The 57,671-nt window shown below is 33.9% G+C and carries 50 protein-coding genes (1 of these 50 only partly in view); 13 read left to right on the top strand and 37 right to left on the bottom strand.

The genetic code is table 11. The features are described 5' to 3' along the window. Positions 1–200: 200 nt before the first annotated feature. The gene (locus IEW40_RS00795; protein WP_188616172.1) at positions 201–548 is read right to left on the bottom strand and encodes a winged helix-turn-helix transcriptional regulator; all 348 of its coding nucleotides are present in this window, start codon (positions 546–548) and stop codon (positions 201–203) included. Between the two features lie 98 nt (positions 549–646). On the opposite strand from IEW40_RS00795, the gene IEW40_RS00790 reads away from it, so the two are divergent. From IEW40_RS00790 to IEW40_RS00780, 3 genes are all read left to right on the top strand, one after another. Then, the gene (locus IEW40_RS00790; protein WP_229663342.1) at positions 647–1,507 is read left to right on the top strand and encodes a type 1 glutamine amidotransferase domain-containing protein; all 861 of its coding nucleotides are present in this window, start codon (positions 647–649) and stop codon (positions 1,505–1,507) included. Between the two features lie 3 nt (positions 1,508–1,510). Beyond that, positions 1,511–2,140, top strand: a complete 630-nt coding sequence (locus IEW40_RS00785) for an NADPH-dependent F420 reductase (RefSeq protein WP_188616171.1) — start codon at positions 1,511–1,513, stop codon at positions 2,138–2,140. Positions 2,141–2,410: 270 nt separating this feature from the next. Then, positions 2,411–2,803: a DUF1398 domain-containing protein gene (locus tag IEW40_RS00780; RefSeq protein ID WP_188616170.1), complete on the top strand. Its 393-nt coding sequence runs from the start codon at positions 2,411–2,413 to the stop codon at positions 2,801–2,803. 460 nt (positions 2,804–3,263) lie between these two features. On the opposite strand, the gene IEW40_RS00775 is transcribed toward IEW40_RS00780, so the two are convergent. From IEW40_RS00775 to IEW40_RS00650, 26 genes are all read right to left on the bottom strand, one after another. Beyond that, on the bottom strand, positions 3,264–4,277 hold the full coding sequence (locus tag IEW40_RS00775; RefSeq protein ID WP_188616169.1) for a cytochrome d ubiquinol oxidase subunit II: 1,014 nt from the start codon (positions 4,275–4,277) through the stop codon (positions 3,264–3,266). 5 nt (positions 4,278–4,282) lie between these two features. Next, on the bottom strand, positions 4,283–5,617 hold the full coding sequence (locus IEW40_RS00770; RefSeq protein WP_188616168.1) for a cytochrome ubiquinol oxidase subunit I: 1,335 nt from the start codon (positions 5,615–5,617) through the stop codon (positions 4,283–4,285). 228 nt (positions 5,618–5,845) lie between these two features. Further along, positions 5,846–7,201, bottom strand: a complete 1,356-nt coding sequence (locus tag IEW40_RS00765; protein WP_188616167.1) for a DEAD/DEAH box helicase — start codon at positions 7,199–7,201, stop codon at positions 5,846–5,848. 214 nt (positions 7,202–7,415) lie between these two features. Beyond that, positions 7,416–7,925 carry a hypothetical protein gene (locus tag IEW40_RS00760; protein WP_229663341.1) on the bottom strand — a complete coding sequence of 170 codons (510 nt, stop codon included), beginning with the start codon at positions 7,923–7,925 and terminating at the stop codon, positions 7,416–7,418. Between the two features lie 45 nt (positions 7,926–7,970). Further along, positions 7,971–8,615, bottom strand: a complete 645-nt coding sequence (locus IEW40_RS00755; RefSeq protein WP_188616166.1) for a murein L,D-transpeptidase catalytic domain-containing protein — start codon at positions 8,613–8,615, stop codon at positions 7,971–7,973. Positions 8,616–8,884: 269 nt separating this feature from the next. Continuing rightward, the gene (gene guaA, locus IEW40_RS00750) at positions 8,885–10,414 is read right to left on the bottom strand and encodes a glutamine-hydrolyzing GMP synthase (protein WP_188616165.1); all 1,530 of its coding nucleotides are present in this window, start codon (positions 10,412–10,414) and stop codon (positions 8,885–8,887) included. Positions 10,415–10,640: 226 nt separating this feature from the next. Further along, positions 10,641–11,879, bottom strand: coding sequence for a phosphoribosylamine--glycine ligase (gene purD / locus IEW40_RS00745; protein WP_188616164.1), 1,239 nt, complete (start codon positions 11,877–11,879; stop codon positions 10,641–10,643). Between the two features lie 93 nt (positions 11,880–11,972). Beyond that, a complete protein-coding gene (gene purH / locus IEW40_RS00740) occupies positions 11,973–13,487 on the bottom strand; it encodes a bifunctional phosphoribosylaminoimidazolecarboxamide formyltransferase/IMP cyclohydrolase (protein ID WP_188616163.1) in 1,515 nt (504 codons plus the stop codon). 74 nt (positions 13,488–13,561) lie between these two features. Continuing rightward, complete coding sequence (purN, locus tag IEW40_RS00735; protein ID WP_188616162.1) at positions 13,562–14,134, bottom strand: phosphoribosylglycinamide formyltransferase; 573 nt, start codon at positions 14,132–14,134, stop codon at positions 13,562–13,564. A 63-nt stretch (positions 14,135–14,197) separates the two neighbouring features. Then, positions 14,198–15,187, bottom strand: coding sequence for a phosphoribosylformylglycinamidine cyclo-ligase (gene purM, locus IEW40_RS00730; RefSeq protein WP_188616161.1), 990 nt, complete (start codon positions 15,185–15,187; stop codon positions 14,198–14,200). Between the two features lie 270 nt (positions 15,188–15,457). Next, positions 15,458–15,997: an NADPH-dependent FMN reductase gene (locus IEW40_RS00725; RefSeq protein WP_188616160.1), complete on the bottom strand. Its 540-nt coding sequence runs from the start codon at positions 15,995–15,997 to the stop codon at positions 15,458–15,460. A gap of 48 nt (positions 15,998–16,045) precedes the next feature. Then, positions 16,046–16,768 carry a pirin family protein gene (locus tag IEW40_RS00720; protein WP_188616159.1) on the bottom strand — a complete coding sequence of 241 codons (723 nt, stop codon included), beginning with the start codon at positions 16,766–16,768 and terminating at the stop codon, positions 16,046–16,048. Positions 16,769–16,935: 167 nt separating this feature from the next. Next, entirely contained in the window at positions 16,936–17,706 is a 771-nt protein-coding gene (locus IEW40_RS00715) for a CPBP family intramembrane glutamic endopeptidase (RefSeq protein WP_188616158.1), read from the bottom strand. 208 nt (positions 17,707–17,914) lie between these two features. After that, positions 17,915–19,180, bottom strand: a complete 1,266-nt coding sequence (gene ilvA, locus IEW40_RS00710; protein WP_229663340.1) for a threonine ammonia-lyase IlvA — start codon at positions 19,178–19,180, stop codon at positions 17,915–17,917. Positions 19,181–19,370: 190 nt separating this feature from the next. After that, the gene (locus IEW40_RS00705) at positions 19,371–20,813 is read right to left on the bottom strand and encodes an ATP-binding cassette domain-containing protein (protein WP_188616157.1); all 1,443 of its coding nucleotides are present in this window, start codon (positions 20,811–20,813) and stop codon (positions 19,371–19,373) included. A gap of 91 nt (positions 20,814–20,904) precedes the next feature. Further along, a complete protein-coding gene (gene ilvC / locus IEW40_RS00700) occupies positions 20,905–22,386 on the bottom strand; it encodes a ketol-acid reductoisomerase (RefSeq protein ID WP_188616156.1) in 1,482 nt (493 codons plus the stop codon). Between the two features lie 116 nt (positions 22,387–22,502). Beyond that, complete coding sequence (gene ilvN, locus IEW40_RS00695; RefSeq protein WP_188616155.1) at positions 22,503–23,093, bottom strand: acetolactate synthase small subunit; 591 nt, start codon at positions 23,091–23,093, stop codon at positions 22,503–22,505. 8 nt (positions 23,094–23,101) lie between these two features. Next, a complete protein-coding gene (ilvB, locus tag IEW40_RS00690; RefSeq protein ID WP_188616154.1) occupies positions 23,102–24,841 on the bottom strand; it encodes a biosynthetic-type acetolactate synthase large subunit in 1,740 nt (579 codons plus the stop codon). A gap of 26 nt (positions 24,842–24,867) precedes the next feature. Beyond that, on the bottom strand, positions 24,868–26,553 hold the full coding sequence (gene ilvD / locus IEW40_RS00685; RefSeq protein ID WP_188616153.1) for a dihydroxy-acid dehydratase: 1,686 nt from the start codon (positions 26,551–26,553) through the stop codon (positions 24,868–24,870). Then, positions 26,546–27,448, bottom strand: coding sequence for a branched-chain-amino-acid transaminase (gene ilvE, locus IEW40_RS00680; protein ID WP_188616152.1), 903 nt, complete (start codon positions 27,446–27,448; stop codon positions 26,546–26,548). Before ilvE ends, ilvD begins: the two co-directional genes overlap by 8 nt. A gap of 368 nt (positions 27,449–27,816) precedes the next feature. Next, positions 27,817–29,145, bottom strand: a complete 1,329-nt coding sequence (locus IEW40_RS00675) for an SLC45 family MFS transporter (RefSeq protein ID WP_188616151.1) — start codon at positions 29,143–29,145, stop codon at positions 27,817–27,819. A 23-nt stretch (positions 29,146–29,168) separates the two neighbouring features. Beyond that, positions 29,169–31,019 carry a glycoside hydrolase family 13 protein gene (locus tag IEW40_RS00670; protein WP_188616150.1) on the bottom strand — a complete coding sequence of 617 codons (1,851 nt, stop codon included), beginning with the start codon at positions 31,017–31,019 and terminating at the stop codon, positions 29,169–29,171. A 457-nt stretch (positions 31,020–31,476) separates the two neighbouring features. Next, positions 31,477–33,633, bottom strand: a complete 2,157-nt coding sequence (locus IEW40_RS00665; RefSeq protein ID WP_188616149.1) for a glycoside hydrolase family 97 protein — start codon at positions 33,631–33,633, stop codon at positions 31,477–31,479. A gap of 162 nt (positions 33,634–33,795) precedes the next feature. Next, a complete protein-coding gene (locus IEW40_RS00660; protein WP_188616148.1) occupies positions 33,796–34,935 on the bottom strand; it encodes a SusE domain-containing protein in 1,140 nt (379 codons plus the stop codon). Between the two features lie 20 nt (positions 34,936–34,955). Continuing rightward, positions 34,956–36,527 carry a RagB/SusD family nutrient uptake outer membrane protein gene (locus IEW40_RS00655; protein WP_188616147.1) on the bottom strand — a complete coding sequence of 524 codons (1,572 nt, stop codon included), beginning with the start codon at positions 36,525–36,527 and terminating at the stop codon, positions 34,956–34,958. Between the two features lie 12 nt (positions 36,528–36,539). Next, positions 36,540–39,257, bottom strand: a complete 2,718-nt coding sequence (locus IEW40_RS00650; protein WP_188616146.1) for a SusC/RagA family TonB-linked outer membrane protein — start codon at positions 39,255–39,257, stop codon at positions 36,540–36,542. 362 nt (positions 39,258–39,619) lie between these two features. On the opposite strand from IEW40_RS00650, the gene metG reads away from it, so the two are divergent. From metG to proB, 4 genes are all read left to right on the top strand, one after another. Continuing rightward, entirely contained in the window at positions 39,620–41,653 is a 2,034-nt protein-coding gene (gene metG / locus IEW40_RS00645; protein WP_188616145.1) for a methionine--tRNA ligase, read from the top strand. A 132-nt stretch (positions 41,654–41,785) separates the two neighbouring features. Beyond that, positions 41,786–42,340 (top strand): hypothetical protein, encoded by a 555-nt coding sequence (locus IEW40_RS00640; protein ID WP_188616144.1) that lies wholly within the window; start codon positions 41,786–41,788, stop codon positions 42,338–42,340. 126 nt (positions 42,341–42,466) lie between these two features. Next, complete coding sequence (locus tag IEW40_RS00635) at positions 42,467–43,648, top strand: glutamate-5-semialdehyde dehydrogenase (protein WP_188616143.1); 1,182 nt, start codon at positions 42,467–42,469, stop codon at positions 43,646–43,648. A 137-nt stretch (positions 43,649–43,785) separates the two neighbouring features. Then, positions 43,786–44,547 carry a glutamate 5-kinase gene (gene proB / locus IEW40_RS00630; protein WP_188616142.1) on the top strand — a complete coding sequence of 254 codons (762 nt, stop codon included), beginning with the start codon at positions 43,786–43,788 and terminating at the stop codon, positions 44,545–44,547. On the opposite strand, the gene IEW40_RS00625 is transcribed toward proB, so the two are convergent. After that, positions 44,548–45,252, bottom strand: coding sequence for a class I SAM-dependent methyltransferase (locus tag IEW40_RS00625; RefSeq protein ID WP_188616141.1), 705 nt, complete (start codon positions 45,250–45,252; stop codon positions 44,548–44,550). A 97-nt stretch (positions 45,253–45,349) separates the two neighbouring features. On the opposite strand from IEW40_RS00625, the gene IEW40_RS00620 reads away from it, so the two are divergent. The 4 genes from IEW40_RS00620 to IEW40_RS00605 all read left to right on the top strand — a co-directional run bounded on the left by IEW40_RS00620 (position 45,350) and on the right by IEW40_RS00605 (position 47,976). After that, entirely contained in the window at positions 45,350–45,823 is a 474-nt protein-coding gene (locus IEW40_RS00620) for an Mpo1 family 2-hydroxy fatty acid dioxygenase (RefSeq protein ID WP_188616140.1), read from the top strand. Positions 45,824–45,930: 107 nt separating this feature from the next. Beyond that, positions 45,931–46,788, top strand: coding sequence for a DUF4349 domain-containing protein (locus IEW40_RS00615; RefSeq protein WP_188616139.1), 858 nt, complete (start codon positions 45,931–45,933; stop codon positions 46,786–46,788). An 87-nt stretch (positions 46,789–46,875) separates the two neighbouring features. Then, complete coding sequence (locus tag IEW40_RS00610) at positions 46,876–47,271, top strand: hypothetical protein (RefSeq protein WP_188616138.1); 396 nt, start codon at positions 46,876–46,878, stop codon at positions 47,269–47,271. A 123-nt stretch (positions 47,272–47,394) separates the two neighbouring features. Next, a complete protein-coding gene (locus IEW40_RS00605; protein WP_188616137.1) occupies positions 47,395–47,976 on the top strand; it encodes a hypothetical protein in 582 nt (193 codons plus the stop codon). Between the two features lie 3 nt (positions 47,977–47,979). Here IEW40_RS00605 and IEW40_RS00600 read toward each other — a convergent pair whose 3' ends face one another. The 3 genes from IEW40_RS00600 to dnaA form a co-directional block, all read right to left on the bottom strand. Next, positions 47,980–48,678 (bottom strand): SAM-dependent methyltransferase, encoded by a 699-nt coding sequence (locus IEW40_RS00600; RefSeq protein ID WP_188616136.1) that lies wholly within the window; start codon positions 48,676–48,678, stop codon positions 47,980–47,982. Positions 48,679–48,719: 41 nt separating this feature from the next. Beyond that, the gene (locus tag IEW40_RS00595; RefSeq protein ID WP_188616135.1) at positions 48,720–49,172 is read right to left on the bottom strand and encodes a low molecular weight protein-tyrosine-phosphatase; all 453 of its coding nucleotides are present in this window, start codon (positions 49,170–49,172) and stop codon (positions 48,720–48,722) included. A 96-nt stretch (positions 49,173–49,268) separates the two neighbouring features. After that, entirely contained in the window at positions 49,269–50,720 is a 1,452-nt protein-coding gene (dnaA, locus tag IEW40_RS00590) for a chromosomal replication initiator protein DnaA (protein WP_188616134.1), read from the bottom strand. 137 nt (positions 50,721–50,857) lie between these two features. On the opposite strand from dnaA, the gene IEW40_RS00585 reads away from it, so the two are divergent. Next, entirely contained in the window at positions 50,858–51,268 is a 411-nt protein-coding gene (locus tag IEW40_RS00585) for an acyl-CoA thioesterase (RefSeq protein ID WP_188616133.1), read from the top strand. 176 nt (positions 51,269–51,444) lie between these two features. Here IEW40_RS00585 and IEW40_RS00580 read toward each other — a convergent pair whose 3' ends face one another. Beyond that, complete coding sequence (locus IEW40_RS00580; protein ID WP_188616132.1) at positions 51,445–52,029, bottom strand: hypothetical protein; 585 nt, start codon at positions 52,027–52,029, stop codon at positions 51,445–51,447. An 86-nt stretch (positions 52,030–52,115) separates the two neighbouring features. Then, complete coding sequence (pepE, locus tag IEW40_RS00575) at positions 52,116–52,808, bottom strand: dipeptidase PepE (RefSeq protein WP_188616131.1); 693 nt, start codon at positions 52,806–52,808, stop codon at positions 52,116–52,118. A 264-nt stretch (positions 52,809–53,072) separates the two neighbouring features. On the opposite strand from pepE, the gene fsa reads away from it, so the two are divergent. After that, positions 53,073–53,726: a fructose-6-phosphate aldolase gene (gene fsa, locus IEW40_RS00570; RefSeq protein ID WP_188616130.1), complete on the top strand. Its 654-nt coding sequence runs from the start codon at positions 53,073–53,075 to the stop codon at positions 53,724–53,726. Positions 53,727–53,824: 98 nt separating this feature from the next. On the opposite strand, the gene IEW40_RS00565 is transcribed toward fsa, so the two are convergent. From IEW40_RS00565 to IEW40_RS00550, 4 genes are all read right to left on the bottom strand, one after another. Further along, positions 53,825–54,673: a GLPGLI family protein gene (locus tag IEW40_RS00565; protein ID WP_188616129.1), complete on the bottom strand. Its 849-nt coding sequence runs from the start codon at positions 54,671–54,673 to the stop codon at positions 53,825–53,827. 5 nt (positions 54,674–54,678) lie between these two features. Next, positions 54,679–55,596, bottom strand: coding sequence for a GLPGLI family protein (locus IEW40_RS00560; RefSeq protein WP_188616128.1), 918 nt, complete (start codon positions 55,594–55,596; stop codon positions 54,679–54,681). Positions 55,597–55,713: 117 nt separating this feature from the next. Beyond that, the gene (locus IEW40_RS00555; RefSeq protein ID WP_188616127.1) at positions 55,714–57,549 is read right to left on the bottom strand and encodes a M56 family metallopeptidase; all 1,836 of its coding nucleotides are present in this window, start codon (positions 57,547–57,549) and stop codon (positions 55,714–55,716) included. Between the two features lie 87 nt (positions 57,550–57,636). After that, on the bottom strand, positions 57,637–57,671 hold the 3' end of the coding sequence (locus IEW40_RS00550) for a BlaI/MecI/CopY family transcriptional regulator (protein WP_188616126.1). Its footprint extends 325 nt past the window's final position; only the last 35 of its 360 coding nucleotides appear in the window; its start codon lies beyond the right edge, outside the window — the gene reads right to left on this strand; its stop codon occupies positions 57,637–57,639.

Here is a 57,671-nt window from a genome sequence, read left to right as displayed (position 1 = left end):
GTGATGATTTTATGAGATGGAGAAAGTCTTTAAGAAATAGAATTGAAAAAAAGCTAAAGATTGTGAATTAGAAAAGGAGTAAACCTTTCATGTTGCCCGTCACTCTTTTGCAACTCCAAAAAGTTTTGGATAGAAAGATTAGTGAGAATATGAAGTTAATGAAAGATAAATTGATAATCACTAATGCAAAAGCTATATGATTAATGATTTTCAATTCCAAAATCTTTCATTAAATCTAATCCGTAGTTTCTTAAAGCATCAATAATTTCAATTGATTTCATTCCTCTTTCTGTGATTGAGTATTCAACTCTTGGCGGAACTTCTGGGAAGACTTCTTTCGTCACAAAACCATCTTCAACTAATTCCTTTAATGCCTTTGACAACATCCTATCCGATACGTGTGAAAGGCTTTTTTGTAATTCACTAAAACGCCACTTTTTATCCTTTAATCGCCACAAAATGGGCATTTTATAAGTACCTCCTATTTTATTCATTGCGAATTCTACAGGATTATGAAACAATCGTTTGTCTTTGACGAAATCTGGCATACTTACATTTTTGTTAGTTACTTACAAAGATACGCAGATATTGTTTACACTAAATAGCTAAAATAAATTTGTACTGTTAAATTCAAAAAATATACAAAATGAAAAAATTATTTCTATTGACATTAGTATTCGCATTCCCTTTTTTTGGGACTGCTCAAACAAATAAAAACATGACAAATAAAAAATCTAAAAAAATGGAACAAGTAAAAGAAGTTAACAGTTATGTGCATTTTCATGGTGCACCTTCGAAAGGAAAAATTTTAATGGTAGCGAGTTCACCAAGTACAAGCAAACAAACAGGTTGGCCCATTGGTTTTTGGGCAGCAGAATTAACCCATCCTCTAAGAGTATTTCAAGAAGCGGGTTATGATGTGGAGTTGGTTTCAACTGAAGGTGGTGATTTAATGATGGATGGTTATTCTAATCCTACTGATGCAAGTGGATATTCGGCTCATGACATTATTACATTGGGTTATATGCAAAAACCTGAATTTAATGCAATGTTGAAAAACACCAAAAAGTTGACTACTGTTGATGCCAAAAATTATGATGCTATTTTCTTAGTGGGAGGTCAAGGTCCAATGTACACTTACAAAGGAAATACGGAACTGCAAAAACTTTTTGTTGATTTCTATGAAAGTGGAAAACCGAGTGCTGCTGTTTGTCACTCTACTACCCTATTATTAGAAACCAAAACATCTAATGGGGAATTATTGGTAAAAGGAAAAACATGGACAGGTTTTGCTGATGCAGAGGAAGAGTTTGCCGACCAAGCTGTAGGCATGAAAATTCAACCTTACAAAATTGAAGATGAAGCTAAAAAAATAGCTGGAACAAACTTTAAAGTAGCGGCTCCATTTAGTTCGTATGCAATTGCAGACGGAAATTTGATTACAGGTCAACAACAAAACTCTGGAGCTGCTGCAGCAGAATTAGTAATTAATTTATTAAGTAGATAAAATATGAAACTCGCATTTATAGGTATAGGCAATGTAGGCTTTGCCATTGCCAACAATTTACAGAGAAAAGGTCACGAAATTATTGTAGCCAATAACGATGAAAATTCAGAAACCGTTAAAAAAGCATTAGAACAAAATGCTAACTTCTCTGTAAAGAAAATACAAGAAGCTATTGATGAGGCTGAGGTTGTTTTTTTGGCAACTCCATTCCAAGCCAATGAAGAAATTCTTAAAAGTTTGACATTCAACGGAAAAGTTTTAGTTGATTGTACCAATCCAGTTGGAATGGGAATATCTCACGGATTAAAAAGTGAAATTTCGGGCAGCGAAAAAATTCAAGAATGGGCGCCAGATGCTAAAGTAGTAAAAGCTTTCACGATTTATGGTTTTGAGAATTTCATTGATAGTAATTTTCCTAATTACAACGTAAAACCAGTAATGATGATTGCAGGAAATGATACAGAGGCAAAAAATATAGTTTCTAAAATTAATACCGATATGGGTTATAAAACTTTAGACACTGGAAAACTAGATCAAGCGTTACACTTGGAGCACATGACCTTACTTTGGGTGAAAATGGCAAGAAGAGACGGACATCATCCTAATTTTGCTTGGGCTTACTTAGAAAAATAATTTATTGTAATTTTGCCCTATAAATTAGGGCAAAATTACATTTGAAAACTTTCAAGAATTTAACCAATATTTAGGGGTAGATATGCCCATTTCAGAAAAAATAGATTTTGGCATCTATCATAATGGATTGGACTTAAAATTAAAATCAGAAGCCATTAATGTTGATTTTTATCGAATTTCATTGAAAAAACACCAAAGGAGTAGCATTGCAAATTCTACAATTAAGATGAATGCAATTAAAGAAATGTATCACTATAAAAATAAGAAAAGATGTTTACAGTAGAACAAATTAAAGCAGCACATAGTAAAGTAAAATCAGGTGCCGATTTCCCTTCTTATATTCAAGAAATTAAAAAACTGGGCGTAACCCATTATGAAGCATATGTATCAGATGGGCATATCGATTATCATGGAGCTGATGGCTATACCGCGCAAGTACCAGAGAAATATGCTGTAATGAATATTTCAGATGAGGCCAATGTAGCGGTTTTTAAGGCAGAGTTATTGGCACACCAACAAGGCAAAACCGATTACCTCACCTTTATAAAAATGTGTGCAGACACAGGAATTGAGAAATGGGAAATCCGAATGGATACGATGACTTGCACGTATTTTGATAAATTAGGAAATGCCATTTTGGTGGAGCAGATACCGGGGGAGTGAGATGAGTGATGGGTGATGGGTGATGGAAGATGGAAGATGGAAGATGGAAGATGGGTGATGGATGATGGATGATGGATGATGGATGATGGATGATGGGTGATGGAAGATGGGTGATGGGTGATGAATGATGAGTGATGGAAGATGGAAGATGGAAGATGGGAGATGGGAGTCAGAAGTTGGGTGATGGATGTTGGGTGATGGATGATGAGTGATGGGTGATGGAAGATGGGTGATGGATGATGGGTGATGAATGATGAAAATTTTTACTCTTGGGGTTTAATTTATCAAAAATTAAGTAAAAAGTCTCTTCGGACAGATGTTTGGAGAGACTTTTTACTTAAAACACTGACAATAAAAGGAATACGGCATTAGAGTTTATTGAAATTTATTATTCATTTCACATTAAATAAAAATAAGGGATTAATTGTAATAGCTACAACTTAAACTGACAAAACAATACTTACTCTCCCCTTTTCCCTGCTTTAGAAAAGGAAAACATCAAATAAAATAAAAAAGGTAAAATAAACACAGAGCCAATCAACAAAGCATAACCTAACACAGTAAGAGTAGATTCTGGAGCGGTATTTTCTATTAATGAAATATGCTTTCCGTTGCCCAATAGAATAATATTAGGAATATGTCTGTAAGCTGCCGCCGTCATAATCATAATAATTTGGAAAGCTCCTAAACCTCTTACTGGCCATAAAAAATTATGATTGATGCACCACAATAAAATGCCCAAAGAAATGGTAGCAGCCACCACTGCTGTAATGCCAATGGCTCCTGTAAACACCCAATCTATCAAAGGAATTCCTGAAAAATAAGCCACAACAAAAACCAATCCACCAGAAACAAAAACCGCCAGCATCATATCTCTGGTTTTCTTCATCATTTGTTTTACATCTGCTTTAGAATCTGCTTCTCTGAGAGAATAGATGGATGCTAAATAACCACAAATAACGATGGTGAAAATACCCACTGCCATCCCAAAAGGATTGAACCAACTGTAAACATAAAGAGATAAAAAATCTTTAGCATCAGGATTTATACTTCCAGAAATAGTGGCCGCCACAATGCTTCCGATAAAAAATGGCGTTGCCAAACTAGAATAGTAAAAAACTTCTCTGTAGACATTTTTCCAATTGTCATCTATGGCATCATAATTTCTAAAAGTAAAGGCTGTTCCTCTGGCAATAATTCCTAAAAGCATTAAAACCAATGGAATATGCAGATACACCGAAAGCACTTCATATATATCTGGAAATCCTACAAAAACCACTACAATGGCAATAATTAACCACATATGATTGGCTTCCCAAACGGGAGCGATAGATTCGTACATTAGATTTTGAGTTCTATTTCTGGCTTTTTTGCCCGTAAACAGCTCCACAATTCCTGCCCCGAAATCTGCTCCACCTAATAGAATATATAAAATTACCGATAGAAAAAGAAAAGCAATAACTACGTACAACATTTTAATTATTTTTTAGAGTGAAACAGTGGGTCTGTAGCATCATATAGATAAGGCACCATTTTGATTTGTCTTCTCAGTAAAAAGATGATAATGAGAGATAATGATATAAAAATTAAGGTAAACAAATAAAATGAATACTGTATTCCTGGCATAGGCGTAACCGCTTCGGCTGTTTTCATAATTCCGTAGATGATCCAAGGTTGTCTTCCTACTTCAGTTACTGTCCATCCTGCTTCTAGAGCGATGTATCCGAAAGGAGTAGCAATGACGAATAACTTCAATAGCCAATGTTTTTCTAGCCAATTTTTCTTAAAGAACAGAGCAAAAAGGTACAATACAGAAATCCCCATCATTACTGTTCCGAAGAAAATCATGATTTGAAATGCAAAATGTGTAACTGCAACTGGTGGCCAGTGTTCTTTCGGAAAATCTTTTAAACCTTTTACTTCAGAATTTGGATTTCCATCAACCAAGAAACTCAATAATTTCGGGATTTTAATGCCATACTTCACCGTTTCAGCTTTTTCATCAGGAATTCCACCGATGAGGAAAGAAGCACCTTTCTCTGTCTCAAAATGCGCTTCCATTGCTGCCAATTTTATCGGTTGTCTTTTGGCGACAGATTTCGCGGCTACATCTCCTGAAATTGGCGCTAGAATTGCTCCGAAAATTCCAAAAATCACTGCTATTCTAAACGCTTTGGTGTGAAATTCTCTGTTTTTGCCTTTCAATAAAAAGTAAGCGTGAAGTCCGGCTACAGCAAAACCAGTAGCACAAAATGCGGCAACAGACATGTGCAATGATTGTGAGAACCAAGCCTCATTGAACATTGCTTTTATAGGGTCTATATTGAGGTATTTTCCGTTCACATAATCAAATCCAGAAGGACTGTTCATCCAAGCATTGGCGGCAACTACTAAAATGCCCGAAGCAAGACCACTAACTCCTACTAAAAATCCACAAAACCAATGAAACCACTTGTTAAACTTATCCCAACCGTACAAAAAGAAACCCAATGCTATCGCTTCTATAAAGAAAGCGGTTCCTTCTAATGAAAAAGGCATTCCAAAAATAGGACCTGCGTGTTTCATGAATTTTGGGAATAATAATCCTAGTTCGAATGACAACATGGTCCCAGAAACAGCGCCAGTAGCAAATAAAATGGCTACTCCTTTGCTCCAAGCTTTGGTAAGACCTTTGTAAATTTCGTTGTTTGTTTTTAGGTATTTGTAATGAGAAAAAGCCATTAAAAAAGGCATTACCATTCCGACACAAGAAAATATAATGTGAAAAGCTAATGAAACGGCCATTTGTCCTCTAGCTGCAATAAAATCATTCATCTTTTTAACAATTTTGGTCTAAATGAGGGTGAGATATTTATTTAGGAACCCTGAAAATTTGAACAAAAGTATTGAAAAGGTTGAATTTTTCACATAAAATTCCATTGATAGAAAGAATGATTCTCCATATAAAAAAGCTATTTCAATCTTTTTTGAAATAGCTTATCAATTCAGTAATTTTATAGAATTATTTATGAAAATTTTAATCCATAAAATATAGATTAAAATTTATTTCTTTTTTCTTTTGGCGATAGATTTTGCTTTCGCTTGTGCTCTATTGGCAGGTTTAGTTTTTGGCGGTTTACGTTTGCTTGGTCCGCCAAGATTGATTTTTTTATTTTTATCTTTTTTCTCGTGGAAAGCAGAGCCTGGTTCTATCTTTTTGTACTGAACAGGATTTTTCATTTTCACCACTTCTCTTTCTGCAGGAATTTTCACCTCAGAAATTTTTACTTCATCCGGAAATTCTAATCTTTTCACCTCTTTGTTCATGAACATTTCTAGTTCTATGAAACGCTCTTCTTCTTTCGGAGTGTAAAAAGAAATGGCAATCCCCTCTTTGTCTGCTCTACCCGTTCTACCAATTCTGTGGATGTATTGTTCCTGAATTTCTGGGATTTCAAAGTTAAAAACGTGAGAAACATCTGGAATATCAAGACCACGCGCCATAACATCTGTAGTGATAATTCCTCTCAATTCATTATCAGAGAAAGACTTCATGGTTCTTAGTCTGAAATTTTGAGATTTATTGGAGTGAATGACTCCAAATTCACCAGGGAATTCTTCGTCAATTTTTTCAAAAATTAAATCGGCGTGTTTTTTATTATTGGCAAAGATTAGAATTTTTTCAAAATCGGCATCCGTTCTCAGCAAGTGAACCAATAGATTTAATTTGGTATTAAAATTCTTGACAGGAATGGCATTTTGAGCAATTTTTTCTAGAGGAGTTCCGCTTCTTGCCAAAGAAATTTCTTGAGGATTTTTGAAATATTCTTCTAGCATAGCATCTACTTCGTCTGTCATGGTAGCAGAAAAAAGGATGTTTTGTCTGCGTTCGCTCATCATGGTAAAAATATCTTCTAGTTGGCGTCTGAAACCAAGGGAAAGCATTTCGTCGAATTCATCGATGATGAGTTTTTTTAAATCTTTAAGGTTAAGAACGGCATCTTTCATTAAATCCATCACTCTACCAGGAGTTCCTACCAAAATATCTACTCCTTCGTACACCAACAATTTTTGAGTATTGATATTTACTCCACCGTAAACTCCGAGCACTCTAGCCGACATTTCATCGGTTAATTTTTCTAGCACTTCGGCCACTTGTACCACCAACTCACGAGTTGGCACTAGGATTAAAACCGTTGGACTTCCATTTTTATTGAATTTCCAAGTTTTAAGAACGGGTAAGAGATACGCTAATGTTTTACCGGTACCAGTTTGAGCAATTCCCATGACATCTTTTCCGGACATGATGGGCGAAAAAGACTTTAACTGAATAGGAGTTGGCTCAGAAATTCCTAGTTTTTCTAAAGCCGAATTGAGCTGTTTTGGTAAATCAAAATCTGCGAATGTTGGTTTTTCCATTTTGCAAAAGTACGATTTCTGAACTGATTTTCAATATTTATGGAAAAATGGGGGTTTTATTCTGCAAAGTTCGTGGAGATTTTTGATTTCATTTGGGTGTTCATTGAAAAATTTTAACACAAAGTTCGCAAAGTTTTTTTGACTTGCTTTGGGTTTTTGAGTGCACTAAGAAACATCTGGTGATGTTTATCAATTGTTTAAAATAGAAATGATTCTAGTTTTTAATTTTCACCAATTTTGAAACGGTTTTTATGTCATTATTTTTAGAAACGCTGGTGGTGATTTTTACATAACCTTTTTTACTTTTTTCAATTGGTAGTTTGTCATCATCATTCCATTGGATGCAATGGGTAGCGATAGGGTCAACTAAATATTTGAATTCGTTTTGTTTAAAAGTATACACATAGAAAGATAACCAACAACTGGAGCACCAATTGGGATAAAAACCCAGTTCATCTTTTCCATCGTCGTTCAGGTCTTTGAGGTTATACAAGTCACCATTTTTAGCATTTTGCATGGTGAATGGTTTTAAATTTTCATCACTGAAATATACTGTAGTCATGCATTTGCCCGAGCAATCGTCTGAGCAATCTGACACTTTAGAATAGGCATATTCTTTTTTGCCGTCTCCGTTGTAATCTCCTAGAATGCCATTGGTTTCTGATTTTTGGGCAGATAAAGTGACAAATAATAGAAATAAATTGAATAGTAATAGTTTTTTCATCGGATGTTTTATTTAAGATTTAAAATTAATAAAAAAAATCAAGTATTAATTAAAAATCCAAAGCAAAACAGGTTTATTTGTATTTTTTAATTTTTCATCTATGATTTTCATTGCTTCATTAGAAACCGTTGGGCAACCCCAACCTTCTGGACTACCTTCTGGATAAACTTCAGAATTACTCATTTCGCTCCAAGAATGCAATACAATTATTCTTTTTAAAGCATTGTTATTGGTATCTTCTAAACCATGAAGCAGATATTTAACATGAATTCCCCATTGGCTGTAACCTCTCTCCCCGATTTTATATTTTCCTAATGAGGATAGATGGCTTCCATCTTCATTACTAAATTTAGGACTGTCTTTACTATCTGTTTTAGACCAAGAATTTAGGCCACAGCCGTGACCAACAAGATATTCATTTGTGATTTGCTTTTTATTAAAATCCCAAATATAAAATCTATTAAGTCCAGAATGAATACTCATATCTATTAAAATACAAAAATCAGTATTCATTTTTTGATTTTCACAAAACAAGAAGGCTTCCTGAGCTTTTTTGGCAATTCTTTTATGGTCTTTTTGTGGTTTAAGGTCAGTCTTATTGGATTCTAGAATCGTTCTAGAAATATTTTCATTGGCTTGATTGCAGTTAAGAAAAAGTATTGAAATAATAATATTGATTAATAGTTTCATAAAAATTTAGTTGTTTAAAATTCTAACGAAATTTTGTTTTAATCATTATTTAAAATTTTAAATTTATTGTAAAGACGTAGCGCACCTACGGAGCGCACAATTTATGGGACTTCTAATATTTTACAGACCTTCTGCACCTATGGAGCAGATATTGGAGAAGTATTTTTTATAGTAGATGTTTTAACGAGTCAGATTTTGATTCTCTTGCAATCCAAGGAATATCTTAAAATAAAAAAGCTGTTTCAAATTTCTGAAACAGCTTTTAATTTTTATTCCCATTCTATCGTTGCAGGTGGTTTGCTAGAAATATCGTAGGTTACACGGTTGATGCCTCTGACTTCGTTGATGATTCTGTTAGAAACCAATTCTAGGAATTCATAAGGAAGTTTGCTCCATGTTGCCGTCATAAAATCGATGGTATTGGCAGAACGAACTACTGCGGTGTATTCATAGGTTCTTTCGTCGCCCATTACCCCAACAGATTTTACAGGAAGAAGGACTACAAAAGCTTGAGAAACTTTTTCGTACAAATCATTTTTATACAATTCTTCTATGAAGATATCGTCTGCTTCTTGTAAGATTTTCACTTTTTCTTCATCCACTTCGCCAAGAATTCTGATTCCTAAACCTGGACCAGGGAAAGGATGTCTGTACACCAAATGATGCGGAATTCCTAGTTCTTCTCCTACTCTTCTTACCTCATCTTTAAACAATTCGCGCAATGGTTCTAGCAGTTCCATTTTCATTTCTTCTGGTAAGCCTCCTACATTATGGTGAGATTTTATCACTGCAGAAGGTCCTTTTACCGATTGAGATTCTATAACATCTGGATAAATGGTACCTTGGGCTAAGAATTTTGCGCCTTCAATTTTATGAGATTCTTCATCAAAGACATGAACGAATTCGTTTCCGATGATTTTGCGTTTTTGTTCTGGGTCTGAAACACCAGCTAATTTAGATAAAAATCTTTCAGAAGCGTCAATCATTTTAATGTTCATATGGAAATGTTCTCCATAATTTTCCATTACTTTTTTGCCTTCATCTTTTCTCAGCAAACCGGTATCTACAAAAATACATTGTAATTGGTCGCCAATAGCTTTATGAATAAGCACTGCCGCTACGGAAGAGTCTACCCCACCAGATAGGCCAAGAATTACTTTTTCGTTTCCTACTTTTTCGCGGATTTCGGCTACTGTTTTTTCGATATAATTGGTAAGTTTCCAGTTTTTTTCTGCATTACAAATTCCGAAAACGAAATTTTCTAGCATTTTAGAACCTTCTTCAGAATGTGAAACTTCTGGATGAAACTGCACACAGTAGATATTCTGAGCTTCGTTAGAAATGGCAGAGATAACGTCTGTTTTGGCATTGATTTCGAAACCTTGAGGCACTACTTCTACCTCGTCGAAATGGCTCATCCAAACGATGGAATCTGTAGAAACGCCTTCAAAAAGTTTTGAGGTTTTGTCGATATGCAGATTGGCTTTTCCGTATTCTCCTTTTACGCCTTTTTTCACTTTTCCGCCCAAGACATGAGTGGTGAGTTGCATGCCGTAGCAAATTCCCAGAACAGGGATACCCGCTTCGAAAAGCGATTTTTCTACTAAATGGGCGTCTTCTGCGTTTACAGAGCTAGGTCCACCAGAAAGGATAATACCGACTGGTTTTTTGTCTAAAATTTCTGCTAAAGGTGTATTGAAAGGTAAAACTTCGGAATATACTCCCAATTCGCGAACTCGTCTTGCGATGAGTTGGTTGTATTGAGAACCGAAGTCTAAGATGATGATACCGTTATTCATTTTTTATTGTTTGATGATGGATGTTTGATTATGGATGATGGATGATTGATGATTGATGATTGATGATTGATAATGTTTGATGTTTGATGTTTGATGTTAAAAAATCTATCAATTAATATTTCTAAATGTAACTAGCCCCGATTGCAGCGGTTACCCCACAGCAAGCATAGGCCATGGCAATGGAGCGAGGAGTAAGAGCGGAAAGCGGGAGTAGCTTCTAAAAATTCTAGAAATTCCCGATGTCTTCTCTGTAATATGCGTAATCAAAATGCAAAGTTTTGGCATCTTGGTACACTTTTTTTCTGGCTTCTTGATAGGTGTCTCCTGTTGCCACAATATTGAGGACTCTACCACCATTGGTCACTATTTTACCGTGTTGGATTTCTGCCCCAGCAAAAAGTACCTCACTATCTTTTACTTTATCTAGGCCGGTAATTTCGTAGCCTACTTCGTAGTTACCAGGGTAACCACCAGAAGTCATGACCAAGCAAACGGCTTTTTTATCAGAAAACTTAAGGTCAAGTTCATTACCTCTGAAACAATCTGCCACTACATCATAAAGGTTGCTTTCTAGGAGAGCCATAATTACCTGAGTTTCTGGGTCACCTAGTCTCATGTTGTATTCTAGAAGGTAGCATTCATTATTTTCGACCAAAACGCCGAAGAAAATAAATCCTACGAAATTGAGGGCATTGTCTTTGATGCCTTTTGCAGTAGGTTCTAGGATATTTTTTTGGAAATCTGCAAAATGTTCTGCGGTGAATTCTGGACTAGGCGCTACTGTACCCATACCACCGGTGTTAAGTCCTTTATCGTGATTTCCTATTTTTTTATAGTCTTTGGCAGATACACAAGGAAAAGCTTTTTTGCCGTTCCAGAAAGCGATAACAGAAGCTTCGAAACCTTTAAGGAATTGTTCTACCACGACTTTGATGCCTGCATCGCCAAAGATTTTATCAATCATAAATTGGCGAAGGGTAGCTTCTGCGTGTTCTACATCTTCGCAAATTACTACGCCTTTTCCGGCAGCAAGACCACTTGCTTTGATAACCAATGGATATTTTTGATTTTGCACATATTCTTTGGCTAATGTGTAAGAATCAAAAATCTCTGCTTTGGCGGTTCTAACGCCGTTTTGTAGCATAAATTTCTTAGAATAGGCTTTGCTGCCTTCTAAATCTGCAGCACGTTTGGTAGGGCCAAAAATCTTGAGATTATGTTTTTGAAATTCATCTACAATTCCGTTTACCAAAGGTAATTCTGGGCCTACAAAAGTAAAATCTATTTGTTCTTTGATGGCGAAATCTCTCAACTGAGCGATATCATCAAAAGGGAGGTTTTTTCCTAGAGTTTCAGTAGTGGCATTTCCTTTGGCGAAATACAACTGAGAAATTCTTTTGTCGTGAGCTAGTTTTTTGGCAACTGCAGATTCTCTACCGCCGTTTCCTATAATTAATACTTTCATCTTATTAGTCGTTAGTAAATTGGTCTAATACAAATTTACGAATTTGTTTGATGTGGTTTGCAATTGTTTGATTTCGTTTGAAAATTTTCTTAATTAATGCAAGAAATGTCTCATTCCTGTAAACATCATTGGGATGCCATGTTCATTAGCAGCTGCGATAGAGTCTGCATCTTTGACTGAACCGCCAGGCTGTACAATTGCGGTGATGCCTTGTTGAGCGCAGAAATCTACCACATCTCTGAAAGGGAAAAACGCGTCTGAAGCAAGAACTAAATCGCCAGAAAACTTCTCCTTAGCTCTAGAAATTGCTTGTTCGGTAGCCCAAATTCTGTTGACTTGTCCACCGCCAATTCCGAAGGCTTGAATTCCGTTAGAAACTACAATGGCATTAGACTTCACGTATTTTACTACTCTTTGAGAAAATAATAATGCTTTTTTCTGCTCTTCGGTTGGTTGAACATCAGTTACCACTTTGAAATCAGTAGAAAATTGGTCATCTACGTCTTGTACCAAAATTCCGCCATCTACTTTCACCCAAGTATGTTGATCAGAAACTGGATTTTTGATTTTGATAATTCTAAGGTTCTTTTTCTTTCTTAAAATTTCTAGCGCGTCATCATCAAAATCTGTTGCCATTACAATTTCTAAGAAAGTTTTGTTGAGTTCTTCTGCAGTAGCAGCATCAACTTTGTAATTCATCCCGATGATACCACCGAAAATAGAAACAGGGTCACACTCAAAAGTTTTGGTATATGTTTCAAGAGCTGTGGTTCCGATAGCCACTCCACAAGGTGTAGAATGTTTTACGGCGCAGCACGCCATTTCGTCTTTGAATTCATTCACCACTTTCCAGCATAAATCCATATCTCTTAGATTATTGAAAGATAGTTCTTTGCCTCCTAAAATATCGAAATCCTTCATGGCACCGTTTTCAAAAGTTGAAACGTAGTATGCTGCTGATTGGTGAGGATTTTCGCCGTAGCGCAAGTCTGAAACTTTTTTGTAAGAAGCGCTAAGGTATGTTGGATATTCTTCGTCTAGCAACATTTTAGAAATTGCTGCGTCATAAGCAGAAGTAAGATTGAATACTTTTCCTGCTAATTTTTTACGAGTTTCTATGGTAGAATCTCCGTTTTCTGAGATTTCTTGTTGAACCAAAGCATAATCTGCCACGTCTGTAATTACGGCTACAGATTTGAAATTTTTAGCTGCAGAACGAAGCATAGAAGGGCCACCTATGTCGATGAATTCTACTTTTTCGTCTAGGGAAATATTTTTATTAACATTTTCGAAGAAAGGATATAGGTTGACAATCACCATATCAATCAGTCCGATTTCGTGTTCAGCAACGGTTTTCATGTGTTCTTCGTTATCACGAACAGCCAATAAACCACCGTGAACTTTTGGGTGAAGGGTTTTCACTCTACCGTCTAGCATTTCTGGGAAATTGGTTACCTCATCTATTTGAATGGGATTAAGTCCTGCTTCTTTCAGATGCTTGAACGTACCACCTGTAGAAATCAGTTCGTAATTGTTTTGTTCTAAAAATTGTGCAAATTCAGTAAGACCGTTTTTGTCTGATACGCTGATTAATGCTCTTTTCTTCATTTTTATTTATTACTTTTTATTTAAAATTTATCAACTCATTGGAATCAATTCCAATTCTTTAAAATCGCTTGTTCCTATGGAACTCTTTTATTTAAAACCCAATCAATCGCTTTCGGGAAAATGTCATATTCTATTTGGTGAACTTTTTGTGCAAGAGTTTCGGGAGTATCATTTTCATCAATATCAAATTTTCCTTGAAGGATGATTTCACCTTCGTCTATTCCAGAAGTGACGAAGTGAACAGTAGCGCCGCTCTCCTTTTCTTTAGCCTCAATTACCGCTTCGTGTACGTGATGTCCCCACATTCCTTTTCCACCAAATTTTGGCAAAAGTGCTGGGTGAATATTGATGATTTTACCGTTGTATTTTTCACAAAAATCTTTACTTAAAATCGAAAGAAAACCTGCGAGAACAATTAAATCTGTATTTTCGGGCAATAGATTTTCTAAATTTTCAGAAAAATCTTTTCCTCTTTTGATAAGTTGAAAAGGGATATTGTGATTTTTGGCTCTTTCTAGGGCATAGCAATCACGGTCTGCCACTACTAAATTTACTTTAGCGTTAGGGATTTCTCCATTGTCAATACAATCGATAATTCTTTGAAGATTACTACCAGAACCAGAAGCTAGAATGACTATATTTTTCATTTTTGTACAATGTTTAATGTAAAAAGCAACTTAATTTACTTTCTACATTATACTTTTTACATTTTACAATAAATTTATTTTCTCAGAATTTTCGGTAATTTCTCCTATTTCGTAGGCATCAGGAAGTGTTTCTAGAACTTTGGTGGCTTCGTTTTCATCTACTACCACTACCATTCCTACGCCCATATTGAAGGTTCCGAACATTTCCATTCTTTCGATATTTCCACGTTTTTCTGCTTCTAGCATGATGTTTGGAATTTGGATTTTAGAAGTGTCAATAGTTGCGCATAATCCTTCAGAAATAATTCTTGGCACATTCTCTATTAAACCACCGCCAGTAATATGTGCTATACCGTGAATATCTACGGTTTGCATCAGTTTATGAATAGGTTGGTAATACAATCTTGTAGGCACTAAAAGGGTTTCGTGGATGGGTTTACCTTCGAATTCTTCATTGAAATCAGGGAAAATTTTTCTTACCAAAGAGAAACCATTGCTGTGGAAACCAGAGCTAGGAAGCGCGATGATTTTGTCGCCTTTTTTTATTTTAGAACCGTCTATAATTTGGTCTTTTTCAACAATACCTACACAGAAACCAGCCACGTCGTAATCCCCAGGTTGGTACATACCAGGCATTTCTGCGGTTTCGCCACCTATTAAAGCACAATTATTGTCTTTACAAGCATTTACCATTCCTAGAACAATTTCTGCAGCTACATCAGAGTCTAATTTTCCGCAAGCTAAATAATCTAAGAAAAATAGGGGTTTAGCACCATGGCAAAGGATATCATTGGCACACATTGCGAAACAATCAATCCCAATAGAATCATATTTTTTGGTATCTAAAGCAATTTTCAGTTTGGTTCCTACACCATCGGTTCCAGAGACTAAGACAGGATTTTTGTACCCTCCAATTTCGTAGAATGCTCCGAAACTGCCAATTCCGTTCAATACATTTTTGTTGTGTGTTTCAGCGACTGCAGATTTTATTTTATCAACGGTTTTGTAACCTTCTTCTTTGTCTACTCCTGCAGATTTGTACGTATTGCTCATTTTTTTCTCAGTTTTTTAGAAAACCTTGCAGGACTTGAGCCCTGCAAGATGTTCACTTTTAATAGATTTACTTCAAACTTTCACAGAAAAAACTTAAATAAAAAAGCCGACAATCTTTCTGACTATCGGCTTTGATTATTTAGCTGCGCATTTTAGCTTCCCAAATATTTGGATGTTTAGTGAGCCAAAATGTTGCAAATTTTTGTTCAAGTTTCTTATTTTTACTTCCGCAAAATTACTATTTTTTATTGATTAAAAGCAAATCAAAAACTAAGAAAAATTTTCTTTTATTACTTTTTTAACTTTTTCTTCGAGTTCAGCAGCTTTTTCGGTCTCTGAGATACCATTTTGATTATCAAAGGTTTCATAGAAAAAAGGCAAAGAAAAAGTCTCTACAATTTTTGCTCCATCAAAAGGAAATCTTTTTTCTGCAATTTCTAAAACACTTGCACCTCCTCTTTTTCCGGGTGAAGTCGCCATGAGGAACATTGGTTTTTCTCCGAAGATTTTTCTTTCAGGGATTCTAGACACCCAATCCAATAGATTTTTAAACGCCGAGGAATAATTACCGTTATGTTCTGCCAAAGAAACCAAAAGAAGGTCAGCAGTATCTATTTTTTGGGCAAAATCGTAAGCTAATTTTGGCAAACCATCATTTTTTTCTCGGTCTGAACTGTAAATTGGCATTTCGTAATCGTTTAAATCTAAAATTTCTATTTCAGAATTTTCAAATTTTCGAGAAACAAAAGTTACCCATTGTTTGTTGATAGAAGTGGAAGAATTGCTTCCAGCAAATGCGAGTATTTTCATTTTTAGTTGATGGTTGATGGATTTTAAACTATAAATTCTTCAATTTTATTATAATTTAGGTAATTTCATAGGAACTTCTATTAAAAGAACTTCTGAATTTTCTGAAATTTCTAAATTAAATTGGTCGGTTTCTTCAATTCCAAGAGCATCTCTTTGATTTAAAGTGGTATCCCCAATTTTTACTGTTCCCGAAATTACAAAAACATAGACTCCGTTTCCTGATTTTTTCAATTGATAAGTTCTATTCACATTTTCTGTAAAATTTCCCAGATGAAACCATGCGTCTTGATGAATCCAGCTTCCTGCGTCATCAGGATTTGGAGAAACGATTTGTTGGAACTCATTATCAACGGCATTGTCAGAAATTTTGAGTTGGTCATACCTTGGTTCTACTCCATTTTCACGAGGGATAACCCAAATTTGAAGCAGAGTTACGGGTTTATCAGCATTGCCATTAAATTCACTATGCTGAATTCCGGTACCTGCACTCATGACTTGAATTTCCCCTTTCTTAATGGCTCCGAAGTTTCCCATAGAATCTTTGTGATGCAATTCACCTGAAAGCGGAATGGTTACAATCTCCATATTAGAATGAGGGTGCATTCCGAAGCCCATTCCTGCACTTACAAAATCATCATTCAATACTCTAAGAACCCCAAAATGTACTCTTTCTGGGTTGTAATAATTGGCAAAGCTAAAACTGTGATTGGCTACTAACCAACCATGGTTTTGAAATCCTCTGCTGTCTGCGGTATGTATTGTAGTTTTCATTTTAAAATTTAATTTAAAGAATCTTCGCGATTATTCTGATTTACGAGTACAAAGATAGCTTGCTAATGATAAGAAAGTCATTGATGTAAGATAAGAATTGAAACCTATAAAAAACGCTGACAAAAAAATTTGTCAGCGCCGTTTATTATTGAAGCAGATGTTTTTTATCAATCTTGAGACTCTATAAAATCATCGGCTGCCCCTTTTCTGGTCAATAAATAAAATCCATAAATACCAAATAAAACAGGAGCTGAAATCATGATAACCCCAACAACAATGGTAAGTAATTCTGGATTAATCAATTTAAGTGTAGAAGATAACATAAACGCAATAAAATCCCAAACGGCATGAAAAATCATTGCCAGAATAATGGTTCCACTTTTTACTCTGTAAGACAATAAAAGCATACCAGAGCACATGGCCATAAATGCTTGTAAAGCACCTTCGCCAATTTTACCTGTAGTAAAAGCATTTAAGACATGTACTAATCCGAAAACGACAATCACCGTAATAGCAGCCATTTTATACCCCCAATCTTTGGTTAGACCACTTAATAAAATCCCTCTAAACATTAATTCTTCTGAAATGCCCACAAAAATACAGTTCAGAAATAGCCACATCATGGCATAGATGTTTTGCACATCATAATGATAAATGAGGAAGAGCGTACAAATAAGAATGATTACCGATTGTAATCTAAAGATTTTCAAGTTTTTGAAATTAGAAAAAGTAAGGCCCGTCTGCTTAGCACTACCGGTAAGGAAAACCACCACCAAAGTAAATAAGGCGGCAGATAAAATGGAATAGTCAGGTGCTTTTGTGAGTTGACTGCCCAGCTCTTGAGTTTTGCCATTGAGCTTAATAATGCCAGGAATTAAAGTAATAGAAGCCCAAATTACAAAAGCAATAATGGCCACTATTGAGTTTAGTTTTCTCATAGTATTTGTTTTAAATAGTTTTAAATAGTTATTTTGAAAAAAATTAATACATTATTGAGAATAAATCAATCATAATCAACTATGAATTAATTATTTACCAATTTATGAAAGAAATTTCATTCAGCAAAACAAAATACTTTTTTTAACACAAAGCCCTTTCAGAATGATTCTGAAAAGGCTGAAAAAAAAATTATAACATAGTTTAATTTTATACTAATAAATTGAGGACATTAGGGCTGTCATTAAGATAAGCTTCAAAATAGCCCCGTTCTTTCATTCTATGGATTAATCCTTCAAAATCTGAAGCATCTGCCAATTCTATTCCGACGGTTGCTAATGCGGTTTCTCTGGAATTTTTTTTGGTATATTCAAAGAAAGCAATGTCATCATTTTCACCTAAAACATCTAAAACAAATTCTTTCAAAGAACCAGGTCTTTGTGGAAATTTGACCAAGAAATAATGTTTTACTCCTTTGTAAAGTAATGCTCTTTCTTTGATTTCTTCCATTCTGGTAATGTCGTTATTGCTACCACTTACAATACAAACTACATTTTTACCTTTGATATATTCTTGATATTGTTCTAAAGCAGAAATAGACAAAGCGCCCGCTGGTTCTAATACAATAGCATCTTTGTTGTACATTTCTAGAATGGTTTCGCAGATTTTTCCTTCATCTACACTAATGCAATCGCTGATGTAATCTTTACAAATTTCAAAAGTTAAATCGCCAACTTTTTGAACTGCAGCGCCATCTACAAACTTATCAATTTTTGATAATTCCACGTTGTAACCTGCATCAATAGACGCTCTCATAGAAGCTGCGCCCTTAGGTTCTACTCCAATAATTTTTGTATGAGGAGAAAGCACCGAAAACACCGTAACTATACCTGCTATTAAGCCACCACCACCAATTGGCACGAAGATGTAATCTATTTTATCGTTGGTTTGTTCTAGAATTTCCATGGCTAAAGTAGCTTGACCTTCGATAATTTGAGGGTCATCAAAAGGATGAATAAATGCTGCACCGTTTTTTTCGCTGTAATCAATGGCAGCATTTTTTGAAGCATCAAAAGTATCACCAATCAATTTCACTTTCACAAAATCACCCCCAAACATTTCTACTTGTTCTAGTTTTTGTTTTGGAGTGGTAATTGGCATAAAAATTACGCCATTAATTTTGAGTTCGTTACAAGCAAAAGCAACTCCTTGGGCGTGGTTACCTGCACTCGCGCAAACCACTCCATCATTGGTTTTCCCTTGTTCGAAAAGGCTTTTTATTTTATGATAGGCCCCTCTTAGCTTATAAGAACGAACAGGTTGCAAGTCTTCTCTTTTTAGAGAAATGTTGGCCTCAAAAACTTTAGACAGTCGAAAACTCTCCTGTAAGGGAGTAGTTTTCGCTGCTGAAGCAATTTTTTTTCGTGCCGTGTTAATAGAATCTATAGTTAAATAGGGTGTGTGTTCTTTCATCATAATTCTTTCTCTGTAATTTTATTATTCATAGGGTTTTGTCCCTTGTTTTTAGCATTGCTAATTCGTGAATGTTCTAATTTTTTATTTTTTTCATAAGGTTAAAACCTTATGATTAAATAAATCACTTTTCTGTTCCTTAGGGCTATGCCCTATGCTGTTTTATGTCGCCACTTCGTGGCTTATTGGGATTTCACTTTTTAATTTCTCCATTTTCTAAAATTAATTTATGGGAGAGGCTTTCTGGCAGTTGGCTTTCAAAATGCCCTACATAAATTAACGTGTGTCCGCTTTTGCATAAATCATCTACTACTCTATTGAAATATTTTGTTTGCTGGACATCTAAACCTTGACAAGGCTCATCTAAAATCAATAATTCTGGATTTTTAACGATGGTTCTTGCCAGAAGTGCTAGTCTTTGTTTCCCTAGAGAAAGTGTATTTAATTTTTTATTTTTATCTTCTTTTAAATCAAAAAAAAGAAGAATTTGTTCTAATTTTTGTTGTTGGTCAAAACTCAATTTTTGATACAAACTCATGGAATCAAAAAAACCTGAAGCGATGGTTTGTCCTACATTGGCATTCAAATCATAATACCAGTGTAATTCTGGAGAGATGATGCCTATTTTTTCTTTGATGTCCCAAATACTTTCGCCAGAACCTCTTTTTTTGCCAAAAAGATAGATTTCATTGGCATAAGCTTGAGGATGGTCTCCATTTAATAAACTTAATAAAGTCGATTTTCCTGAACCATTTGGTCCTTGCAACAGCCATCTTTCGCCTTCGTTAAGTTGCCAATTGATGTTTTTCAATACTTTTTTTTCTCCGTAAGAAACATTTACATTTTCTAATTTCACCATTTCCTTTGCATTGGTTTTTGGTGGTTTTTGAAGAAAATAAGGCAATTCTTTAGTCATTCTTTCTTCGCCTTTGGTCATTTCTGAATGATGCGTGCGTTCTAAAAAACTACCATTTTTAATTTCCGCAAAACGGTTGATAGAATTTGGTACTTCATCGTCATTGTTAATCAAGAGAAGCGTAATTCCTTCTTGAGTTAAACGTTCGAAAATTTGGTTTAGGCTTTTCCTTGATTTCACATCTAAACCCGTGTAAGGTTGGTCTATGATTAAAATCTGAGGTTTCAACCAAAATGCTTTTACTAACTGTAGTTTTTTGTGCTCACCACTCGAAAGTTCAATCAACTGCTGTTCTTTGAAATTCTGAAAATCAAAAATTTCTAAATATTCTTCTACATTTTTAAAATCAAGTTGCTCTTTTTGAGCAAAATAATTGAGTTCTGCAAAAACCGTGAGTGTGTCGTTTTTTGCAAATTTGTTGTATCGTTGTTGGTAATAGAAATTTCTATCGCCTTCTAAATTGGTGAATTGATACCAATTAGCAACGTAAACAACTTTTTGTTTTAATTCTGAATTTTCATCAAAATTAATTTCAATACTTCCTTCAAAATTTTTGATTTCGTTGGAAATAATTTTGGTTAAAGTGGTTTTACCTGTTCCACTTGGTCCGCCAATTTGCCAATTTTCGCCTTTATTGATTTTAAAATTTAAGTTTTTCAAAACGACATTGCTGCCGAATTGAAAACTTAAATTTTGGATTTCTAGAATTGGTTTTTGCATTTAAAACATTATCAATTCCATAGGGTTAAAACCCTATGCTTTATTAAATCGCCACTTGGCTTCGCCGAATCTTCGATTTCGTGGCTCATTATTAAACCGTTTTAATAGATTTCATCGCTGTCATTGCTTTACGCAATTTTTTTCCAACAATTTCTACAGGGTGATTTCTAAGGATTTCGTTTACCTCAACTAGGGTTGCATTGTCTACAGCACCATCTTTACCTTCGTTGAAGTTTTTACCTACTAAATCTGTATTTACTGTTTTCATAAAATCACCTAACAAAGGTTTACAAGCTTGATCGAACAAATAACAACCATATTCTGCAGTATCAGAAATTACTCTGTTCATTTCGAATAATTTTTTACGAGCAATGGTATTAGCGATTAATGGCGTTTCGTGAAGAGATTCGTAGTAAGCTGACTCTGGTTTGATGCCTGCATCAACCATCGTTTCAAACGCTAATTCTACTCCTGCTCTTACGAAAGCCACCATCAATGTATAATTGTCGAAATATTCTTGTTCTGAAATCTTTACGTCACCTGCAGGTGTTTTTTCGAAAGCTGTTTCGCCAGTTTCGGCTCTCCATTTTAGAAGGTTAGCATCGCCATTTGCCCAGTCTTCCATCATCGTTTTAGAGAATTCTCCAGACATAATATCGTCTTGATGTTTTTGGAATAATGGACGCATGATGTCTTTTAATTCTTCAGAAACTTCAAAAGCTTTTAGTTTTGCTGGATTGCTCAATCTATCGAACATTCCGCTTACACCGCCGTGTTTAAGAGCTTCTGTAATTACCTCAACTCCGTATTGAACCAATTTAGAAGCGTAACCAGCATCTATTCCTTTTTCTACCATTTTATCAAAAGAAAGAATAGAACCCGTTTGCAATAATCCGCAAAGAATGGTTTGTTCGCCCATTAAATCAGATTTTACTTCTGCTACGAAAGAAGACTTCAAAACACCTGCTTTATGCCCGCCAGTTCCTGCGCAATAAGCTTTAGCTTCTGCCCAACCTTTACCTTGAGGGTCATTTTCTGGGTGCACAGCAATTAAGGTAGGAACCCCGAAACCTCTTACATATTCTGCTCTAACCTCAGAACCTGGAGATTTAGGAGCTACCATAATTACGGTTAAATCTTTACGAATTTGCATTCCTTCTTCTACGATATTAAAACCATGAGAATAAGACAAAGTAGCGCCTTGTTTCATTAACGGTTGTACAGCATTAATTACCGCAGTATGTTGTTTATCTGGTGTTAAATTAATTACCAAATCTGCAGTTGGAATGAGTTCTTCATACGTTCCTACGTTAAAATTATTATCAGTAGCATTTTTCCAAGAGCTTCTTTTCTCTTCAATCGCTTCTTTTCTTAGCGCATAAGAAACATCTAAACCGCTGTCTCTAAGGTTAAGACCTTGGTTAAGACCTTGCGCTCCACAACCTACAATTACGATTTTCTTCCCTTTAAGCGCATCTACTCCGTCAGAAAATTCTGAACCATCTAAAAATTCTGCTTGTCCTAATTGTAATAATTGTTCACGAAGTGAAAGTGTATTGAAATAATTTCCCATTTTTTAATTTGTTTAAAACTTTTATTTTAGTTTGAATTGTTTGAATTGTTTGATTTAGTTTGATATTGTTTGATATTGTTTGATAAAAATTTCAAATCGTAAATCTAAAATCTAACTTACATTGTAAAAACGTCGTCTCTTTGGTCTAGATATTCGTTTTCTACTAGATGTGGAGAAGGTTCTCTGTTGTCGAATTCTAATAATTTTTCGTGGAAACCTGCGCTTTTTTTGATGATGGCAATTCTGGCCCCACGTACAAATTCTATTAATCCGTATTTATTAAGTTCTTCAGTCAATCTATCGATTTCTTCGCGATGTCCTGCAGTTTCAAAAACGATATAATCTTCACGAATTACCACTGTAGAAGCACCGTATTGACGCAGCAATCTCTCTACATATACTTTTTCTGCAACTACGCTTGTAGGAACTTTGTACAAAGCTTGTTCTTGCCAAACAATTTCGTCATCTGTATTGAAATACGCTTTTAAAACATCTACTTGTTTTTCTAACTGACGGCAGATTTTCTTTACCACATCTTCTGTTTCGTGGATGACAAGAGTAAAGCGGTGAATTCCTTCTGCTTCTGAAGGTGAAGTATTCAAACTTTCGATATTGATTTTTCTTCTTGAAAAAATTCCTGAAATTCTTCCGATTAAACCAATTGAATTTTCTGTATATAATGTGATGGTGTATTCTTTTCTTTCCATTTTGATAATTATTTTAAACGAATTTCAGAAACTGATGAACCTTGAGCTACCATTGGGAAAACATTGTTTTCTTTGCCAACCATAACTTCTAGAAGGTAAGCTCCATCATGATTTAACATGGTTTCTAAAGCAGATTTTAAATCTTTTCTTTCAGAAATTTTTTGTCCATCTATGTAATATGCTTTCGCTAAAGCCACAAAATCTGGGCTCGTAATATTTACAAAAGAATATCTCTTATCGTGGAATAATTGTTGCCACTGACGCACCATTCCTAAGAATTCATTGTTAAGGATTAAAACTTTAACCTTAGCCCCGAATTGCATGATGGTTCCTAATTCTTGCAATGTCATTTGGAAACCACCGTCACCAATAATAGCCACCACTGTTTTTTCTGGCGCTCCGTACCACGCTCCGATAGCCGCAGGAAGTCCGAATCCCATAGTTCCTATTCCTCCTGAGGTAACACTGGATTTAGAATTATTGAATTTAGCATATCTACAAGCCACCATTTGGTGTTGCCCTACATCTGTGGTAATGATGGCATCTCCGTTGGTTAATTCATTCAAAACTTTTATAACTTCCCCCATGGTCATCACTTCAGTAGTAGGATTCAGTTCATTCTGAATTACTTCTTTTACTTCTTCTTTTTCTAGTTCACGGAATTGGTTTAGCCAATTGCTATGGTCTGCTTCATTGACTAATTCTGTAAGTAACGGCAAAGTATTTTTACAATTACCCCAAACAGGAACGGTCGTTTTCACGTTTTTATCAATTTCTGCAGGGTCTATGTCTAAGTGAATCACTTTGGCTTGCTTGGCGTATTTATCTAATCTACCTGTAACACGGTCATCAAAACGCATCCCTATGGCGATAAGAACATCACATTCATTGGTCATTACATTAGGAGCGTAATTTCCGTGCATCCCGAGCATACCAACGTGCAAATGATGGTCAGTTGGTAGTGCGCTCAATCCCATTACAGTGGCTGCAGCAGGAATATTGGCTTTTTCTATGAATTTTTTGAACTCTTGTTCTGCTTGTCCAAGAATTACCCCTTGACCAAAAAGCACGAAAGGTTTTTTAGCATTATTAATCAATTCTGCTGCTTGTTCTATAAATTCTTTTCTGATTACAGGTTCTGGGCGATAGCTTCTTACATGGTTGCATTTTTTATATCCTAAATATTCAAATAATTGTAATTGAGCATTTTTGGTAATATCCACTAAAACAGGACCCGGACGGCCTGTACTTGCAATATGAAAAGCTTTAGCTAATGCTTCTGGTATTTCTGTGGCATCTGTCACTTGATAGTTCCATTTGGTTACCGGAGTGGTAATATTGATCACATCTGTTTCTTGAAAAGCATCAGTTCCTAAAAGCGAAGCATAGACTTGTCCTGTGATACAAACAATAGGGTTGCTGTCTACCATTGCATCTGCTAAACCAGTAACTAAATTGGTAGCACCTGGTCCGCTGGTTGCAAAGACTACGCCTGTTTTACCAGAAGTTCTGGCATAACCTTGAGCAGCGTGTATAGCACCTTGTTCGTGACGAACCAAAATATGCTTTAGTCTGTCATTATAGTCATACAACGCATCATAAATGGGCATAATAGCCCCACCTGGATAACCGAAAATAGTATCTACTCCTTCGGAAATCATGGCATCTAAAACGGCTTGAGAACCAGAAATTTCAACTGGAGTATTCTGTTCAGGCTCTTTGTTTTCTTTTAATTCCAGTGTATTCATTATTCTATTTTTTGAATTTTTTAAACTTATAAATCAGTAACGCAACCTTCTGAAGCATCTGCCACAGATTTGGCATATTTGTATAAAACCCCGAATTTTACTTTATAATCCGGTTGTACGAAAGCAGCTTTTCTAGCAGCAATTTCTTCTTCTGATACCAAGAGATTGATGGTATTTTTTTCTGCATCAATTTCTATTTCGTCTCCATCCTTCACCAGACCAATTAAACCACCCAAGAAAGCTTCTGGAGTGATGTGCCCTACTACAAAACCGTGAGTTCCACCAGAAAATCTACCGTCTGTAATGAGAGCTACTTCTTTGCCAAGACCAGTTCCCATTAAAGCGGAAGTTGGCTTCAGCATTTCTGGCATTCCGGGAGCGCCTTTTGGTCCTTCATTTTTGATGACGACTACGTTTCCTGCTTTTATTTTTTTGTCTTCTATTCCTTTGATAAATTGTTTTTCTCCGTCAAAAACTACCGCAGTTCCTTTGAAATAATCTCCCTCTTTTCCTGTAATTTTTGCAACACAACCTCTTTCAGCCAAATTACCGTACATGATTCTGATGTGTCCCGTTTCTTTAATCGGATTTTTGATATCTCTGATGATATTTTGGTCTCTCTCTATAATTGAGGTCACTAATGCTAAATTTTCTGCAATGGTTTTTCCTGTAACGGTCATACAATCCCCATGAAGCAGACCAAGGTCTAATAGATATTTCATCACCGCAGGCACTCCACCTACTTTATGCAAATCTGGCATTAGATATTTTCCGCTTGGTTTTAGGTCTGCAAGAAATGGAGTTTCGTCACTCATTTTTTGGAAATCATCAATCGTTAATTTCACCCCAATGCTTTTGGCAATCGCTAAAAAGTGAAGAACAGCATTGGTACTTCCGCCAAGGACAATGATTAATCTCAAAGCATTTTCGAATGCTTTTTGCGTCATTATATCAGAAGGTTTGATGTCTTTTTCCAGCAAAATTCTCATATAATGGCCAGCGTAGAAACATTCGTCTTTCTTTTCTTGACTTAATGCAGGATATGATGAAGAGTAAGGCAAACTCATCCCAAGAGCTTCAATTGCTGAAGCCATAGTATTGGCAGTGTACATTCCACCGCAAGCTCCTGCACTTGGACAAGAGTGTTTGATGATTCCTTTATAATCCTCATCTGAAAGTTTACCGGCTAATTTATTTCCTAATGCTTCGAAAGCCGAAACTATATTCAAATCTTCACCTTTGTAATGTCCAGCTTCTATGCTTCCACCATACACCATAATTGATGGACGATTGAGACGAGCCATTGCAATAAGAGAACCCGGCATATTTTTATCACAACCAGGAACGGTAATTACACCGTCATAATATTGACCAGCACAAACTGCTTCTATAGAATCTGCGATAATGTCTCTGCTTACCAAAGAATAGCGCATTCCGTCTGTTCCGTTGGTCATTCCATCACTAATACCGATGGTGTGGAACATTAAGCCTACTAAATTTTCTTTTTTCACTCCCTCTTTTACGATTTCTGCTAAATCATTGAGGTGCATATTGCAGGTATTGCCATCGTAGCCCATACTTGCAATACCGATTTGTGCTTTGCTAAAATCTTCTTCGGTGAATCCAATTCCGTAGTATTGTGCTTGAGTAGCAGGTTGTGTAGGGTCTTGGGTAAGTGTTTTTGAATATTTATTCAATTCTTGATTAGGCATATTGTAGTTTTGATTTTAAGTAAATATAATCTTGTTCTAAAACGAGGTGTCTGTATGCTTGTTGGATTACAGAAGCTACAGAATCTTCCCATTTGAGTTTAAAGGGAACATTGTCCATAGAATCTAGAGCAACGATTTCTGCAGCAGTTCCGCAGAAGAAACCAGCATCTGCTCCTCTCATTTCTTCAGGTTTAAAGAATTTTTCTTCGTAAGGAATTCCTAGGTTATCACAAATTTCAAAAACTGTAGCTCTGGTAATTCCTGGAAGGATGCTTCCTTTAGGAGCGGTAAAAAGTTTCCCTTCTTTTTCGAAGAAAACATTGGCTCCTGAACTTTCGGCTACATTTCCGTCTGCATCTAGAACAATGGCTTCATCAAAGCCTTTATCTTTAGCTTCTTGGCAAGCTAAAATTGAATTGACATAATGGCCACTAACTTTAGCTTCTACTTTAAACGCTTTAGGATTGGGTCTTTCGAAAGAAGAAGTCATTACTTTCATTTCATTGGCTAGATAACCGTTATCCCAATTCCAAACTTCGATAGCGAGATAGCTTTCTTTACCTTTAGAAAGAGCCATATTAGGAGAACAAATTACAATTGGGCGGATGTATGCATTTTCTAGACCATTCATTTCTAAAAGTTTATACGTAATATCCACCATTTCATCTGCAGTATAATTAAATGGAATCAACATTAATTCTGCAGATTTCACTAATCTTTCGTAATGTTCTTTTGCTTTAAAAATTCTGGTTCCATGGTCTGTTTTGTAAGATTTAATTCCTTCGAACACGGCATAACCATAGTGCAAAGACTGGCCATATAAACCTGTACTCGCTTCTGCTGCTTTTACATAATCCCCATCATAGAAGATGATACTCTTTTCGTTGTAATACATTATTTCAATTTATATTTTATTCTTTAGACATAAAAAAACCATCCTTTTTTAGAGGATGGCTTCAAATTTTCTCTATAATTAATTCATAAAATTCAACATACCATCTCTCACTATTGTATTCCAATAATGACAATAATAAGAGTGATAATAATATTGAAGTAATTTTTCATATCAATTTTAATGAGACAAATGTATATACTTTTTTTCAAGTAAACAAACTTTTTATCATTTTATTAAACTATTGATAAAAAATCAATTTTAAAGGTATTAAATTCGCTACATTTATGTTAAAATTCGATATTTCACAAAATTATAAACAAAAAATCCGCCATTTGGCGGATTATAATGCAATGAATAATTATTATAAATTAGTCATTTTCTTTAGCTGTAATGAATAATTTGGCGCAAACACCTGCGATTGCCATAGAAACACCAGCAATCACCAACATATTAATCGCCTTGCCATCTACTGCTGATAAAATTACTCCCCCTAATAAACCTGCAGCAATCTGAGGAATGGTAATGGTTGCATTAAACAATCCCATATACACACCTGTCTGTTTTGGAGGCAATGATGAAGAAAGAATAGCATAAGGCAATGCTAAAATGGCTGCCCAAGAAATTCCAACACCAACCATTGGAATCAGCAATAAATTTTTGTCTTGAATAAAAAGCATAGAAATTAAGCCTAAACCGCCTAAAATCAAAGAAATCATATAGACATTTTTTCTTCCAAACTTATTGGCCAAAGGGGTTATTGCCAAAGAAAACAAAGCTGCAAAGACACTATAAGCTGCGAAAATAACACCAGTCCAGTTTCCTGCTTCGTTAAATTCTTTAGAATGCGCATCTGAAGCTCCCCAAACATGTTCTGCAATCCCTTGCGTAGTATAAACCCACATCAAAAATAAAGCAAACCAAGAGAAAAACTGAGTAATTGCTAGTTGTTTCATAGTAAGAGGAATGTTTTTTAACAAATCCATAAAACTTACTTTTTCCTCAACCTGATCTTCTAGATTATTGTATTTCGCATATTCTTCAGGTGGATATTCTTTGGTTCTAAGTGCCGTCCAAAGTACAGAAAGCAATAAAACTCCTCCTCCAAAATAGAACGCCCAAATTACGGTAGGTGCTACTTTTTGTCCAGCACCAGGTTCGTTAGCTACATGAAAAACATTGGTTAATAGAAAAGGCAATAAAGAGCCTACAACTGCACCTACATTTATCAAGAAACTCTGAATAGCATATCCTTTGTTTCTTTGAGATTCATCTACCATATCACTTACCAAAGCACGAAATGGCTGCATGGTCACATTAAAAGAGACATCCATAAACAACAACATCATCGCACCGAAGAAAACAGCAGGTAATAATTGTGCAAAATGCTCAGAATTAGGCATAAAAAACATCGCCAATGCAGAAACTATAGCTCCACCTAATATAAAAGGGATTCTACGCCCTAATCTAGTCCATGTTTTATCACTAGATAGCCCAACAATGGGTTGAACAAAAAGTCCTGCTAGAGGTGCTGCCAACCAAAACAAGCTCAAATTATGTGGGTCTGCACCAATTGCTGATAAAATTCTACTGGTATTGGCATTTTGCAGAGAGTAGCCAATCTGTACTCCCATAAAACCAAAACTCATATTCCAGATTTGCCAAAATGATAAGAGTGGTTTTTTAAAAATATTGCTCATCTATTTAATTTTTATTTGTTTTTTTATTTTAACTCTAAGATTAATGGAGATTTTGCAGGCACTGTAAGGTTTGCATCAAGCAAAATTTCTTGACCAGAAAGCGCATCTTTAGCTTTGGTAACACCTTTCAGACTTTCTGCGAATCTTTTTAGATTTAATGTTTGTTCTTTTTCATTATTATTTAGCACCACCATTACACTTCCTTTTTCGTTATATCTAAAATACACATAAACTCCATTTTCAGGAAGATAATGTTTGGTTTTTCCGGTGTGAATGATGTCGTTATTTTTTCTCCAATTTAAGATTTTTTGGGTAAAGTCATAAAACTCTTTTTGTTCTTTGGTTTGAGTAGCAGGATTGAAGGCATTTTGCGAATCATTTTTCCAGCCTCCTGGGAAATCTCTTCTGATATCACCGTCTCCTAGCTTTGGTTTATCACCACGCATACCGATTTCTGAGCCATAATAAATCTGAGGAATACCACGAACGGTAGAAATAAGTGTTAAAGCCAATTTATAAGCTTCAGGATTTCCATTGAAGATTTCGTTCCAACGTTCTGTATCGTGATTTTCGAAGAAAACCAGAATATTATTGACATCAGGATATAAAAAATCACTGGTAAAAACATTATACAATTTGATCATTCCGGTATCCCAACCTTCTTTTTCGTTTAAGGCTTTTGGAAGTTCTGAATAGAGCATAAAATCCATTACAGAAGGCAAATTAGAATTATAATTAGCTGCTTCGCCTATTTTAGAATCTTTTTGCCACGCAGAAACTTGCGCTGCAGTGTACAACCAAGCCTCACCTACGATGTTGAAATTAGGATATTCATCAGTAATGGCTTTCGCCCATTTTGCCATAGCTTCTTTGTCATTATACGGATAAGTATCTACACGATAACCGTCTAAATCTGCAAATTCTATCCACCAGATTGCATTTTGAATTAAGTAATTCAAAACTAGAGGATTGCTTTGGTTAATGTCTGGCATAGAAGTATCAAACCAACCATCTAAAGCCAATTTTTTATCAATATCTGAGGCGTTGGTATCAAACTGAGTAGTCGTTTTGTAATTAGAACGTTTGAAACCATTAGGCTCACCTTCAAACCAATGAATCCAATCTTTGGTAGGCAAATCTTTGATTAACCAATGAGAAGCTCCCCAGTGATTGGTCACATAATCCATCACCAATTTCATCTTTCTCTTTTTCAATTCTTGAGAAAGTTTTTGGTAATCTTCGTTGGTTCCGTAGCGTGCATCTATTTTGTACAAATCAGTCTGTGCGTAGCCGTGATAAGTAGTTCTAGGTTCGTTATCTTCACAAACCGGAGTAAGCCAAAGTGTGGTAGCCCCAAGATTTTGCAAATAATCTAGATTATTGATAATCCCCTTCAAATCACCACCATGTCTTCCGTTTCTGTCTTTTCTATTGGCTTTTTCGGTGAGTTGCGGTACAGAATCATTAGACTCATCACCATTGGCAAAGCGATCTGGCATAATGAGGTACATTACATCTTTAGAGGTGTACGATTCTCTGTTTGCAGAATTTAATTTTCTGGTTTTGAGTTCGTAATTGTAAGATGCTACCACCTTATTATTGATTTTCTGATTGATTTTAAATCTTTCAGAGTTGATTTCATTGGTATTAATGGTAATGAAAACGTAGTTTGGGTTTTCTACTTTCTGGATATTTTTAATTTGAATATTGTCTGATAATTCGATTTGAGAATTGGCTATATTTTTACCATAGAGCAAGATTTGGAGTTCAGGATTTTTCATTCCTTTCCACCAAAATGCGGGTTCTACTCTCTGAATTTGTGAAAATACCATTGAAAATATTAGAAATAATGATAAAGATATTATTTTTTTCATAGTAGATATTTATTTTTTTTTCTTAAATATTCACCTTATTTTTTTTAATCTTGTTGATAAAATTAAATTCTAGTATAGGTAATCTTAATTACGCATTAGAATTTTACATATAAAATTAGATGTATATTTGATAGGACTTTCATCCTATCCTTTATTAAAGCGTCCCTTTGGGACTTTCTATATTCAATTACATAGTTTAGGTACAACAGTCTTTTAATTTTTTGGTTGAAACTTTGTCAAAGGTTTCAACTTTGGCTGCGCCAAATCTTCGATTTGACAAAGTTTTGATTGATGCTGTACCTCATAGCCCCGATAGTAGCGGCATCCTTTTTTGAGCGAGGCGGCGGAGCGAAGCGGAGCCGCCGAGTGAAAAAAAGATAGAGCGGATAGCGGGATAAAGCTCCTAAAACCTTACAACAGCCCTCTCTAAACAGAGAGGGAGCTGAGAAAAGGAGTTTTATTTAATAGGCTTCAGAGAGATTGCATAACCACCACTTCTTACCAAATGAATTGGGAGTTTGGTTTTGCTATCCACTGTTTTTTTATAGATTTGGTAGCTTTGCGGATTTTTGATATAATCTGCATCTTTTCCGTCTGCATAGATGGTGGCTTCGTATTTTTTGCCTTTATCTAAGAATGAAAAATCTACGGTAAAATCTCTGGAATTTTCATCTGTAATACCACCTACGAACCAATTGTCTGTGCCTTTTGCTTTTCTAGCAGTGTGAATATAATCACCAGGTTCAGCAGAAAGAATTTTGGTATCATCCCAATCTGCAGCTACATCTTTGATGAATTGGAAGGCATCCATATGTCTGGCGTAATTTTCAGGTAAATCTGCTGCCATCTGAAGTGGTTGATACATCACCACATACAATGCTAATTGTTTAGCCAAAGTAGTTTGTACAAAACGCTTATCACCAGGGAAATAATAATCTAATTTGGTTTGGAAGATACCCGGAGTGTAATCCATAGGGCCGCCCATCCATCTTGTGAAAGGTAAAATAGTCTGATGGTCTGGATTGTTACCACCGAAAGCTTCGAACTCGGTTCCACGAGCGGCTTCTGCAGCAATCCAGTTCGGGTAAGTTCTGCTTTCACCAGTTGGACGTACAGACTCATGAGAATTGACCATAATTTTGTATTCATGGGCTTTTTCAATAATTCTGTAGTAATGGTTGATGGTCCACTGAGAATAATGGTGCTCTCCTCTTGGAATAATGTTTCCTACATAACCTGTTTTGGTAGCATCATAACCATATTTGTTCATCAATTGGAAGGCTTTATCAGACCATCTTTCGTAGTTGGTGGCAGAGCCAGAAGTTTCGTGGTGCATGATGAGTTTGATGCCTTTAGCATGGGCATAATCATTTAGCATTTTGATGTCGAAATCTGGATAAGGCGTAATAAAATCAAAAACAAATTCTTTAGAATGCCCGAACCAATCTTCCCAACCTGTGTTCCAGCCTTCAATGAGTAATCCTTGGAAACCGTTTGCAGCGGCAAAATCGATGTATTCTTTTACTTTGGTATTGTTGGCAGCGTGACTTCCATTAGGGGTTAGTTTAGAAAAATCTGTTTTCCCGATGTGTACGTTATTGGCTGTAGAATACGCCCACTGAGATTTACCAATAATCATTTCCCACCAAACGCCCATATATTTTGTAGGGTGAATGTAAGATGTATCGGTATATTTTGTAGGTTCATTCAGGTTAAAAAGCATTTTAGAATCTAAAACCACCTCCGCTTTTGGTGAAACAATAATGGTTCTCCAAGGGGTGGTAGCTGGTGTTTGTATATAACCTTTAGCACCTTGCGCATCTGGAGTTAAATGTGTTTTGAATTTAAAATTAGTAGCATCTAATTCTAAATTGGCTGCAGGATAATTAAGCACTGCAGCTTCACCAAGATTGATGTATAGCGGGTTTTTTCCTTCTTTTTTAAGCATTAAAGGAATCTGAACTCCATTTTTCACTAAATTTTGAGAAGCATTTCCGTCAAAAGACTTTGGCCATCTTGCAGGAATTTCAGATAATTTGGTTGTTTGAGTTTGGTATTCCTCGGTGTCATAATCACCAGCTAACCACCACGCTTTCATATCCCAAGGTAGGTCTATTTCAGTATCTTCTTCTTTGATAATGAAATAATTAAGATTTTTTTGTTGAGGAAACTCGTATCTGAAGCCTAAACCATCATTGAAGAGTCTAAACTTAATGATGATTTGTCTATCATTTTCAGACTGATTAAGAGTTACCGCCAATTCGTTATAATGATTGATATAATTTTTCTTTTCACCAAGAATAGGTTGCCAAGTTTCATTTTTAGAATCGAATTTTTCAGCTACTTTCACGAAACCGTTATCCAAGTTTTTTCCTTGATTATTTTTATTTTCAATTTCAGAAGCAAATTGAATATCACCGTCTTTCAGCAGTCTTAAGCCCAATTTAGAATCTTCTACAATTACATCACCATTATACTTTAAATTATAATATGGTACACCATCTTTAAGATTAAAATTCATTTCGAATTTACCATCGGGAGACTTGAGGGATTGTGCATTAAAAGTGGCTACAGAAAGTAACGCTAATAAGGCACTTGTTTTCACAAATTTCATATTTTAAATATTTGAATTATAATAATTTAGGATTAATTTCAGAATAGATTAAAAAACATTAAAAATAAAAAAACTGCTGCTAAAAAGCAACAGTTTTTATGTTAAAATTATATGTTTTATTTCATAAGAACTGTTATAAAATTAACAGTTCTTTATGATTTATTACAATTTTGTAATTGTCATATTATAATAACCTGAGTTATGTAAGTCTAAGACAATTTTGTAATTACCTGTTTCAGGACAAATAAAACTTGGGTCACCGTTAACAGTTCCTTCTGCACTATTGAAAACTTCTACCTCTTTTCCTGATACTAAAGTAACATCTGAAGATTTTGGTTGAATTTTAATGCTCCAAGAATCATTATTTCTAAATTTAAAGATTTTACCACCTGTAAGGGCAATAGAAGCTATTTCAAATTTTTTAGAAGTTGTATTAAAGGTAAGTTTAGTATCACTATTCCATCCAGTAGGAGTAGCTTCCCCAATAATTCCCATATTAGCCTGAGCAACAGAATAAGTATTACCTGCCCAATCAACTTTAATAAAATAAGTAGAATTAGGGAAAGCGCCTTTAATATTCTTTCCATCTTTTGCAAGGGAAGTATAAGTATTAGGATCAGCAGTATCTCCTTTATTATTACCCCAACCTTCTTTAGCATAAGTAAACTTAAATTCAGGTGAAGCTACATTCATCCATACAAAACCAGCATATTTGTCATCTTTTTTTGCAGAATATAATCTTGGTGCATTATCTGGATTCCAATCAGCATATCCACTTGCTCCTCCATAACCTCCAGGAACAGCTAAACTAGGAAATAAATCATCTGGGTTAGCTTTGAAAGGAGATACTTTGAAGGAAATAGGGTTAGAGTATACATAAGACTTAGTAGCAGAACTAGATTTAATATTAGATTTTACTCTCACTTCAACATCTACCGGAGTATTAGGAGCTAAACCTAAACTAATTAGGGCATTATTAAGTTCTGTATAAGTTAATTTCACATAATTATCAGAAGTTGCTAAGCCAAGATTGATTGGTTTAGCAAAACTAGTTGCTGCAACTGCAAGTTCTAATTGACTTTCAGTTTCTACTGCTACTCCATAATTAGCTTTTTTGAAAATAATAGTTTCAAAAGTATTGAGTAAGTTGGTTTCATTAATCACATAAGATGTAGCAGAGAGAGAAGAAGTAATCTCTGGCTTAGCCTTAAGGTCTGCTACAGCTAGGACATCATCTCTCTCGCAAGAAGCTAGAGTAAGTCCTAATATTGCTGTAAATAATATTTTAAAAATATTTTTCATTGTTTAAAAAATTTTAAAGATTAGTAACCAGGATTTTGCACTAAATTACGGTTAGCGGTAATATCAGCAGCTGGTATAGGGAATAAGTTTCTAAATTCCTGAACACCTCTACCATCTTTAACACCACCTTTCCAAGGCCATAAATAAGATGCTGAAGTAAATTTACCGTATCTGATTAAGTCTGTTCTTCTGGTGTATTCCCAGCTTAACTCTCTAGATCTTTCATCTAAGATGAAATCTAAAGTCATCTGAGCAGAAGTAATGGTAGGTGCACCAGCTCTAGTTCTTAAAGCATTGATATATCCAAGTGCAGTTCCTGCATTTCCGTTACCACCTCTTAGAGTAGCTTCAGCATACATTAAATAAACATCAGCTAATCTGTATAATGGGATATCAGTATCTACAAAGTTTCCTGAAGTATCAGATCCTTTAGCACCAGTAGAAGTTACATTTTTATATTTAATGAAAGCATAACCGTTTTTGAAATCACCTAGGTCATCTATTTCTAAGGTTTGCCCTTGAGTAAAGAATCTACCTCTTTTATCACTAGGGTCAAATCTTTGTACAAAAGTTTTGGTAGTTCTGATACCACCCCAACCTCCGTTGATACCGAAGTCTGCAGCAGGCATATCTCCACCAACTGGAGCGTGAACTAAGAAAGTAGTACCTCCCCAAGTTTGAGTTTTAAGACCATCATAGTTTACAGATAAGATAACTTCTGGATTGTTTAAGTTGTTATCAGCTAAGAAAAGATCTTCGTATTTTGATTTTAAAGAATATCCTGCAGAAATTACTTTGCTTGTATAAGTGATAACGTCATTATTTCTTTCTGTACCAGTATAAACTTTAGCATTAAGGTACAATCTTGATAATAAAGCCCAAGCAGCAGCTTTGTCTGCTCTACCATATTCATTGGTTTTAGCATCTTTAAGTTCTTTTTCAACTGCTAAAAGTTCTGTTTCTACATATTTGAATAAATCAGCTCTAGCAATTCTCTTTGGCAATTCACCAGCAGGTGTATTTTCGTCAACAAAAGGAACATTTCCAAATAAGTCTAAAGCATGATAATATGCTTGAGCTCTTAAGAAACGAGCTTCAGCTCTCATATATTTAGCTTCAGTAGCATTAGAACCAGAAATTCCATTAGCAGAAAGTCTCTCGTCTGATGTATTCTTGATAAATTCATTAGCAACTGCAATTACATTGTAAAATCTATAGTAGATTGCTCCAATGAATTCGTTAGAAGAATTCCAAACCATTTTATGCATATCAGGTAAGTTACCATCATTCCAACCGATTACAGCTTCGTCTGTAGTGATTACTTGCATAGTATATAGCTGACGCATGTAACTAGAAAAACCACCATCAATACCTGCAACGTCAGCATTACCATCACCACCTGACTGACCTCCGATCGCTATACCAGCATACACTTTACCTAAAGCTAATGGGTAATTCGCAAAATCTTTATAAACACTTGCATTAGTTACATCTGTAATTGGTTCTCTTTCAAGGTCTTTATGACAAGAGACTGCAAGCAAAGAAAGACCAAATAATGCAGAAAATATTGTTTTTTTATTAATAAATTTCATCTTTTTAAAATTTTAAAATTGGAAATTAAAGCCTAAAGTATACACTTTTGGTCTTTGATAAAAACCATTATCAATATTACCAAAAACTTCAGGGTCTACCCCTGTATATTTCGTAATTACAAATAAGTTTTGAGCCATTGCAGTAACTTTTAGGTTACTTTTTTTGTTTCCTAAGAAATCTCCAAAGTTGTACCCTACAGAAACATTATCCATTCTCAAGAAAGAAGCATCTTCGATGAAAATATCAGAAAAATATTCTGGTTTGCTGAATTGATATTTTACAACACTTGCCTCGCCATTTTTAAGGAATTCATTAGTTGCAATATCTTGAACTGAGCTATTAGCAGCAGCATTATTGTATACATAGTTTCCTAATACAGCTCTCATTGACATTCCAAAATCCCAATTCCCAGTAGTTAATTTAGTTGAGAAACCTAATATAGCATCTGGATTAGGTGAATGGAAAAAATATTTATCAGATTCATTGATAATTCCATCATTATTTCTATCTACATAAACACCATTTAGAGGATTACCACTTGCATTATATACTTGTTGGTAAACGTAGAATGAGTTCATAATTTGTCCTTTAGTAATTCCTTGTATGGTATTACCAACACCTCCTGAAATACCACCAGTTCTGATGATGTAATCTGCAGAAACGTTATCAGAAAGTGAAGTTACCATTGGTTCGAATTTACTGTAGTTGAAATTTAAATCCCAAGTGGTATTTTCAGTTTTAACAGGAACTACGTTCAAGTTTACTTCAACCCCTTTGTTATTAATTTCACCGATGTTTAATACATTGAAGTTACTTAAACCACCAGCGGCCACAGGTACTCTAGCAATTAAGTCTTGAGAAACTTTTTCGAATAAATCTACTGAACCATTGAATCTGTTATTGAAGAATCCAAAATCTAACCCAATATTTTTAGTAATCATGGTTTCCCAAACTAGGTTAGGGTTGTATTGGTCTGGTCTATATAGATAGTAGAATTGGTTTCCAAATTGATACTGAGCACCATCAGCACTTAAATTCATTTTACCAAAAGCCGGATAATAACCGCCTACATTTTGTTGCCCTGTTTCTCCCCAACCTGCTCTTAATTTCAAAGTATTGATTGCACTAATGTCTTTTAAGAATGATTCTTCATTAATTTTCCAGGCCAAAGCTACAGAAGGGAAATTTCCCCAAAGGTTATCAGTAGTACCATTGTAGAAGTTAGAAGAACCATCACGTCTCATTGTACCCGTAATGATGTACTTATTAGCAATGGTAAAAATAGCTCTTGCATAGTAAGAGATTAACGTTCTTTCTCCCTCAAATGGCTGAGAATCTGTATTAATACCTGTACCTCTAAAGGTAGTAGATACTGGTGTTTTAGTATTTGCTGTTTGATATGAATGACCTGCCATTAAATCAACATTAACCGCACCAATTTTTTTCACATAATTTAAGTATGTTTCAAATAACTTAGAACTATTTTCATTTTCATACTCATTGTATCTACCTTTATCAAAATATCCACTAGCTGTATTAGCAGCAGTTCTAGAAACACCTTCACCTTTTGCATAATCATATGCAACGTTTACATTCCATCTTAAATCAGGCAAGAAATGGAATTTGTAATCAACTTGTAAACTAGGCAAAAATCTCCATACAGATGAAATGTTTCTAGTACCATACAATAAACCTAGAGGGTTTCTGGTACCATTGGTATTTAAATTTCCATTCAATAACCATTCTGTGTAACCACCAAATCTAGGGTCTGTAGAATATGGAGATTGAGTTGGATCAAATTGTTGTGCAGTACCTATTGCACCTTCGTTAGCAAATCTTGTATCAACAAATGAACCTTTGAAGCCTGCATTGATACTTAAATAGTTGTCAAAAAATTTAGGATTAATATTTAAACCTACAGAAGTTCTTTTGAATTCATTGGTTTTTAAAATACCATTTTGGTGATTATAACCTATAGATAATCTGTATGGCAACCAACTAACTCCACCAGAAATAGCTAAGTTATTATCAGTTCCCCAAGCTTCTTGATAAATTAAATCCTGCCAATTGGTATTTGCAGTTCCTAATTTAGCCTTATAAGATGCTGATGCAAAAGTATTCACGAAATTTCTAAACTCATTTGCAGTCATTACATCTAGGTTGTCCATTTTAGTTGAAACAGACGTATTGGTAGAAAAATTTACTTTCAATCTACCTGCCGCACCTTTTTTGGTTGTAATTAAGATAACCCCGTTTGCAGCTCTGTTACCATAAATAGCAGAAGAAGATGCATCTTTTAAAATATCGAAAGATTCGATATCATTAGGGTTAATTGAAGCTAAAAGATTTGCAGAACCTGCAACACCTGTAACCTCAATTGGAACACCATCAATTACAATCAAAGGGTCATTGTTAATGAATGAAGACCCCCCTCTAAGTCTGATTGTAGAACCAGAACCAGGTGCTCCACCATTTGTAGTAATTTGTACCCCTGGTGTTTTACCTTGGATTAATTGTTCAGGGCTGGTAGAACCAGCGTTAAAGTCCTTCGCAGTTACTGAAACAACTGAACCAGTAAGGTCAGATTTTTTTTGTTTACCGTAACCAATTAGCACAACTTGTTCAATCTCTTTTTGTTTGATTGAATCTTTTTGTTGAGCTTCTAGCATCATTGTACCTGCTAAAAGAAATGCAGGCGCAATTTTTAAAACTGTACTATAGTTTCTCACAAAAATAAAATTTAGGATTAATATTCATTTTCACACAACGATAATTGCTAACACAATTAACACTGCCAATTTATAAAATTTTTAAATATTTATAAAAAATATATAATATTTGTTAATTTTCTATGACAAGAATCAGGCTATTTTATTCTATTTAAAAAACAACTAATTGCATTTCAATTATTTACAAATCATTCTCTCAACAATGAGACAATAAGAGATTTAACATTTTTTCAAACATTTGTTTAGCAAAATCGCATATTAACATAAGATTAACAATTAAAAAAAACTCCCAAAATTATCATCTGCGTGCCTAAATTTTAAAAAAGGCAAACAAAATCTTATCTTTGCAAAAAATATTTTTCATGCAGAAGAAAAAAATGATTACCGCGGCTTTGCCTTATGCCAATGGCCCGGTACACATAGGTCACTTAGCCGGAGTGTATATTCCTGCAGATGTCTACGCTCGTTTCCAAAGAAGATTGGGAAGTGATGTAGCTTTTATCTGTGGTTCTGATGAACATGGCATTCCTATTACTATAAGAGCTAAAAAAGAAGGAGTTACGCCACAAGACATTGTAGATAAATATCACTCAATCATCAAAAAATCTTTTGAGGATTTGGGAATTTCTTTTGATGAATATTCTAGAACTTCTTCTGAAAATCATAAAAAAACTTCTCAAGATTTTTTCCTAAAAATGTATGAAAAAGGAAAATTTACCGAAGAAATTTCTGAACAATATTATGATGAACAAGCTGGCGAATTTCTAGCAGACAGATACATTGTAGGAACTTGCCCAAATTGTGGAAATGATGGAGCTTATGGTGACCAATGCGAAAAATGTGGCACTACCCTTTCTCCTTCTGAATTAATCAACCCAAAATCTGCCCTTAGTGGTAACATTCCTATTCTTAAAGAAACCAAAAACTGGTATTTACCATTAAATGAATATGAAAATTTCTTAAACGAATGGATTATTGAAGGCCATAAAGATGATTGGAAACCAAACGTTTACGGACAAGTGAAATCTTGGCTCAATGACGGTTTGAAACCACGTGCCATGACTAGAGATTTAAACTGGGGTGTACAAGTTCCGCTACCTGATGCAGAAGGAAAAGTATTGTACGTTTGGTTTGATGCGCCTATTGGATACATTTCTTTTACCAAAGAATGGGCAGAAAAAAATGGCAAAAACTGGAAAGATTATTGGCAATCAAACGATTCAGACTTAATTCATTTTATTGGAAAAGATAATATTGTATTTCACTGTATTATTTTCCCAGCGATGATGAAAGCTCATGGCGATTACATAATGCCAACCAACGTTCCTGCATTTGAATTTTTAAATCTTGAAAATGATAAAATTTCAACTTCTAGAAATTGGGCAGTTTGGGCGCATGAATATGTAGAAGAATTCCCTGGTCAACAAGATGTTTTGCGTTATGCACTCCTTTCTTCGGCTCCAGAAACTAAAGATAATAACTTCACTTGGAAAGATTTCCAAACCAAAAATAATTCTGAATTGGTGGGGATTTTCGGTAATTTCATTAATAGAGTTGCAGTTTTAGTTCATAAATATTATGATGGAGTAATTCCTACAGGAAATGAAAACGCAGAAGAACTTTCTGAAATTTCAAAAACGGCGAAAGAAATCAACGAATATTTAAGTAAATACGAATTTAGAAATGCTTTATCAGCTTTAATGAACTTAGCACGTTTTGGAAATCAATATTTACAAACCGAAGAACCTTGGAAAACCATCAAAGATCAACCTGAAAAAGCAGCCAATTCCCTTTTTGTTGGTGCTCAGATAGCTGTTGGTTTAGCTCAATTGTGTGAACCATTTATGCCATTTTCTTCAGAAAAATTATTGAATATGTTCAATACTGAGAAAATCTCTTGGCAAGAAGTAGAAAATGCAAAAGTTCTTGTAAAAACTGGACATCAAATCAATGAAAGTTCTCTTCTTTTCTCAAAAATAGAAGACGAAACCATAGATTTTCAAATTCAAAAATTAGAAAACACCAAACAATCTAACGCAAAAACCAACCCAAAAGCCAATCCTATGAAAGAAGAAATTACTTTTGACGATTTTACGAAAATAGACCTTAGAACAGCTACCATTTTAGAAGCTGAAAAAGTAGAAAAGGCGGATAAATTATTGAAACTAAAAGTAGATACTGGAGTTGATGTAAGAACCGTAGTTTCAGGGATTGCAGAGAGTTTTACTCCAGAAGAAATCATTGGAAAACAAGTAATGATTTTGTTAAATCTTGCGCCAAGAAAAATCCGTGGAATTGAATCTCAAGGAATGCTACTTCTCACCACAAAACCAGATGGAAAATTGAGTTTTGTAACTCCTGACGAAACCGTGGAAAACGGAATTGAAATTGGATAATTAAAAAATCAATCAATTAAATAATTAAAGATTTCGGAGACATTTCCGAAATCTTTTTTATTTTTGAATTTCACACTTTGTCAAAGTTTTTGCGAAGCAAAGGAATCTTTGACAAAGTTTAAATATAACGATATGAATTTTCTAAAATCACTTCTACTATTCTTTTTATTTTTTGGATTGGGGAATTTTAAGGCTCAAGAAGAAAATAATATAAAAAGTGTTTTCATTTCAAAAAACATTCTATTATTAGAATCAAATTATAGACTTAATTCACAAAAAATAAATTTTGACATAGCTAACATTAGAAATTTAAGAAAAATCTACGACGAAAAATTAAAATTATTATTTCCAAATAAGTTAACAGAAGATGATAAAATCAAAGCTGCAATCTATTTTTATTATCAATATTATCCTGACATCAATGCTATTTTATTGAACAGAAACAATCAATTCTTAACAAAAATTTCAGACGAAGAAAAACAAAAATACAATGAACTTTTCTTAGAAATTTCAAAGCAAATTCCTAATGATATTTATATAGAAGTTTCTAAAATCACAGACGAAATCAATCGTGATAAATTTGCACTTACCGTTCCTTACCGTTTTGAAATTTTTCAAGATTTATTTGATGAAAACGCCAGAAAAAGAATAGATGTCATTAATTTTTTACTTTGGAACTTAAAATAACACTTATTTTAATCTAAATTATTTATATAAACAGATAATTTTATCTAATTCCCTCACCTTAACTCTCTAATTTTTGTTAAATTTACATCTTATTTCAGTTTCAACTGTATATTATCAAAAATTAGAATGAACAACAACCATAATCAAGTTTTAACTAGACTTTCGGAACTGCTGAAAGCTCATCAATTTGAAATCATTTCTGAGAATCAAAAAGATTTAGCTTATTGCAACCAAGAAGACAAAGCGCTCTATGACCGTCTAAAAGTAGATGAAAATAAAGTAGCTGCGATGATAAAGTGTGTAGAGAAAGCAATAGAAACCGAAGATATTCTAGGCAAAACGCTGTACTCTTATCATCACCCAAAAGGGATGTTGATAGAGAACAAAATTGTACCTTTTGGTAAAATTTTTATCATTTATGAATCCAGACCAGATGTTACCATCGAAGCTGCGGTAATGGCCTTCAAAGCAGGTAATAAAATCATTTTAAAAGGCGGAAAAGAATCTCTAAGAAGCAATCTTATTTTGGTAAAACTTTGGCATCAAGCTCTTTCAGAGAATGGTTTTTCTGAAGATAATGTGGTTTATTTAGACCTAAGTAGAGAAGAAATTCAGGAAGCGATTTCTAAAAACACCTACAAAGCAGATTTAATCATTCCGAGAGGTGGTGATCAATTGATTGATTTTGTGAAAAAAAACAGCAACATCCCAGTTTTGATAAGCGGAAGAGGAAATAATTTTTTGTACGTAGATGATGAAGCAGATTTTGAAATGGCAAAAAAAATTATCCTCAACGGAAAATCCAGAATTAGTGTTTGCAATGCTTTAGATAAAGTGATTATAAATAAAAATATGCCCAATTTAGAAGCTCAATTGCATGATTTAGTCAAGTTTTTAAAAGAAAACAACCTCGATGTTTATGGTTTTGGAGAGATTTTAAAACTCAACTCAGAATTACAAAAAAATGAAAATCCAGAACTTCTAAAAGAAGAATTTCTTTCAGAAAAAATAGTCCTACTTTTAGGCAATTCTTTAGAGGAAGCCATTGAAATCATCAATGAAAATTCTGGAGGGCATTCTGCAAGCATTATTACCACTAATAAAAATAAAGCAGAAAAATTTCAAACCGAAGTAGATTGTGGTGCTGTTTATCACAACGCCTCTACCCGATTTACAGACGGTGGAGAATTTGGCTTGAGTGGGGAAATTGCCATCAGTACCCAAAAATTACATTTCCGTGGACCATTGGGAATTCACCAATTAACCACCAACAAATGGTTTATTTCTGGCAATGGAGAAGTGAGGTAGAATTTTAGTTGATGGAAGATGGAAGATGGAAGTTCATATGGGTGATGAATTTTCAAACTACATTAAACCAAATCAAACAATTTCAAACCAATTCGAACAAAATCAAACCTCTTGAAACCAATTTGAAAAATTTAGAAATGAAGAAAAAAATTGTAATTAAAATAGGTTCATCTACGCTAACCGCAGGAACCAACAGAATTTCTTATGGTAAAATCGAAGATTTGGCAAGACAAATCACCCAACTTCGAGAAAAATACCAAATCATAATTGTTTCGTCTGGTGCAATCGCTACAGCCAGACAAGTGATTGATATTCATCAATTTAAAAACATTGAAAACAAACAAGCTTTAGCAGCCATTGGTCAACCGAAATTGATGAGAATTTACGATGAAGTTTTCGAGAGTTTTGGTTTGCAAGTTGCCCAATGTTTGCTTACTTACCACGATTTCGAAAAACAAGCGACCATAGAAAATACCAAAAATACGATTCACACATTATTACAACACGAAATTATTCCTATTATTAATGAAAACGACACCGTTTCGGCTGAGGAAATTATTTTCGGGGATAATGACAAACTTTCTGCTATGGTTGCCAAAATTATAGAAGCTGATATTCTGTTTTTAGCGTCTGATATTGATGGCGTTTTTGATAAAAATCCGCATTTGCACACTGATGCTCAATTAATTAAAAAAGTAATCAATTTAGATGAAATCAAAAAATTCATTGAAGAAAAACCTTCAAAATTAGGAACTGGCGGAATGACCTCAAAACTAAAAGCAGCAGAAATTTGCTTTGAAAACAATGTGGAAATGTACATTGTCAACGGAAATCAAAACAATTTTGTAGAAAATGCACTTTTAGGAAATATTCCTTGCACTCATTTTCAGAAAAAGTAACTATTTCACCGTTAGTTTTGCCAAATAAGAATCGTCTAATTGCTTTATTTTTTGAATTTTAAAACCATTGGCTATCGCTGCATTTTTTAGGGTGTTAAAATCTAAATAAAGCCATTTCATAGGCAGTTCTGATTCACCTTTATAATGCACATAATAATCTAATTCTCCGTAATAACCAGTAGCTGGAACCAGCACTCCGCCGTCATCATCTTGGTCATACATATACAAAATATCTGTGCTATCTATGAGGATTTGTCCGTTTTCGGAGATTAAATTTTTTAATTTTTGTAAATATTGATCGATGTGTTCTAAACTTTGAAAAATCCCTGTTCCATTCATTAAAAGCAAAATCGTATCAAATTTATCATTAGAAAATTTCAGAAAATCTTCGCACACCGCACTTTTTACACCTCTTGCTTTACAAATTTCTATAGATTTTGGGGAAATATCTAGCGACGTGACGTCTAAATTTCTTTTGTTCTGAAGATACAAACTATGAGAACCAGCACCAGCGCCTACATCTAAAACCTTCCCGAATGATAAATCTAATGCTTTTTGTTCTAAAGCATTCATTTCTTTGTAATTTCTAAAAAGATAAGAAACTGGCAAATCATCTAATTCTGAAATGGAAGTTTCGGTTTGTAAATCCTCAGGATTCTCTTGGTAAAAATAATCCCAAATGGCGCTTCCCATTAAATCTTTCATTTGGCAAAAATAATTATTAAGAATCACATAATTTTAAATTTTAAAAAATATTCTTTGTTTAGAGAGGATTTGTTAATTTTAGAAAAATTTAAAAAACATGAGAAAAATAGACCAACTCTTTGCAGAATATGCTGAAAGTCACCAAAATCACACCAATAAATTCATTCATTGGATTTGTGTTCCTCTCATATTCTTTACGATTGTAGGATTTATCAGCTTAATTCCTGCACCGCATTTTTGTGCAGCTTATTTTGGTTGTATCAGTTTGGCAAGTATCATTGCCTTGATATTAGTAAGTGTTTTTTATGCTAGATTATCTTGGATTATCTCCATCATTATGCTATTTGTGATGTTATTGATGGAGCATTTTGCTTACGCTATTAATATACATTTCAGCAGCAATTCTTGGATTATTTATCTATCAATTTTCGTGATTACATGGATTTTTCAATTCATAGGTCATAAAATTGAAGGCAAAAAACCGAGTTTCTTAAAAGACTTGCAATTTCTATTGGTAGGCCCTATTTGGTTGCTTCATTTCGTATTAAAGAAAATTGGTATTCCTTATTAATTTAACGACTTAAACCATATACCCTTGAAAAAAATTCAAGGATTTTTTATTTCAAACCAAGTTTTGCACAATTGTTGATATAGAAATTTTATCTAAAATTAATTTCTATGAAAACAATTATTTATTCTCTTGCCATTTTATCATTATTAGCTTGTGGTAAGAATGAAGCCACGCAAACCAATGTTTCTCTGATGGAAGTTCTTCCAGAAGATGAAGTTGCCACGAAAGCATATTCACCTGACTCTCCACCAAAATTACAAATGCCTATTCCTGAAGCAAAACCAATCGACAAAGCTATCAATCTAAAAAAAATCATCAAAAGTGGTGATATGACGATAGAGGTTGCAGATATAAAAACAGCTCAAGAAAAAATTCAAAACTCGGTAAAATACAATAAAGCTTACATTCAAAACGAAAGGTTTTCTAATTCTGAAACCCAAACTACGCTTTCTATGGAAATCAGAATTCCTAATCAGAATTTTGATCAATTGGTGAATTCTTTTTCAGATGAAATTGGTTCAATCACACAAAAAAACATCAGAGTAGAAGATGTAACCGAAGAATACACCGATGTTTCTATCAGGCTAAAAAACAAACTCGCTTATCTAGAAAAATACAGAGATTTATTAAAACGCAGCGCATCTACTAAAGATTTAATAGAAATTCAGGAAAAAATACGGGGTTTAGAAGAAGAAATAGAATCTTCTGAAGGCAGACTTCGCTATATAGATGACCAAGTGAATTACAGCACACTTGATTTAACTTTAATTAGAGAAAAACCTAGAAACACGGTAACCTCAAAAATAGGTTTCGGAAGCAGATTGATAGATTCTGTAGCCAATGGTTGGAATATTTTTGTGAATTTTTTTCTAGGTGTTGTTTCACTTTGGCCGTTCTTATTTATTATCCCCTTTATTATCTTCTTTTGGAGAAAATGGAGAAAAAGAAAATCAAAAAAAGAATAGAATTTTTATGACAAGAAAGACAGATGATAAATTTCATTACATAATTGACAAAAAATATATGTAAATTTGTCTTACAAAATAAAAATTATGAAAAGATTTATCCTTGCCACATTTACTTTTTTGGCTATGCTTTCTTGCAGAAATGACGATGAACTAGACATAGAACCATTGGTTGGTGATTGGGAATGGGTTTCTAGCAATGGTGGAATTAATGGACAAATTAACGACACGCCTTCTTCTACTGGAAACACCATAAAACTTAGCTTTACTTCAGACAATAAATATACCATCACTACTAATGGAACAGTAACTAATGAAGGGAATTTTAGATTGTATAAAGATGTTTCTAATCTAGACCATATTGAGAGAACTTACATCGATTTTTCTTCTACTAATCGTCAAATGATAAGAAATAACGATGAAACCAATCTCTATTTAAGTGATGATGCGAATGATGGTGTAGAAAGTCATTACAAAAGATAAAATCTATTTCCCCAAAACAAATACCGCCGGAATTTTATGAAGTTCCGGTTTTTTTGATATTAAATATAAATTAAATCAAAAAAATTCGTTTCAAATTAAATAACCATTTTATTTTTTACCAAAATGCAAAAAAAATTAATTTTTATATTTTTAATGATTTTTCTAGGATTCAATTTAGAAAATGCACAAACCAAAAATAGAATTAGAGAAGAAGTTGTAAGAGATACTATTATTATTAATTCGCACAAATGGCTTTCTGATGCTAGAATTTTTTACTCTCATATTAAATATGCTCCAGCTTATTTAGTAGATTATAAAGATGAAAAAGTATTTTATATAACCTCAAAAAAAGATTCTATAGTTTCTACTCCTTTTGAAATGAAAGTTTTAGGACTTTCTGACACTCCCGAAATGAAATCTATTATTCTATTTGATGAAAAGAATTCTGTTAGTTACACTTTCTACATAATTAATAAGTACGATAGTGATTTTAGCCAACTCAATTTTTCTAACTTTAAAGTTGGTGAAATCGCAAAAGAAGGCACCAATATTGGTATTCTTAAAAATATAAGTAAAAAAGATGGAGAACTTTTATATAAATACCATCCTTTAATGAGTTATTATGATAAAGTTACAAATAAAAAAATTGATTTGTATTTTTATAGTCATTCTGAAAATTTAATAAAGCAGATTTTAGACTGGTAAAATCTATTTCCCCAAAACAAATACCGCCGGAATTTTATGAAGTTCTGGCTTTTTATTTTTCCAATCAGAAATTTTTTGGGTTTTAATAAATTCTTCTGTAGGATGATTGATGTTGGCAGCAATACAAAGTTTAGTATTAGGATTTAAAAATTTAATTAAATCTTCCAAAAGCTGATTGTTTCTGTACGGAGTTTCCATAAAAATCTGAGAATATCCAGATTTTTGAACTTGATTTTCTAAAAATAAAATCTGCTTTTTCTTTTGTTCTTTATCAATCGGAAGATATCCGTGAAATGTAAATTCTTGCCCATTAAAACCACTCGAAATTAAAGCTAAAATAATAGAAGAAGGCCCATTAATAGGGATTACTTTAATGTTATTTTCGTGGCTCCATTTTACCATCAGATTTCCTGGGTCTGCTATGCAAGGTAATCCTGCTTCGGAAAGCAAACCAAAGTCTTGTCCAGATTTCATGAGTTTTTGAGCTTCCTTCAAATCTACAGATTCAGAATATTTATCCAAAAGAAAAAGCTTCAACTCTGATTGCTTTTTTTCTGGAGCAAAAAACTTAATGACTTTTCTAGCGGTTTTTTCGTTTTCTACAAAAAAATAATCTGTTTTTAGAATATATTCTTTAATCGAAGGAGCAAAATACTCAATCGGTGATTCTTCTGATAAATAAGCAGGGATTAGGAATAACATTTCTATATTAATGATTTTTATTTAATGAGAAAAATATTCATTTATCTCAGCTGATATTTTTCTGCAATTATTTCACACGCTTCATCTAACATTTGGTACACATTTTCAAAATCTTGCATAGTACCATAATATGGGTCTGGAACTTCAGCTCTACCATGATTGCCAGCTTCTTCCAAAATCATAGAAACTTTGTTTTTTTGAGTTTCAGATTCTGCTAAAGACAAAACATCTTGATAATTCTTGGTATCCATACAAAAGATTTTATCAAATTTATCAAAAAATTTCTTTTCGAAGTATTGCGCTTTTTGTTTAGAAATATCTACCCCGTGCCCTTTGGCAGTAGAAATAGAACGTTTGTCTGGGTGTTCTCCTTCGTGGAAGGAAATGGTACCCGCACTTGCTACCGTATGTTCCTTAGATATTTTGGAGCGAAGAATTCCTTCGGCTAGTGGGCTTCGGCAGATATTCCCGAGGCAAACCATTAATATTTTCATAAATGATGAATTGTGTTTTATTGAAAAAGGAATTTTCTAAACATAAATGATTTAAAAAATTCCTTTCAAAAAATTAACAATTAAAGTTTATTGAACTTATTCAAATATTTTTTCTTTAATTTCTTTCAGATATTTTTTTAATTCTTTATCTATTTTAGAAACATCTCTTATTGTTTCACAAGCATACATTACCGTAGAATGGTCTTTTCCGCCCATTTCCTCGCCAATTTTTGTAAAAGTAGCATTGGTGTACTCTTTTGCAAAATACATGGCCAATTGTCTTGGTAATGCGATTTCTCTTTTTCTGGTTTTAGACAATAATTGCTCTCTCTTAATTCCAAAATATTCGCAAACCACTTCTTGGATATAAGGAATATTGATGGTTTTCTTTTGATTGGCTGCAATTTTATTGATGGTTTCTTTTAGTAATTCTAAACTTAAATCAGACTTAGAAATCATAGAATGCGCAATCACAGAATTGATAACTCCTATTAGCTCTCTTACGTTAGATTTTACTTCACCAGCTAAGAAATCTACCATATCTTCTTTCAAAGCAATACCATCTCTGTGTAATTTATCAATTATGATTTTCTTTCTGGTGTCATAATCAGGAGATTTTACTTCTGCAGAAAGTCCCCATTTGAATCTAGAAACAATTCTCTCTTGGATATCTTGAATATCGGCTGGCGCTTTATCAGAGGTTAAAATAATTTGTTTACCCGTCTGATGAAGATGATCAAAAATATGGAAAAACATATCCTGAGTAGCTGCCTTACCAGACAAGAACTGAATATCATCAATAATCAAAACATCTACCATTTGATAAAAATTACCAAAATCTGTTTTGTTTTGAGCTTTGGCAGCAGAAACGAACTGCTGGATAAATTTTTCTGAAGATAAGTAAAGAACTATTTTATCTGGAAAATTTGTTTTTACATCTAGACCTATTGCATGTGCTAGGTGCGTTTTACCTACTCCTACACCACCGTGAATAAATAATGGGTTGAAAGAAGTAGCGCCTGGTCTTTTGGCAATTGTTTTAGCTACCGTAGAAGCAAATTTATTGCTTTCACCTTCTACGAAATTATCAAAATTAAGATTCGGGTTAAGGTTAGAATCTATATTTACTTTTTTGATTCCTGGAACTACGAAAGGATTGACCACATTGCCAGAGAAAGAAGCAGGTCTAACCTCTTGTACTTTAGGAGCTTGTACAGAGATACCTTTATAATTTTGAAGGGTAGGTTTTTCTTTTCCTTGTGGTTTATTTTCCATTACAGAATACCACAATTTCACTCCTTTTCCGATATTTTTTTTAAGAGCAGACGATAATAAGGCAAGGTAGTTTTCTTCTATATATTCTTTATAGAAGTCAGATGGCACCAGCAATGTAAGATTGTGGTTCACCAATGAAAGTGGTTGTACTTTGTCGAATAAAAGATCAAATGAGTGTTCTAATTTCTTAACATCTTCATTCTCTGCTGCGCTGAGATTGTCTCTCATAAACTTGAGACACCTTTCCCAAATCAATCCTAAATTTTGATCCATTTTTTTGTCTGCGTAATTTTCTCTGATTATGTAATTTTTATCGGAAAGACAAATATGAAAAATAATTTTTTCTTAAAAAAATTTTTGGGGTATTGCTTTTTTAAAAATATATTTGTATGTATAAAGAAAAAGTTATAATGATACACACAACCCACTCATTAAGAGTACGTTACGGAGAAACAGACGCTATGAAATATGTTTACTATGGCAACTATGCAGAGTACCTAGAAGTAGCCCGTGTAGAACTCTTTAGAAGTATAGGGATTTCATACGATGAAATCGAGAAACTTGGATTTTGGCTGCCTGTTTCTGAGTATAAAATTAAGTATTTAAAGCCTGCTTTTTATGACGAAATTTTAGAAATTCATACCTATGTAAAAAAAATTCCTGGGGTAAGAATAGAATTTGAATATGAAATTTATAATCAATCTAAACAAAAAATTTCTGAGGCTACCGTTACCTTATTTTTTTTGGATGCGACCACCAACAAAGTGTCTAAATGTCCCGATTTTTTAATGAAACTCATCGAAAAAAATTGGGAAAACTAAGTGAATTTCAGTTAAAATATTTCTTCTAAAAAAAATAAACTGATAAAAATCATTGAAAAAAAATTAAAAAATATTTTTCACCAAAAATTGATGCTAGAAAATTTAATTTGATGAATTAATTTTTGGTTGAAATTAATCTCTTAACATTGCGTTCCTATGGAACGCTTTTTTACTAATTAAAATTTCCAAGCAGAAAGATTTTTCAAATATTTCCAAGTATTATTTTCTTTTTTCAAAATAACAATTTCTCCAAAACCGCCTCTAGAACCAGTAATATTACTATATTCTATAATTACTGTTTTTTTGTCTAACGAAAATAGAGGAACCATCATTTCTACAAAAGATTTTTTACCATATTTTGTATCATAATTTTTCCAAAATTCTTTTCCTGTTCCTAATTTTTTATACTCTTCTACAGAAAGAATTTTCAATTGATTGATTAATTTTTGTTGGAAGTTAAAATTAAGATTATCACCAATTTGTTTATTGATAAACTCAATATCATTATTGGTGAAAAAATCATTCGGATTTTCTTCAATACTGTAAAAATTTTCTTCTATCTTATTTAAATAATGATAAACCGCAGAATCTGATTTACTTCTCATTAAAAATTTAATTTTAAAACCCTTCTCTTGCAATCTCTCTTTGCGATTTTTAATTACAAAATTCACCACTTCATAAATATCTTTTTCAGTAACTTTCTCTTGAGAAAAGGCACTTAAAAAAGAAGCTAAAAAAATAAAAACAAATAATTTTTTCATGATGAAATAGTTTCAAATTGTCTAAAAACTCTATCACTCCATTTCTCTAAAACTCTATCACTCTACAACTCTCCCACTCTAAAACTCTACAACTCACTTCCACTCTCCAATTCATAAGGCTCTTTTCCTTTCTCGAAAATTCTGGTGAGCTCTGTTCCTTCGGTGGTAATTTTATCGCCGATTCTGCGAATCCAGCTTCCTTCTCTTAAGCCTACAACTTTAATATTATTTTGGGTGAGAAACTCTCTGATTCTAGTTTCTCTGGTTTCTCCGTTGTGCTTAATTTGTGGATTTGGGTCTAAATAATGAGGATTGATATTAAAAGGAACCAAGCCCATACAATCAAAATTGGGTGGATATACGATGGGCATATCATTGGTAGTTTTCATATTGATGCCTCCAATGTTGCTTCCTGCGGAACTGCCTAGATAAGGTTTGCCTGATTTTACATTTTCTGCTAAAACATTCATTAAATTTTCTTCGTGAAGGGTTTTTACCAAAAGAAAGGTGTTTCCGCCACCTGTGAAATAGCCTTTTGCAGAATTAATTGCCGAAATTTTATCTTCGAATTCATGAAGTCCTTTTACTTTGATATTGATTTCTGCAAAGAAATTTCTAGCGATTTCGGTGTAATCGTCGTGTGAAATTCCACCTGGTCTTGCAAAAGGAACGAAAATAATTTCATCAATTCCTGAGAATAATTCTTGAATTTCTTTTTTAATGTATTCTAAATATTTCCCACCAAAAAGTGTGGATGTGGAAGCGAGAAGGACATTCATAAGTTTGAAAAGGTTTGATGTGGTTTGATTTTGTTTGATATGGTTTGAATGGTTCAAATTTATGGAAAAAAAGTTGTTTTGAGAAGTGAACTGCGCCCCAGATTGAGCGGCATGTTTGAGCTCTCCCAAAAAAAATGTGAAGGCTTTGCTTTGGATTTTTTGGGAAGCGAGTAGCGAAAGCTGGAAATGTGCGCCAAAAAAACTAAAAACTAATCCCGAAAAACTAATCGCTAATTCTTATCTTTGTAAAAAAATAATTTTAAGATGAAATTTTTTATTGATACTGCTAATCTTGACCAAATAAGAGAAGCGAAAGATTTAGGAATTCTAGATGGTGTAACTACCAACCCTAGCCTGATGGCGAAAGAAGGAATTGTAGGAAAAGAGGCAATTATGAACCACTACAAAACGATTTGCGAGATTGTAGATGGTGATATTTCTGCGGAAGTTCTTTCTACCACTTACGAAGAAATGATAAAAGAAGGCGAAGAATTGGCGGCAATTCACCCGAATATTGTGGTGAAAATTCCTATGATTAAAGACGGAATAAAGGCTTTGAAATATTTTACAGATAAAGGGATTAAAACCAACTGTACTCTAATTTTCTCTGCTGGCCAAGCTCTTTTGGCTGCGAAAGCGGGTGCCACCTACGTTTCTCCGTTTTTGGGAAGATTAGATGATGTTTCTACTGATGGTCTTAATCTGATTGAAGAAATTAGAATCATTTTTGACAATTATGATTATCAAACTGAAATTCTAGCAGCTTCTATTCGCCACTCTATGCACATTATCAACTGTGCAAAAATAGGTGCAGATGTGATTACGTCTCCACTTCCTCCGATTTTATCTTTGCTTAAACATCCTTTGACTGATGCTGGTTTGGCGCAGTTTATTGCAGATTCTAAGAAGATGATGTAGTGAAGATTGAGATGGAAGATGGAAGTTAGAAGTTGGAATAATAAAAAAATCCTGAAAGTTTGAAAATTTTCAGGATTTTTTTTGTTTTATTTTCATTTCTATTTCAAAAGGTCAATTTCGATTAGATTATTATCTTTTTTAATTTGTTCTTTAAGGCGTTCTTCTCTTTCTTTCATAAACTTATTATTTTCTGGACTATTGGTCATGTTAATCACTACACCGTTGTCCATACTAATTTGTCTCATTCCTTTTGCGGGGTCTTTTCTGTGCTCTAAAAATAGTTTTTTGTACTCTACTAATGTTAATGGAATTTCTTTAGAGATTTCAAAAGCATAAATTTGAGGCTCTAGAGTTCCCAAATTTTTAATGGCCATTAATTGATACATATGAGATAGAGTATCATCTTCTAATTTTATAATTAAGCCTGGTAAGCCAGAAAATTTGTATGGTCCGTCTTGAATAGGAATATCATTACAAAACCAAGCCGTCCATTTTCTGCCTGCAAATTCTGCGGTTGCTTTTTGGGTTTCCCAATTTCCTATTTTCTGTTTATCTGGGAATATTTTCCAAGAGATTTTTCGGTCTTCGGCCACACGGAAGGCGTCCATACCAATTCTTGTGCGGAAATCTATATTTCCGTTTAGATAATTTTTAGCAACGGTATATCTCACCACGCCTTTTCTTTGGTCTGTTCTGATATTGATAGAGCCCGTAGATTTCAATTGTTTTTCTAAATCTACCCTCATTAGAGAATCACTTTTAAAAGAAGTATAACTGTAGAATTTAGAACCTTTTGGCGTAGTGTCTAAATTCATTATTTCAGTTTTTACATCATCACGTTGGGTAGAGTCTGATACCAGTTTGTACTCATACGTAAATCTTTGGTTCTGTGCCGACAAAAAATTCATCACCCCAAGAATCAAAAGAACAAAGATTTTTTTATTCATTATTTCTATTTTTTTAATAAATCTATTTCTAGCAAGTTGTTATTTCTTTTATTGGCTTCTTTTTGCATTTCTTCGCGACGTTTTATCATATCAGCCATTGACATTTCATTACCATTTTGGTCTTTAAATTTCATCACTAAGCCTTCTCTTCCTTGCATCATTTTAAGGGATTTTGTAGGATCTTCTCTGTCTTCCCAAAACATTTTTTTATATTTTTCTCTATTGATTTCTATTTCATCTTTAGCATTCCCGAAACCATCACCCACAATTATAGTTCTGGTAACCATTCCATTTCCTGTGGTCGTATTTTGGGCCGCATTTTCTTCTTCTATCGTGTTAAATTTAGCTGTTCCTCTTAGTTCCATACTATGAGAATTGGTATCGTCTGAAATTTTAACAATTAATCCTGGTAAACCTTTGAATTTGTAAGGTCCATCATTAAACGGAAGTTCTTCTGCAAACCAAGCTGTCCATTTTCTACCTGCAAATTCTGTGGTCGCTTTTTGAGCTTCCCAAGAACCTATTTTTTGCTTTTCTGGTAAAACCTTCCAATTGAGGGTTCTGTCTTCTAAAACTTTGTAAGAATCTGTACCAATTTTGGTATTGAAGTAGGTTTTGTTTTTAGAGTAATCTTTAGTGACTTTGTACCTTACTTTTCCTTTATCATTTCTTTTTATGTTAATATTAGAAATTCCAGCTTTTAATTGTTTCTCTAAGTCAGCTTTTATGATGGAATCTTGTACATATACTTCTCTGCTGTAGTACTTAGAACCATTTTTAGTTATGTCTAGGAACATCATTTCAGAAGTCGTATTATCTTTTTGCGTAGAATCCGAAACAAATTTGTATTCATAGATGAATCTATGATTTTGAGCTTGCAAAAATGATGCAGCAAAAATAAAAAGTATAAATATTTTCTTCATGGGTACAATTTTAATTTTCGTTTTTTAGTAAAATCCTTCAAGGATTTAGTATCCTTGAAGGATTGGGATTTCAAATTTACATTAAAGATTTAAACTTTGAAACAATTAATTATTGTATTATTTTTTAGTCACTATTTTTATTTCTCCTTCTTCTTTTCCGTTGTTATTATTTTTATAAACATTTACCGTTGCGATATCACTAGGATTTAGTTTCTCCATTTCAGCCTTATCAGCCAATTTCCCGTCAATGTAAATTTTTACATTTTTACCGTAGTCTTTACCATCTACCTTTATTGGATTTATTTTGGTTAAAGTACTTGTTACCACAGTAGTATTAGGAGAATGAGCACCTACCCCAATTATCCACGGATTATTTTGAGCATATTTTCTAGAAATTTCTGCCTGTTGTTTGGCAATTTCCGCTTGTTTTTTTGCCAATTCTGCTTGTTTTTCTGCGAGTTCTTTTCTTTCTTTTGATAGTTTTTCTAGTTTTTTCTTTTCTGCTTTGGTAAGGTTAGCTTTATTTTCTTCATAATTAACATCAGCTCTGAAAGTCATTCCATTTCTAGGCATTTGAGGCATTACCATATTGAAATCCCCTTCTGGAAAGCTGAAACTTTCTACTTTACCAATCACATCATCTGTCAAGATTCTTAGTTTACCAAGTTTTTCTAGTTCTTTCAATTTTTTTTCATCAAACTTGAATTTTTCTTTAAATTCTTTTGAATTAAAAACATCTTCTAGTTCTTTGCCATTCCATTCTAGAATTTTCACATTTTTCACATAGTCATCAGATTGGGCTACTTTGTCTATTTCTCTGCCTAATTGGTCTAATTCTTTTGCTTTTAGTTCAAATTCATAACTATCATTGCCTTTTTCTTTGGCAATTTTTTGTAATTCCTCAGATTTTTTACGTGTTTCTTCGCTTAGCGTGGTAATTTTTTCGTTTTCTTTTTTCAGTTTTTCTGATGCATCTTTTATTTTTTCTTGATGAAATTTCACCAAACTATCTACAGGAACTTGCTTCCTGATGGTGGTATCTTTTTTAAGCGTTTGTACTGCAATAGCAATCGCATTATTCGTTTCTTTAATTTCTTTGTTTTTTGCATTAACCAGTAGTGCAAATGAAACCAAGAATAGAATTGGCAATGCTAAGATTCTACGCGCATAACTGAATTTTGTTTTTTGTTGTGTAAGCATTTTTAGTCGTTTTTTAAGGTTAGATGATAAAAACGGACTCGTGGCTGGTAATACATTTCCGGAAAAATTACTGGCCAATAGCATCTGCGCAAATGCCCGAGTATCGCTTTGTTTTACAGCTTTATGGTCTGCCAGATATTCATGAATGAGGTTGATTTCTTTTTTAATGAAGTAAAATATCGGGTTGAACCAAAAAACCGATTGAACAATTTGTATAAAAAGTTTATCGATACTGTGTTTCTGTTCTATATGTACCATTTCGTGTTTTAGGATTTGTTTTCCTAAATCTGAATTGATGAGAATAGAATTCTTCCAAAATAGATTTCTGAAAAACGAAAATGGTGCGTCTTGTAAATTGGTATTATAAAAAGTGATTCCTTCTAAAGTTTCTTTCGGAAATTCTTTTCTCAATCGACTGATTCTAAGCAAACCGATGGCGATTTTCAGAATTAAAAACAATGAAATGAGTGCCAAAACAGCAATTCCTACACTCCAAAAATCAAATGATTTCGTAGGATTTTCTGCAGTATTTTGTTGAAACTGATTGAGCAACAGTAAAATTCTACTGTCTGTTTCAATGGTAAAATATTCTAACTTAAGAAGTGGCAAAAACAAGCTCAAAACTACAGTAGATAAAAGGTAAAATCTATTGTAATGATGAAATGTTTTATCGCGAAGAAACAAAAGATAATACGCCGACATAACCGCCGAAACTGCAATCATCTTTCCGAAATAGAGGAAAATAGCTTCCATAATTTATCTTTTTTGAAATGGTTTGAATTTGTTTGACTTAGTTTGAAAGGTCTGATAGTCATCTTCTTACTTCTAACTTCAGATCTCCTACTTTTTCAGTTCATTTAAAAGCATTTCTAAGT

It is taken from the genome of Cloacibacterium rupense, assembly GCF_014645495.1.
GTDB lineage: Bacteria > Bacteroidota > Bacteroidia > Flavobacteriales > Weeksellaceae > Cloacibacterium > Cloacibacterium rupense.
Note: the sequence above shows the minus strand (reverse complement) of the source record. Positions and strands in the feature narration are given on the sequence as shown.

Coding starts and splice junctions, on each gene's coding strand:
- IEW40_RS00795 (WP_188616172.1), bottom strand. CDS start 548: ATGCCAGATTTCGTCAAAGACAAACGATTGTTTCATAATCCTGTAGAA.
- IEW40_RS00790 (WP_229663342.1), top strand. CDS start 647: ATGAAAAAATTATTTCTATTGACATTAGTATTCGCATTCCCTTTTTTT.
- IEW40_RS00785 (WP_188616171.1), top strand. CDS start 1,511: ATGAAACTCGCATTTATAGGTATAGGCAATGTAGGCTTTGCCATTGCC.
- IEW40_RS00780 (WP_188616170.1), top strand. CDS start 2,411: ATGTTTACAGTAGAACAAATTAAAGCAGCACATAGTAAAGTAAAATCA.
- IEW40_RS00775 (WP_188616169.1), bottom strand. CDS start 4,277: ATGTTGTACGTAGTTATTGCTTTTCTTTTTCTATCGGTAATTTTATAT.
- IEW40_RS00770 (WP_188616168.1), bottom strand. CDS start 5,617: ATGAATGATTTTATTGCAGCTAGAGGACAAATGGCCGTTTCATTAGCT.
- IEW40_RS00765 (WP_188616167.1), bottom strand. CDS start 7,201: ATGGAAAAACCAACATTCGCAGATTTTGATTTACCAAAACAGCTCAAT.
- IEW40_RS00760 (WP_229663341.1), bottom strand. CDS start 7,925: ATGAAAAAACTATTACTATTCAATTTATTTCTATTATTTGTCACTTTA.
- IEW40_RS00755 (WP_188616166.1), bottom strand. CDS start 8,615: ATGAAACTATTAATCAATATTATTATTTCAATACTTTTTCTTAACTGC.
- guaA (WP_188616165.1), bottom strand. CDS start 10,414: ATGAATAACGGTATCATCATCTTAGACTTCGGTTCTCAATACAACCAA.
- purD (WP_188616164.1), bottom strand. CDS start 11,879: ATGAAAGTATTAATTATAGGAAACGGCGGTAGAGAATCTGCAGTTGCC.
- purH (WP_188616163.1), bottom strand. CDS start 13,487: ATGAAGAAAAGAGCATTAATCAGCGTATCAGACAAAAACGGTCTTACT.
- purN (WP_188616162.1), bottom strand. CDS start 14,134: ATGAAAAATATAGTCATTCTAGCTTCTGGTTCTGGTAGTAATCTTCAA.
- purM (WP_188616161.1), bottom strand. CDS start 15,187: ATGAGCAATACGTACAAATCTGCAGGAGTAGACAAAGAAGAAGGTTAC.
- IEW40_RS00725 (WP_188616160.1), bottom strand. CDS start 15,997: ATGAAAATACTCGCATTTGCTGGAAGCAATTCTTCCACTTCTATCAAC.
- IEW40_RS00720 (WP_188616159.1), bottom strand. CDS start 16,768: ATGAAAACTACAATACATACCGCAGACAGCAGAGGATTTCAAAACCAT.
- IEW40_RS00715 (WP_188616158.1), bottom strand. CDS start 17,706: ATGAGAAAACTAAACTCAATAGTGGCCATTATTGCTTTTGTAATTTGG.
- ilvA (WP_229663340.1), bottom strand. CDS start 19,180: ATGATGAAAGAACACACACCCTATTTAACTATAGATTCTATTAACACG.
- IEW40_RS00705 (WP_188616157.1), bottom strand. CDS start 20,813: ATGCAAAAACCAATTCTAGAAATCCAAAATTTAAGTTTTCAATTCGGC.
- ilvC (WP_188616156.1), bottom strand. CDS start 22,386: ATGGGAAATTATTTCAATACACTTTCACTTCGTGAACAATTATTACAA.
- ilvN (WP_188616155.1), bottom strand. CDS start 23,093: ATGGAAAGAAAAGAATACACCATCACATTATATACAGAAAATTCAATT.
- ilvB (WP_188616154.1), bottom strand. CDS start 24,841: ATGAATACACTGGAATTAAAAGAAAACAAAGAGCCTGAACAGAATACT.
- ilvD (WP_188616153.1), bottom strand. CDS start 26,553: ATGCCTAATCAAGAATTGAATAAATATTCAAAAACACTTACCCAAGAC.
- ilvE (WP_188616152.1), bottom strand. CDS start 27,448: ATGTATTACAACGAAAAGAGTATCATCTTCTATGATGGGGATTATGTA.
- IEW40_RS00675 (WP_188616151.1), bottom strand. CDS start 29,145: ATGAGCAATATTTTTAAAAAACCACTCTTATCATTTTGGCAAATCTGG.
- IEW40_RS00670 (WP_188616150.1), bottom strand. CDS start 31,019: ATGAAAAAAATAATATCTTTATCATTATTTCTAATATTTTCAATGGTA.
- IEW40_RS00665 (WP_188616149.1), bottom strand. CDS start 33,633: ATGAAATTTGTGAAAACAAGTGCCTTATTAGCGTTACTTTCTGTAGCC.
- IEW40_RS00660 (WP_188616148.1), bottom strand. CDS start 34,935: ATGAAAAATATTTTTAAAATATTATTTACAGCAATATTAGGACTTACT.
- IEW40_RS00655 (WP_188616147.1), bottom strand. CDS start 36,527: ATGAAATTTATTAATAAAAAAACAATATTTTCTGCATTATTTGGTCTT.
- metG (WP_188616145.1), top strand. CDS start 39,620: ATGCAGAAGAAAAAAATGATTACCGCGGCTTTGCCTTATGCCAATGGC.
- IEW40_RS00640 (WP_188616144.1), top strand. CDS start 41,786: ATGAATTTTCTAAAATCACTTCTACTATTCTTTTTATTTTTTGGATTG.
- IEW40_RS00635 (WP_188616143.1), top strand. CDS start 42,467: ATGAACAACAACCATAATCAAGTTTTAACTAGACTTTCGGAACTGCTG.
- proB (WP_188616142.1), top strand. CDS start 43,786: ATGAAGAAAAAAATTGTAATTAAAATAGGTTCATCTACGCTAACCGCA.
- IEW40_RS00625 (WP_188616141.1), bottom strand. CDS start 45,252: ATGAAAGATTTAATGGGAAGCGCCATTTGGGATTATTTTTACCAAGAG.
- IEW40_RS00620 (WP_188616140.1), top strand. CDS start 45,350: ATGAGAAAAATAGACCAACTCTTTGCAGAATATGCTGAAAGTCACCAA.
- IEW40_RS00615 (WP_188616139.1), top strand. CDS start 45,931: ATGAAAACAATTATTTATTCTCTTGCCATTTTATCATTATTAGCTTGT.
- IEW40_RS00610 (WP_188616138.1), top strand. CDS start 46,876: ATGAAAAGATTTATCCTTGCCACATTTACTTTTTTGGCTATGCTTTCT.
- IEW40_RS00605 (WP_188616137.1), top strand. CDS start 47,395: ATGCAAAAAAAATTAATTTTTATATTTTTAATGATTTTTCTAGGATTC.
- IEW40_RS00600 (WP_188616136.1), bottom strand. CDS start 48,678: ATGTTATTCCTAATCCCTGCTTATTTATCAGAAGAATCACCGATTGAG.
- IEW40_RS00595 (WP_188616135.1), bottom strand. CDS start 49,172: ATGAAAATATTAATGGTTTGCCTCGGGAATATCTGCCGAAGCCCACTA.
- dnaA (WP_188616134.1), bottom strand. CDS start 50,720: ATGGATCAAAATTTAGGATTGATTTGGGAAAGGTGTCTCAAGTTTATG.
- IEW40_RS00585 (WP_188616133.1), top strand. CDS start 50,858: ATGATACACACAACCCACTCATTAAGAGTACGTTACGGAGAAACAGAC.
- IEW40_RS00580 (WP_188616132.1), bottom strand. CDS start 52,029: ATGAAAAAATTATTTGTTTTTATTTTTTTAGCTTCTTTTTTAAGTGCC.
- pepE (WP_188616131.1), bottom strand. CDS start 52,808: ATGAATGTCCTTCTCGCTTCCACATCCACACTTTTTGGTGGGAAATAT.
- fsa (WP_188616130.1), top strand. CDS start 53,073: ATGAAATTTTTTATTGATACTGCTAATCTTGACCAAATAAGAGAAGCG.
- IEW40_RS00565 (WP_188616129.1), bottom strand. CDS start 54,673: ATGAATAAAAAAATCTTTGTTCTTTTGATTCTTGGGGTGATGAATTTT.
- IEW40_RS00560 (WP_188616128.1), bottom strand. CDS start 55,596: ATGAAGAAAATATTTATACTTTTTATTTTTGCTGCATCATTTTTGCAA.
- IEW40_RS00555 (WP_188616127.1), bottom strand. CDS start 57,549: ATGGAAGCTATTTTCCTCTATTTCGGAAAGATGATTGCAGTTTCGGCG.